This is a genomic window from Sphingomonas sp. CFBP8993 (assembly GCF_034044895.1).
GTDB lineage: Bacteria > Pseudomonadota > Alphaproteobacteria > Sphingomonadales > Sphingomonadaceae > Sphingomonas.
The window spans coordinates 338,925-396,595 of sequence record NZ_JAXCWU010000003.1 but is presented as its reverse complement, the minus strand read 5'-3'; the positions used below and the strand labels follow the sequence as shown (position 1 = coordinate 396,595).

51 protein-coding genes and 2 tRNA genes (2 of these 53 cut by a window edge) are annotated in these 57,671 nt (G+C 66.6%); 15 read left to right on the top strand and 38 right to left on the bottom strand.

Annotation, left to right across the window (positions count from 1 at the left end):
- The 19 genes from nuoG to gap all read right to left on the bottom strand — a co-directional run.
- Positions 1–1,953 carry the 5' portion of an NADH-quinone oxidoreductase subunit NuoG gene (gene nuoG / locus SOM26_RS08025; protein WP_320452188.1) on the bottom strand. Its footprint begins 66 nt before the window's first position, so only the first 1,953 of its 2,019 coding nucleotides appear in the window; the start codon lies at positions 1,951–1,953; the stop codon falls past the left edge of the window.
- Positions 1,953–3,263: an NADH-quinone oxidoreductase subunit NuoF gene (nuoF, locus tag SOM26_RS08020; RefSeq protein ID WP_042483195.1), complete on the bottom strand. Its 1,311-nt coding sequence runs from the start codon at positions 3,261–3,263 to the stop codon at positions 1,953–1,955. The genes nuoG and nuoF overlap by 1 nt, the downstream gene beginning before the upstream one ends.
- Complete coding sequence (locus SOM26_RS08015) at positions 3,263–3,937, bottom strand: complex I 24 kDa subunit family protein (RefSeq protein WP_320452187.1); 675 nt, start codon at positions 3,935–3,937, stop codon at positions 3,263–3,265. Before SOM26_RS08015 ends, nuoF begins: the two co-directional genes overlap by 1 nt.
- Positions 3,937–4,242 carry a nuclear transport factor 2 family protein gene (locus tag SOM26_RS08010; RefSeq protein WP_320452370.1) on the bottom strand — a complete coding sequence of 102 codons (306 nt, stop codon included), beginning with the start codon at positions 4,240–4,242 and terminating at the stop codon, positions 3,937–3,939. The genes SOM26_RS08015 and SOM26_RS08010 overlap by 1 nt, the downstream gene beginning before the upstream one ends.
- Before the next feature lie 41 nt (positions 4,243–4,283).
- Positions 4,284–5,519, bottom strand: a complete 1,236-nt coding sequence (locus SOM26_RS08005) for an NADH-quinone oxidoreductase subunit D (RefSeq protein WP_320452186.1) — start codon at positions 5,517–5,519, stop codon at positions 4,284–4,286.
- Positions 5,516–6,271, bottom strand: coding sequence for an NADH-quinone oxidoreductase subunit C (locus SOM26_RS08000; protein ID WP_320452185.1), 756 nt, complete (start codon positions 6,269–6,271; stop codon positions 5,516–5,518). The genes SOM26_RS08005 and SOM26_RS08000 overlap by 4 nt, the downstream gene beginning before the upstream one ends.
- The gene (locus tag SOM26_RS07995) at positions 6,268–6,852 is read right to left on the bottom strand and encodes a NuoB/complex I 20 kDa subunit family protein (RefSeq protein ID WP_373424634.1); all 585 of its coding nucleotides are present in this window, start codon (positions 6,850–6,852) and stop codon (positions 6,268–6,270) included. The genes SOM26_RS08000 and SOM26_RS07995 overlap by 4 nt, the downstream gene beginning before the upstream one ends.
- Positions 6,843–7,217: an NADH-quinone oxidoreductase subunit A gene (gene ndhC / locus SOM26_RS07990; RefSeq protein WP_294200152.1), complete on the bottom strand. Its 375-nt coding sequence runs from the start codon at positions 7,215–7,217 to the stop codon at positions 6,843–6,845. Before ndhC ends, SOM26_RS07995 begins: the two co-directional genes overlap by 10 nt.
- A gap of 194 nt (positions 7,218–7,411) precedes the next feature.
- Positions 7,412–8,224, bottom strand: coding sequence for an inositol monophosphatase family protein (locus SOM26_RS07985; protein ID WP_320452184.1), 813 nt, complete (start codon positions 8,222–8,224; stop codon positions 7,412–7,414).
- Between the two features lie 131 nt (positions 8,225–8,355).
- Complete coding sequence (gene efp / locus SOM26_RS07980; protein WP_267433648.1) at positions 8,356–8,919, bottom strand: elongation factor P; 564 nt, start codon at positions 8,917–8,919, stop codon at positions 8,356–8,358.
- Between the two features lie 72 nt (positions 8,920–8,991).
- A complete protein-coding gene (locus tag SOM26_RS07975) occupies positions 8,992–9,603 on the bottom strand; it encodes a M23 family metallopeptidase (RefSeq protein ID WP_320452183.1) in 612 nt (203 codons plus the stop codon).
- Entirely contained in the window at positions 9,600–10,628 is a 1,029-nt protein-coding gene (locus tag SOM26_RS07970; protein ID WP_320452182.1) for a L,D-transpeptidase family protein, read from the bottom strand. The genes SOM26_RS07975 and SOM26_RS07970 overlap by 4 nt, the downstream gene beginning before the upstream one ends.
- 262 nt (positions 10,629–10,890) lie before the next feature.
- Positions 10,891–11,577, bottom strand: coding sequence for a thiamine phosphate synthase (gene thiE, locus SOM26_RS07965; RefSeq protein ID WP_320452181.1), 687 nt, complete (start codon positions 11,575–11,577; stop codon positions 10,891–10,893).
- 102 nt (positions 11,578–11,679) lie between these two features.
- Positions 11,680–12,588, bottom strand: coding sequence for a class I fructose-bisphosphate aldolase (locus tag SOM26_RS07960; protein WP_320452180.1), 909 nt, complete (start codon positions 12,586–12,588; stop codon positions 11,680–11,682).
- 38 nt (positions 12,589–12,626) lie between these two features.
- Complete coding sequence (locus SOM26_RS07955; protein WP_320452179.1) at positions 12,627–12,959, bottom strand: type II toxin-antitoxin system PemK/MazF family toxin; 333 nt, start codon at positions 12,957–12,959, stop codon at positions 12,627–12,629.
- Positions 12,956–13,186, bottom strand: a complete 231-nt coding sequence (relB, locus tag SOM26_RS07950) for a type II toxin-antitoxin system RelB family antitoxin (protein ID WP_058733351.1) — start codon at positions 13,184–13,186, stop codon at positions 12,956–12,958. Before relB ends, SOM26_RS07955 begins: the two co-directional genes overlap by 4 nt.
- Positions 13,187–13,329: 143 nt before the next feature.
- Positions 13,330–14,529, bottom strand: a complete 1,200-nt coding sequence (locus tag SOM26_RS07945; protein WP_320452178.1) for a phosphoglycerate kinase — start codon at positions 14,527–14,529, stop codon at positions 13,330–13,332.
- The gene (locus SOM26_RS07940; protein WP_320452177.1) at positions 14,526–15,002 is read right to left on the bottom strand and encodes an MOSC domain-containing protein; all 477 of its coding nucleotides are present in this window, start codon (positions 15,000–15,002) and stop codon (positions 14,526–14,528) included. The genes SOM26_RS07945 and SOM26_RS07940 overlap by 4 nt, the downstream gene beginning before the upstream one ends.
- Entirely contained in the window at positions 15,002–16,012 is a 1,011-nt protein-coding gene (gap, locus tag SOM26_RS07935) for a type I glyceraldehyde-3-phosphate dehydrogenase (protein ID WP_320452176.1), read from the bottom strand. Before gap ends, SOM26_RS07940 begins: the two co-directional genes overlap by 1 nt.
- A gap of 194 nt (positions 16,013–16,206) precedes the next feature.
- Between gap and SOM26_RS07930 the strand changes: the two genes are divergently transcribed.
- The 4 genes from SOM26_RS07930 (at position 16,207) to SOM26_RS07915 (ending at position 17,656) form a co-directional block, all read left to right on the top strand.
- Positions 16,207–16,404 carry a hypothetical protein gene (locus SOM26_RS07930; protein ID WP_320452175.1) on the top strand — a complete coding sequence of 66 codons (198 nt, stop codon included), beginning with the start codon at positions 16,207–16,209 and terminating at the stop codon, positions 16,402–16,404.
- Positions 16,404–16,721 (top strand): cell division protein ZapA, encoded by a 318-nt coding sequence (locus tag SOM26_RS07925; RefSeq protein ID WP_320452174.1) that lies wholly within the window; start codon positions 16,404–16,406, stop codon positions 16,719–16,721. The genes SOM26_RS07930 and SOM26_RS07925 overlap by 1 nt, the downstream gene beginning before the upstream one ends.
- Before the next feature lie 201 nt (positions 16,722–16,922).
- The gene (locus tag SOM26_RS07920; protein WP_320452173.1) at positions 16,923–17,456 is read left to right on the top strand and encodes a 5-formyltetrahydrofolate cyclo-ligase; all 534 of its coding nucleotides are present in this window, start codon (positions 16,923–16,925) and stop codon (positions 17,454–17,456) included.
- Positions 17,453–17,656, top strand: a complete 204-nt coding sequence (locus tag SOM26_RS07915; RefSeq protein ID WP_320452172.1) for a DUF2842 domain-containing protein — start codon at positions 17,453–17,455, stop codon at positions 17,654–17,656. The genes SOM26_RS07920 and SOM26_RS07915 overlap by 4 nt, the downstream gene beginning before the upstream one ends.
- A 326-nt stretch (positions 17,657–17,982) precedes the next feature.
- On the opposite strand, the gene SOM26_RS07910 is transcribed toward SOM26_RS07915, so the two are convergent.
- From SOM26_RS07910 to SOM26_RS07895, 4 genes are all read right to left on the bottom strand, one after another.
- Positions 17,983–18,059: transfer RNA gene (locus SOM26_RS07910), tRNA-Asp, on the bottom strand.
- An 82-nt stretch (positions 18,060–18,141) separates the two neighbouring features.
- Positions 18,142–18,218 (bottom strand) — tRNA-Asp (locus SOM26_RS07905).
- Positions 18,219–18,275: 57 nt separating this feature from the next.
- A complete protein-coding gene (locus SOM26_RS07900; protein ID WP_414712032.1) occupies positions 18,276–19,496 on the bottom strand; it encodes an AI-2E family transporter in 1,221 nt (406 codons plus the stop codon).
- 102 nt (positions 19,497–19,598) lie between these two features.
- Positions 19,599–19,775, bottom strand: a complete 177-nt coding sequence (locus SOM26_RS07895; RefSeq protein WP_320452171.1) for a hypothetical protein — start codon at positions 19,773–19,775, stop codon at positions 19,599–19,601.
- A 123-nt stretch (positions 19,776–19,898) separates the two neighbouring features.
- Between SOM26_RS07895 and SOM26_RS07890 the strand changes: the two genes are divergently transcribed.
- A complete protein-coding gene (locus tag SOM26_RS07890) occupies positions 19,899–20,804 on the top strand; it encodes an acyl-CoA thioesterase (RefSeq protein WP_320452170.1) in 906 nt (301 codons plus the stop codon).
- Positions 20,805–20,819: 15 nt separating this feature from the next.
- On the opposite strand, the gene SOM26_RS07885 is transcribed toward SOM26_RS07890, so the two are convergent.
- Positions 20,820–21,875, bottom strand: coding sequence for a methyl-accepting chemotaxis protein (locus SOM26_RS07885; RefSeq protein WP_320452169.1), 1,056 nt, complete (start codon positions 21,873–21,875; stop codon positions 20,820–20,822).
- A gap of 238 nt (positions 21,876–22,113) precedes the next feature.
- Here SOM26_RS07885 and SOM26_RS07880 point away from each other — a divergent pair, with 238 nt between their 5' ends.
- The 4 genes from SOM26_RS07880 (at position 22,114) to SOM26_RS07865 (ending at position 26,086) form a co-directional block, all read left to right on the top strand.
- Positions 22,114–23,355, top strand: coding sequence for a TetR/AcrR family transcriptional regulator (locus SOM26_RS07880; RefSeq protein ID WP_320452168.1), 1,242 nt, complete (start codon positions 22,114–22,116; stop codon positions 23,353–23,355).
- 119 nt (positions 23,356–23,474) lie between these two features.
- Positions 23,475–23,954 carry an EF-hand domain-containing protein gene (locus tag SOM26_RS07875; protein WP_320452167.1) on the top strand — a complete coding sequence of 160 codons (480 nt, stop codon included), beginning with the start codon at positions 23,475–23,477 and terminating at the stop codon, positions 23,952–23,954.
- A gap of 78 nt (positions 23,955–24,032) precedes the next feature.
- The gene (locus SOM26_RS07870) at positions 24,033–24,752 is read left to right on the top strand and encodes a response regulator (protein WP_320452166.1); all 720 of its coding nucleotides are present in this window, start codon (positions 24,033–24,035) and stop codon (positions 24,750–24,752) included.
- 35 nt (positions 24,753–24,787) lie between these two features.
- Complete coding sequence (locus SOM26_RS07865) at positions 24,788–26,086, top strand: sensor histidine kinase (protein ID WP_320452368.1); 1,299 nt, start codon at positions 24,788–24,790, stop codon at positions 26,084–26,086.
- 20 nt (positions 26,087–26,106) lie between these two features.
- Here the strand turns inward: SOM26_RS07865 and SOM26_RS07860 are convergent, their stop codons facing one another.
- Both SOM26_RS07860 and SOM26_RS07855 read right to left on the bottom strand, forming a co-directional pair.
- Positions 26,107–27,588, bottom strand: a complete 1,482-nt coding sequence (locus SOM26_RS07860) for an MFS transporter (protein WP_320452165.1) — start codon at positions 27,586–27,588, stop codon at positions 26,107–26,109.
- Positions 27,589–27,620: 32 nt separating this feature from the next.
- Positions 27,621–28,652 (bottom strand): LacI family DNA-binding transcriptional regulator, encoded by a 1,032-nt coding sequence (locus SOM26_RS07855; RefSeq protein ID WP_320452164.1) that lies wholly within the window; start codon positions 28,650–28,652, stop codon positions 27,621–27,623.
- 206 nt (positions 28,653–28,858) lie between these two features.
- Here SOM26_RS07855 and SOM26_RS07850 point away from each other — a divergent pair, with 206 nt between their 5' ends.
- The 5 genes from SOM26_RS07850 to SOM26_RS07830 all read left to right on the top strand — a co-directional run bounded on the left by SOM26_RS07850 (position 28,859) and on the right by SOM26_RS07830 (position 38,677).
- A complete protein-coding gene (locus SOM26_RS07850; RefSeq protein ID WP_320452163.1) occupies positions 28,859–31,597 on the top strand; it encodes a TonB-dependent receptor in 2,739 nt (912 codons plus the stop codon).
- A 63-nt stretch (positions 31,598–31,660) separates the two neighbouring features.
- Positions 31,661–33,187, top strand: a complete 1,527-nt coding sequence (locus tag SOM26_RS07845) for a tryptophan halogenase family protein (RefSeq protein WP_320452162.1) — start codon at positions 31,661–31,663, stop codon at positions 33,185–33,187.
- Complete coding sequence (locus SOM26_RS07840) at positions 33,184–34,977, top strand: alpha-amylase family glycosyl hydrolase (protein ID WP_320452161.1); 1,794 nt, start codon at positions 33,184–33,186, stop codon at positions 34,975–34,977. Before SOM26_RS07845 ends, SOM26_RS07840 begins: the two co-directional genes overlap by 4 nt.
- Complete coding sequence (locus SOM26_RS07835; RefSeq protein ID WP_320452160.1) at positions 34,977–36,590, top strand: alpha-glucosidase; 1,614 nt, start codon at positions 34,977–34,979, stop codon at positions 36,588–36,590. The genes SOM26_RS07840 and SOM26_RS07835 overlap by 1 nt, the downstream gene beginning before the upstream one ends.
- Entirely contained in the window at positions 36,587–38,677 is a 2,091-nt protein-coding gene (locus SOM26_RS07830; RefSeq protein WP_320452159.1) for a glycoside hydrolase family 97 protein, read from the top strand. Before SOM26_RS07835 ends, SOM26_RS07830 begins: the two co-directional genes overlap by 4 nt.
- Positions 38,678–38,822: 145 nt before the next feature.
- Here the strand turns inward: SOM26_RS07830 and SOM26_RS07825 are convergent, their stop codons facing one another.
- The 12 genes from SOM26_RS07825 to SOM26_RS07770 all read right to left on the bottom strand — a co-directional run bounded on the left by SOM26_RS07825 (position 38,823) and on the right by SOM26_RS07770 (position 55,187).
- A complete protein-coding gene (locus tag SOM26_RS07825; protein WP_320452158.1) occupies positions 38,823–40,934 on the bottom strand; it encodes a M3 family metallopeptidase in 2,112 nt (703 codons plus the stop codon).
- A gap of 124 nt (positions 40,935–41,058) precedes the next feature.
- Positions 41,059–41,247, bottom strand: a complete 189-nt coding sequence (locus tag SOM26_RS07820; RefSeq protein ID WP_320452157.1) for a hypothetical protein — start codon at positions 41,245–41,247, stop codon at positions 41,059–41,061.
- The gene (locus tag SOM26_RS07815; protein WP_320452156.1) at positions 41,244–42,035 is read right to left on the bottom strand and encodes a Crp/Fnr family transcriptional regulator; all 792 of its coding nucleotides are present in this window, start codon (positions 42,033–42,035) and stop codon (positions 41,244–41,246) included. Before SOM26_RS07815 ends, SOM26_RS07820 begins: the two co-directional genes overlap by 4 nt.
- A gap of 80 nt (positions 42,036–42,115) precedes the next feature.
- Positions 42,116–43,201, bottom strand: coding sequence for a DUF475 domain-containing protein (locus tag SOM26_RS07810; RefSeq protein WP_320452367.1), 1,086 nt, complete (start codon positions 43,199–43,201; stop codon positions 42,116–42,118).
- 166 nt (positions 43,202–43,367) lie between these two features.
- Positions 43,368–44,153 (bottom strand): IclR family transcriptional regulator, encoded by a 786-nt coding sequence (locus SOM26_RS07805; protein WP_320452155.1) that lies wholly within the window; start codon positions 44,151–44,153, stop codon positions 43,368–43,370.
- Positions 44,154–44,257: 104 nt separating this feature from the next.
- A complete protein-coding gene (nagE, locus tag SOM26_RS07800; RefSeq protein ID WP_320452154.1) occupies positions 44,258–46,000 on the bottom strand; it encodes an N-acetylglucosamine-specific PTS transporter subunit IIBC in 1,743 nt (580 codons plus the stop codon).
- Positions 45,997–48,447, bottom strand: a complete 2,451-nt coding sequence (gene ptsP / locus SOM26_RS07795) for a phosphoenolpyruvate--protein phosphotransferase (protein ID WP_320452153.1) — start codon at positions 48,445–48,447, stop codon at positions 45,997–45,999. Before ptsP ends, nagE begins: the two co-directional genes overlap by 4 nt.
- Positions 48,448–48,501: 54 nt before the next feature.
- Positions 48,502–51,405: a beta-galactosidase GalA gene (gene galA, locus SOM26_RS07790; RefSeq protein ID WP_320452152.1), complete on the bottom strand. Its 2,904-nt coding sequence runs from the start codon at positions 51,403–51,405 to the stop codon at positions 48,502–48,504.
- Positions 51,402–52,553: an N-acetylglucosamine-6-phosphate deacetylase gene (gene nagA, locus SOM26_RS07785; RefSeq protein WP_320452151.1), complete on the bottom strand. Its 1,152-nt coding sequence runs from the start codon at positions 52,551–52,553 to the stop codon at positions 51,402–51,404. Before nagA ends, galA begins: the two co-directional genes overlap by 4 nt.
- Entirely contained in the window at positions 52,550–53,590 is a 1,041-nt protein-coding gene (locus SOM26_RS07780) for an SIS domain-containing protein (RefSeq protein WP_320452150.1), read from the bottom strand. The genes nagA and SOM26_RS07780 overlap by 4 nt, the downstream gene beginning before the upstream one ends.
- Positions 53,583–54,320, bottom strand: coding sequence for a GntR family transcriptional regulator (locus tag SOM26_RS07775; RefSeq protein WP_320452149.1), 738 nt, complete (start codon positions 54,318–54,320; stop codon positions 53,583–53,585). The genes SOM26_RS07780 and SOM26_RS07775 overlap by 8 nt, the downstream gene beginning before the upstream one ends.
- A 117-nt stretch (positions 54,321–54,437) precedes the next feature.
- Positions 54,438–55,187, bottom strand: coding sequence for a copper homeostasis protein CutC (locus SOM26_RS07770; protein ID WP_320452148.1), 750 nt, complete (start codon positions 55,185–55,187; stop codon positions 54,438–54,440).
- A 282-nt stretch (positions 55,188–55,469) separates the two neighbouring features.
- On the opposite strand from SOM26_RS07770, the gene SOM26_RS07765 reads away from it, so the two are divergent.
- A protein-coding gene (locus SOM26_RS07765; protein ID WP_320452147.1) for a TonB-dependent receptor crosses the window boundary here: on the top strand, positions 55,470–57,671 show its 5' portion. Its footprint extends 582 nt past the window's final position; the window shows 2,202 of its 2,784 coding nt (coding positions 1–2,202); its start codon is at positions 55,470–55,472; its stop codon lies beyond the right edge, outside the window.

Here is a 57,671-nt window from a genome sequence, read left to right as displayed (position 1 = left end):
GCTGGCGCGGCAGATCGCGTTGGTGAGGTAGAAATCCTTGACGGGATAACCGTCGAGCGTGCCGGACGCGGTCACGTTCAGCGACGGCGCGGCCCAGTCGAAGGTCACCAGGCCGAGCCGGCCCAGCGCCGGAACCTCGGCCGCCATGGCGGCGCGCAGATCCTCGAGCGTGTCGAAGCTCAGGGTCTGGCCCAGCACTTCGGACAGCGCGCGGAAGATCGTCCAGTCGTCGCGCGCGTCGCCCGGTGCGAAGACCGCACGGTCGCCCCGCTGCACCCGGCCTTCCAGATTGACCCAGGTGCCCGACTTCTCGGCAAAGGTCGCGCCCGGCAGGATGACATCGGCGTGATGCGCACCCTTGTCGCCATGATGGCCGACGAACACCTTGAAGCTGCTGCCGAACTTGGCGAAATCAACCTCGTCGGCGCCCAGGAAGAAGGCCAGCTTCGGCGCGGCCGCAACCACGTCGGCGATGCCGCCCTTCTGCGCATAGCCGAGCATCAGCCCGCCCATGCGCGACGCCGCCATGTGAACGACGTTATAGCCGTTCCAGGCCGAACCATCCTCCAGCGTCCGCACCAGATTGAACTGGTCAACCAGCTTCAGGCTCGCGCCATGCGCACCCTTCAGCGCGCCACCACCGACGATCACCATCGGACGCGCGGCCTTGCCGAACAGCTCCGCCACGGCCTCAGGCAGGTTGCCCAGCACCGACAGGTCGGCGCCCAGCCACTCGACCTTATAGGTCAGGTCGGTCTCGGGGCCGATCGCGAAGACCTTGGCACCCTTCTTGATGGCCTTGCGGATGCGCGTGTTCACCAGCGGCGCTTCCCAGCGCAGATTGGTGCCGATCAGCAGGATCGCATCGGCGCGCTCGACGCCCGCGATGGTCGTGTTGAAGTTGACCGCCGCCAGGCTGGACACGTCATAGTCCATGCCGGTCTGACGACCTTCGAGCAGCGACGAGCCCATCTTGGCCAGCAGCGCCTTGGCCGCGAACATCGTCTCGCAATCGACCAGATCACCGGCGATGGCGGCGACGCTCGAACCGGCGTTCACGTCACGGATCGCGGCGAAGGCCTCGTCCCAGGTGGCGGGCACCAGCTTGCCGTCGCGGCGGATAAACGGACGGTCGAGACGACGACGGACCAGACCGTCGATCGCGTGACGCGTCTTGTCGCTCGCCCACTCCTCATTCACCTCGTCGTTGATGCGCGGCACGCAGCGCAGCACCTGACGACCACGGCTGTCAAGGCGGATGTTGGTGCCGACCGCGTCCATCACGTCGATGGCGAGCGTCTTCTTCAGCTCCCAGGGACGCGCCTCGAACGCATAGGGCTTGGACGTCAGCGCACCCACCGGGCACAGGTCGACGACATTGCCCGACAACTCGCTCGACACGGCCTGTTCGAGATACGAGGTGATCTGCATGTTCTCGCCGCGATAGATCGCGCCGATCTCCTCCACGCCCGCAACCTCTTCGGCAAAGCGGACGCAGCGGGTGCACTGGATGCAGCGGGTCATGACCGTCTTGACGATCGGCCCCATATATTTCTCGGTGACGGCCCGCTTGTTCTCGTCATAGCGGCTATGGCCCTTGCCATAGGCCATGGACTGATCCTGCAGGTCGCACTCGCCGCCCTGATCGCAGATCGGGCAGTCCAGCGGGTGGTTGATCAGCAGGAATTCCATCACGCCTTCGCGCGCGGCCTTCACCATCGGGGTGGTGGTGAAGATTTCCTGATTGTCCGCCGCCGGAAGCGCGCAGGACGCCTGCGGCTTGGGGGGGCCCGGCTTCACCTCGACCAGGCACATGCGGCAGTTGCCCGCGATGGACAGCCGCTCGTGATAGCAGAAACGCGGGATTTCCTTGCCGGCAAGCTCACAGGCCTGCAGCACGGTGGCGCCCTGCGGCACCTCGATCTCGACGCCGTCGACTTTGACCTTAGGCATTATTCGGCAGCTTCCATCATCGGGGCGTTGCCGCCCGTCTCGCCTTTGCGTTCACGGATCCGGCGTTCCATCTCCGGGCGGAAGTGGCGGATCAGGCCCTGGATCGGCCAGGCCGCCGCGTCGCCGAGCGCGCAGATGGTGTGGCCTTCGACCTGCTTCGTCACCTGGAACAGCGTGTCGATCTCGGACACATCGGCATCGCCAGTGCGCATCCGCTCCATCACGCGCCACATCCAGCCGGTGCCTTCACGGCACGGCGTGCACTGGCCGCAGCTCTCATGCTTATAGAAATAGGACAGACGGCTGATCGCGCGGACGATGTCGGTCGACTTGTCCATAACGATGACGGCCGCCGTGCCGAGGCCCGATCCGACCGCCTTCAGGCCGTCGAAGTCCATCGGCGCGTCCATGATCTCGGCGGCAGGCACCAGCGGTACCGACGACCCGCCCGGGATCACCGCGAGCAGATTGTCCCAGCCGCCACGAATGCCGCCGCAATGCTTCTCGATCAGCTCGCGGAAACTGATCGACATGCTTTCCTCGACCACGCAGGGACGATCGACATGGCCGGAGATCTGGAAGAGCTTGGTGCCCTTGTTGTTCTCGCGCCCGAAGGACGAGAACCACTCGGCACCGCGCCGCAGGATCGTCGGGGCGACCGCGATCGACTCGACGTTGTTGACCGTCGTCGGGCAGCCATAGAGGCCAGCACCCGCCGGGAAAGGCGGCTTCAGGCGCGGCTGGCCCTTCTTGCCTTCCAGGCTTTCGATCATCGCGGTCTCTTCGCCGCAGATGTACGCGCCGGCACCACGATGGACGAAGACGTCGAAGTCATAGCCCGAGCCACAGGCGTTCTTGCCCAGGAAGCCCCGGTCATACGCCTCGGCCACCGCCGCGAACAGCGTCTCGGCCTCGCGGATATATTCGCCGCGAATGTAGATATAGGCCGCCCGCGCGCGCATCGCGAAGCCCGCGACCAGCGCGCCCTCGATCAGCTTGTGCGGATCGTGGCGGATGATCTCGCGGTCCTTGCACGAACCGGGCTCGGACTCGTCGGCGTTGATGACCAGGAAGCTCGGCCGGTCGGGGCGCGGTTCCTTGGGCATGAAGCTCCACTTCATGCCGGTCGGGAAGCCCGCACCGCCGCGCCCGCGCAGACCCGACGCCTTGATGACGTCGATGATCTTGTCCTGGCCCAGCTCCAGCAGCGCCTTGGTATTGTCCCAATCGCCGCGCTTCATCGCCGCGTCGACGTTCCACGGCTGATAGCCGTAGAGATTGGTGAAAATGCGGTCCTTGTCAGCGAGCATTATGCGCCCCACTCCCCGCGATAGTCGTGATTGTCGCCGACCATGGCGGTCAGCGTGGTCGGACCGCCGATCGGCTCGACCGTATGGCGACCCGGCTCCTGCGTGCCGGTCTTGGGGCTTTCGCCACGGGCCAGCGCTTCAAGGATCGTGACCGTGCGGTCGTAATCCAGATCCTCGAAATTGTCGTCATTGATCTGGACCATCGGGGCCGAGGCGCAGTTGCCCATGCACTCGACCTCGGTCAGCGTGAACATGCCGTCGGGCGTGGTCTTGCCCTTGATCAGCCCCTTGTTCTTGCAGGCCGCCAGCACGTCATCCGACCCGCGCAACATGCACGGCGTCGTGCCGCACACCTGAACGTGATAGCGGCCGACCGGCGCCAGGTTGAACATCGTGTAGAAGGTCGCGACCTCATAGATGCGCATATAGGCGACGCCGAGCTGGCGCGCGACGAACTCGATTACCGGCACCGGCAACCAGCCTTGGGTCTGCGTCTCCGCACCGACCTGACGCTGGGCCAGATCGAGGAACGGGATCGAGCAAGACTGTTCGCGGCCCTTGGGATAGCGCGCGAGGATCTCGTTCGCCTTCTTCTGGTTTTCGTCCGTCCAGGCGAAATTGCCCCAGCGGGCGCGGACTTCGGCCTCGTCGGGGATGATGGCTGCGTCGGCCATTAGCGAATGAACTCCACGCGCGACACCTTGTCGTTCTCGAAGGAATAGATGGACATGACCTCGAACGCCTCGCCACCCGGCGCACGTTCGACCTTTTCATGCAACAGCACGGTCTCGCCGAAAGCCTGCTCTGCGACGATCTCGGCGCGGTTCTGCGGAAACTGCGCGAACATCGCCTTCAGGCCCGAGCGAACACCCTCGCGCCCCTCGCGCAGGACGGCACCGCGATAACCCGCTTCGCAGGCATCCTCGGTCATCAGCGCGACATAGGCGTCGGCGTCCTGCGCATTGTAATGCGCGACCATCTGACGTGCGATCGCGATGCGCGCAGGAGTATCGATCACGCTCAACGATCGCACTCCCCGAACACGATATCCATCGCGCCCAGGATCGCGGTCGTATCCGCCAGCATGTGGCCCTTGGACATGAATTCCATGGCCTGCAGATGGCTGAACGCGGTCGGGCGGATCTTGCAGCGATAGGGTTTGTTGGTCCCGTCGGAGACGAGATACACGCCGAACTCGCCCTTCGGGCTTTCGGTCGCGACATACACTTCGCCTGCGGGGACGTGATAGCCCTCGGTATAGAGCTTGAAGTGGTGGATCAGCGCTTCCATCGAGCGCTTCATCTCGGCGCGCTTGGGCGGCGTGACCTTGCGGTCGGTGGCCATCACCGGACCTTCGGGCATCTGCGCCAAGCACTGCTTCATGATGCGGGCCGACTGGCGCACTTCCTCGACGCGTACCATGAACCGGTCATAGCAGTCGCCGCTCGTGCCCACCGGCACGTCGAAGTCCACCTTGTCATAGGCGTCGTAGGGCTGCGACTTGCGCAGATCCCACGGAATGCCAGAGCCTCGGATCATCGGGCCCGAAAAGCCCCACTTGATCGCGTCCTCGCGGTTCACCACCGCGATATCGACGTTGCGCTGCTTAAAGATGCGGTTGTTCGCCACCAAGCTGATCGCGTCCTCGAACAGGCGCGGCAGACGGGTGTCGAGCCAATCGGCGATATCGGTCAGCAGCTTGAGCGGCACGTCCTGATGGACGCCGCCAACACGGAAGTAATTCGCGTGCATGCGCGCGCCCGAGGCCCGCTCATAGAAGTTCATGCAGTCTTCGCGAATTTCGAACAGCCACAGGTTCGGCGTCATCGCGCCGACGTCCATGACGTGGCTGCCGATGTTGAGCATGTGGTTCGAGATACGCGTCAGCTCGGCGAAGAACGTCCGCAGATACTGCGCGCGGATCGGCACTTCCAGGTCGAGCAGCTTCTCGACCGCCAGCACGAAGCTATGCTCCATGCACATCGGCGAGCAGTAATCGAGGCGATCGAAATAGGGCAGCGCCTGCGAATAGGTCTTGTATTCGATCAGCTTCTCGGTGCCACGGTGGAGCAGGCCGACATGCGGATCGACCCGCTCGACGATCTCGCCGTCCAGCTCCATGACGAGGCGAAGCACGCCGTGCGCCGCCGGATGCTGCGGGCCGAAGTTGATCGTATAGTTCTGGATCGACACGTCGCCCGTGGTCGGGTCAACGGCGTCCGTCTTGTGGAGCAGTTCGTCGACGTAGTCGCTCACTGATTCTGTCCTCCGCCCTTGCTCGGCACGACGTCCGGGTTCTTGGGCTTGTCCTCGGCCTTGTTGCCCGGATGCGGCTGGCCCGCGCCGGTCTGCTTGGGGGCCTCGGTGGTCTTGGCCTCCGCCGCCTGCGGCATCGTGCCCTTCTCGTCGCCCGGCAGCACGTAATCGGCACCTTCCCACGGGCTCTGGAAGTCGAAATTGCGGAAGTCCTGCGCCAGCTTCACCGGCTCATAGACGACGCGCTTCTCTTCTTCCGAATACCGCAGCTCGGTATAGCCGGTCAGCGGGAAGTCCTTGCGCAGCGGATGGCCGCGGAAGCCGTAATCGGTCAGGATACGACGCAGGTCGCTATTACCCGAGAACAGCACGCCGTACAGGTCATAGACCTCGCGCTCCAGCCAGCCCGCGACCGGCCACAGGCCCGTCACCGACGGCACCGGCTTGTCCTCGTCGGTCGAGACATGGACGTGCAGGCGATGGTTGCGGGTCAGCGACAGGAGGCAATAGACCACCTCGAAACGCTCGTCGCGTTCCGGATAGTCGACGCCTGCAATCTCCATGAGCTGCTGATATTCCAGCCCCTTGGTATCGCGCAGCGCGATCATGGCGGGCACGAGGTTCGCGCGGTCGACAACCAGCGCGACCTCGCCGACATGCTCGCGCGCGTCGAGCAGCCAGGGGCCGAGCGCGGCGCGCGCCGCGTCGATCACGCCGTCATTGGCGGCATAACGGGGAGCAGGCGCCCTCACCGTTCGATGCTCCCGGCGCGGCGGATCTTCCGCTGCAACTGCATGACGCCGTACAGCAGCGCCTCGGCGGTCGGCGGGCAACCGGGGACATAGATGTCCACGGGCACGATCCGGTCACAGCCGCGCACCACCGAATAGCTATAGTGATAATAGCCGCCGCCATTGGCGCAGCTGCCCATCGAGATGACGTATTTCGGGTTGGACATCTGGTCGTACACACGACGCAGCGCCGGGGCCATCTTGTTGCACAGCGTACCCGCCACGATCATCACGTCCGACTGGCGCGGCGATGCGCGCGGCGCGGCGCCGAAACGCTCCAGATCGTAACGCGGCATGTTCACGTGGATCATCTCCACGGCGCAGCACGCCAGACCGAACGTCATCCACCAGAGCGAGCCGGTGCGCGCCCACTGGAACAGTTCCTCGGTCGAGGTGACCAGGAAGCCCTTGTCGGTCAGTTCGCCGTTCAGCCCGTCGAAAAAGCCCTGATCGGGCTGAATGACGGCCTGGCCATCATGGGCGGGTCCGCCATGGGCCTGGGGCTTGAACTCAACCGGACCGGAGTGAAGATTTACTCCCAATCCAACGCTCCCTTCTTCCACGCATAGACGAGACCCAGCGCGAGCTCGCCGATGAAGATCATCATCGAAAACCAGGCGGTCCAGCCGAGGCTGAAGACGCTTACCGCCCAGGGGTACAGAAACGCCGCTTCCAGATCGAAGATGATGAACAGGATCGCGACGAGGTAGAAACGCACGTCGAACTGGCTGCGCGGGTCTTCGAACGCGGGGAAGCCGCATTCATATTCGGACAGCTTCTGCTCGTTGGGCTTATGGGCACCGGTCAGGCGCGCCACGAGCATCGGCAGAAACACGAAAGCCGTCGACAGTGCCAGGGCAACGCCCAGGAACAGGAGGATCGGCAGATATTGCGACAGATCGACCAAGTTTTCTCTCGCAGATGCGGAACTGGATGCGGATGGCTTTAGGCCGATGGATCGGCCGGAGCAAGCCAGCGGAGGCATGAGAATGAATCGCAAGTGAACGTCGCCACCCGCCGTCATCCTCGGTTTTTTACATGGTTATGCAGTGGGTTGAGCGCAAGAGGAATGGCCTCTCACGCTCAAATCCCACCAAATCCTTAACGCAGCGCGTTGGCCAGCAGCTTGTGCAGCTTGGAATGCAGGCCCTCGTTCGCTGCCAGATACTCGCCACGGTCCAGCGACTTGTCGCTGCCCCGGAAGTCGCTGACGAAACCGCCCGCTTCTCGCACCAGCAGCATGCCCGCCGCCGCGTCCCAGGGCTTCAGCCCCGACTCCCAGAAACCGTCGTAACGGCCCGCCGCGACCCAGGCGAGGTCGAGCGCGGCCGAGCCGAAGCGGCGGATGCCGGCGACCTGCGGTGCGATCGCACCGAAAATGCGGCTCCACTGGACGAAATCGCCATGCCCGAGGAACGGGATGCCGGTGGCGATCAGCGCCTCCGACAGGTCGCGACGCGACGACACGCGCAGGCGACCGTCCTGCAACCAGGCGCCCCGGCCCTTCTCGGCCCAGAAGCTCTCGTCGGTCAGCGGCTGATAGATCAGGCCGGTGGTGATTTCCCGCTTGCCGTTCGCCAGCGGCTCCTCGACCGCGATCGAGATGGCGAAGTGCGGGATGCCGTGCAGGAAGTTCGAGGTGCCGTCGAGCGGGTCGATGATGAAACGCGGCTTGGACGGATCGCCCGCAATCTCGCCGCCCTCCTCCATCAGGAAGCCCCAGTCGGGACGCGCCTTGCGCAGTTCCTCGAACAGCGTTTCCTCAGCGCGCTTGTCGGCCATCGACACGAAGTCGGCAGGCCCCTTGCGGCTGACCTGAAGGTGCTGGACCTCGTTGAAGTCGCGGCGGAGACGCGGGGCGGCCTTGCGCGCGGCGCGTTCCATGATGGTGAGAAGCCCGGAGTGCGAGGCCATGATCGTCCTTTCGATCGCGCCGCGGCAAGTCCCAGGGCGCTCCAAATTGAAAAGGCCCGCCGCGAACGACGGGCCGGGACGGCGGATGACGGGGTCGCGCTCAGGTCGCGCCGGTCATCCGCCGTGGGGCATCAGTCCGCGCGGCGGACGTAGGTCTGTTCGTACACGTCGACGACGATGCGCACGCCGCTGGCGATGTGCGGCGGCACCATCACGCGCACGCCATTGTCGAGGATGGCGGGCTTGTACGACGACGAAGCCGTCTGCCCCTTCACCACGGCGTCGGCCTCAACGATAGTGGCTTCGATCTGGTCGGGAAGCTGGACCGAGATCGGACGCTCCTCGTGCAGTTCCATCACGACATCCATGCCGTCCTGCAGGAACGCGGCGGCATCGCCCAGCAGGTCGCGCGGCAGCGTGATCTGCTCATAGGTTTCCTTGTCCATGAAGGTCAGGTCGTCGCCTTCGGCGAACAGGAACTGGAAGTCCTTGGTGTCCAGGCGGACGCGCTCGACCGTCTCGGCGGAGCGGAAGCGGACGTTCGTCTTGCGGCCGTCAATGAGGTTCTTCATCTCGACCTGCATATACGCACCGCCCTTGCCGGGCTGGGTGTGCTGAATCTTCACGGCGCGCCAGATGCCGCCTTCATACTCGATGATGTTGCCGGGACGAATGTCCACGCCGCTGATCTTCATGGGTCTTCAACCTGCTGGAAAGAGCGAAGGACACCGGTGCGAAACGCGGCCCGGCCTCCTGTGTCGGTCGCTTTAGCTCGAAGCGGTTTTTCCCGCAAGCAGCGGATAGGGATCGACCGCCTCGCCCTGCCACCAGCCGTCCCCGGCGCGCATCCAGTGGACCGCGAAGTGAAGATGCGTGTTGCCCGCCCCCGCATTGCCGCTGTCGCCGACGAACCCCACGACCTGCCCCTGCTCGACGCGCTGCCCCTCGGCCAGCCCCGGGGCATAGCCGCGAAGATGCGCATAATAGAGGGTCCAGCGGCGGTCGGGCGAACGGATATACAGCGTGTGCCCGCCCCGCCCGCTTTCGAACAGCTTTTCGACCGTGCCGCCGAACGCGGCGACGACCGGCGTGCCCGATGGCGCCACGATGTCCAGGCCCATGTGCCGCCGCGCGCCGCCGTCGCGCGCATCACCCCAGTCATGGTTCAGCCGCGCCACCGGAAAGCCCGCCACCGGCATGACGAGCGCGGCGGAGCGCCCCGCCACGCCGGAAGCCTTGGGAGCTGGCGCGTCGGGCACCATCACGCCGCCATTGCCGAACGATACCATCGACAGGAACCCGCCGACCACCACGACGATCGCGCCCAGCATGATCCAGCCGAAGCGCGAAAAAGGCCCCGTCCCCCGTGCGCGGCTCATTCCTGGAAGACCGCCTGGGTGCCCGGCTTGACCATCAGCGACAGGCGCGCGACGTCCCAATTGGTCAGGCGGATGCAGCCATGGCTTTCCGCCCGCCCGATCGTCTCGGGGTTCGGTGTACCGTGGATACCGTAATGCGGCTTGGACAAATCGATCCAGATCACCCCGACCGGGCCGTTCGGGCCGGGGGGCAGCATCGCCTTGCGGTCATTCTTGTCCGCATCCCAGAACAGCGCCGGGTTATAGTGGAATTGCGGGTTATAGTCGGCGCCATAGATCTTCCACGTGCCCAGCGGCAGCGGATCATATTGCGAGCCCATCGTCGCCTGGAACTGCGCGACCAGCTTGCCCTGCTTGTCGAGCACGCGCAGCACCGAGTCCGATTTGTCGACGACGATCTTCTCGCCCTTGGGCTGGCGCGCATCGACGTTCAGGCTGTTCAGTGTCGCCTTCCAGTCGGAGGGAAAGACGTCCGGATAGGCGCGCGAGGTCGGCAACGAATTGGGCACGACCAGGACCTGCCCGACCTTGATCTGCGTGCCCGCCGGATTGAGCGCGGCGATCACCGCCGGGGTGGTATGGAAGCGCTCGCCCAGCGCCTCCATGGCGTCGCGATAGCCCAGGCGCGGCAGCTTGGCCTGCTCGGGCGGATCCTTGGGCAAGGGGTTGGTATAGGGGCCGTCGACCGTCTTCTGGTCGATTACCGCGCGCACCGTCGGCCGCCAGCCGCGATAGGGATAGAGCGCCTTGAGCGTGGCGCTGTCGGGCTCCCCGGTGACGGGCAGGCCGCGCGCCTCCTGAAAGCCCTTCAGCGCAGCGGTCAGCGACATGCCGCGACGCCCGTCGATGACGCCCGGCGAGAAACCCAGATGGTCCAGGATGACCTGGACATGCATGACGCTGGGGTCGATCGCATCGGCCGCGATCGGCTTGACCTCCTGCGCCGGGGCGGGCGAGGGATGCGTCGCCACTGCCACCAGTGCCATTGCCGCTCCGCCGCCCATGGCGATCGCCAATTTCTTCATGCACCCGCTCCTTTGCCCGTTGGTATCACCATGGGTAACGCGAAGGGGAACGCTTGTTTCCAAAGTGGAACGGGTTGTGGGCCGATCGTCCTGAGGGTTACTGGCCAAACTTAATCCTCCCCTGCAAGGGGAGGTGGCAGGGCAAAGCCCTGACGGAGGGGTGTCGCCCTCTCGATAGCGGGACACCCCTCCACCAGCTTCGCTGGCCCCCCTCCCCTTGCAGGGGAGGGATACAGTCAATCTCGCCGCGTCGTTCGGAAGATTACTTCTTCAACACCTCGGCAAAGGCCTGCACCGCCGCAGCCTCGTCGCCGTTCCACACCGCGCCCGACACCGCGAGGAAATCGGCCCCCGCCTTTACCAGCGGCGCGGCGTTGGCGGGCGTGATGCCGCCGATCGCGACGCAGGGCAGCTCGAACAGCGTCGACCACCAGGACAGGACCACCGGCTCGGCACGGTGCTTCGTTTCCTTGGTCGTGGTCGGATAGAAGGCGCCGAACGCGACATAGTCCGCGCCCGTCTCACCGGCCTGCATCGCCAGATGGCGGCTGTCGTGGCAGGTCACGCCGATCTGAACCGTGGGGCCGAGCGCGTCGCGCGCCTCGCGGGCATCGCCATCGTCCTGCCCCAAATGCACGCCGTCCGCGCCCAGACGCTTGGCCAGGCTGATACTGTCGTTGACGATGAAGGCGACCTCGCGATCCGCGCAGATGCGCTGGAGCGGCTCGGCCAGCCGGGCGGCGGCGTGCTGGTCCATGTCCTTTACGCGGAACTGGAAGGCCGCAACGGGGCCGGCGTCGAGCGCGCGCGCCAGCCGGTCGGCAAAGCCGCCGGTCACGTCGAGCGGCGAGATCAGGTAAAGCTGGCAGGGGGGCCGCCGCATGTCGCGCACAAAGGCGTCGGCGAATTGCGGATCGAGGGGGCCCAAGGGATCGTCTTCAAGCGTCATCCCGCCTCCCTAGCGCCTGACGCGGCCCCCGTCACCTGTCGTGCACAGGACGGGAATGGGCGCCCCGGTTCCCCAACCGGAACGCCCAACCCTAGCAAGAACTTATTCTTCGTTCTTGTAGATCGCGATCAGCTTGTCGAGCATCGCCAGCGCCTCGTCGCGCGGGCGCTGGAAGGTGTTGCGGCCGATGATCGAGCCGTTGCCGCCACCGTCGCGAATGTCGCGCGCGTCCTGATAGACGGCGTCCGCCCCCTTGGCCGCGCCGCCCGAGAAGACGACGATGCGGCGGCCCGCAAAGCTGGACTGGACGACATGGGCGACGCGGTCGGACTGCTTCGACCAGTCCTTGCCCTCATAGGCCGACTTGGCTTCCGCCTGTTCGATATGGTCGCTGGGCAGCTTGACCTTGATGATGTGCGCGCCGAGCAGTGCGGCCATGTGCGCGGCATAGGCGCCGACGTCGAGCGCCAGTTCGCCGTCCTTGCTCAGCTTGCCGCCGCGCGGATAGCTCCAGATGACGGTGGCCAGACCCGCATCGCGCGCTTCGGCCGACAGGATCGCGATCTGGTCCATCGCGTCGAAGATGCCGTCCGAGCCCGGATAGATGGTGAAGCCGATCGCCGCGCAGCCCAGCCGTACCGCGTCCTGCACGCTGCCCGTCACCGCCTGAGTGATCGAGGTGCCCCAGCTGTTCGAGCTGTTGATCTTCAGGATGGTCGGGATCTGCCCCGCGAACGTGTCGGCCCCGGCCTCCAGCATGCCCAGCGGCGCGGCATAGGCCGACAGCCCGGCGTCGATCGCGAGCTGGAAATGGTAATGCGGGTCATAGGCGGGCGGATTGATCGCAAAGCTGCGCGCCGGGCCATGCTCGAACCCCTGGTCGACCGGCAGGATGATGACCTTGCCGGTGCCGCCCAGCTTGCCCTGCATCAGGATGCGGGCGAGGTTGGCCTTCACCGCGGCGGGCGTGCCTTCATATTTGTCGAGAATGGCCTTTACGGTCGGGGTCATCGGGTCTCTCCAGAAAGCTACGGGTCTTTGATAGGGGATCAGAGCATCAGCCAGCGGCGCAACGCCTGATCGACCTGCTCCATCCGGGTGGGCGAAGCATGGCCGATGACTTTGACGATATGATTGCGGGGAATGGACAGGATCTTGTCGACCTGCACCTCGCACTCGACGGTCAGGCCGGTATGCTCGCGCGGGGAGAAAGCGACGCGGAACAACGCCTCGCCGCCGACGACCGAGGTCATCGGGCAGACGGTGATCGTGTTGTGCGTCTCGTTATACAGGTCCGACTGGACGACCAGGAACGGGCGGTGGCCGCCCCCCTCGCCCTCGTTCGTCGTCGCCAACACGATGGCGGCATGGGCGATCGTCATGCGTCACCTTCCTTCGCCAGCGCGTTCCAGAAGGCGAAATCCTCCGGCGTGTCGCGTTTCGACGCGCGGGTCGATTGACGGCGCGCCTCACGGCGATAGGCCTCGTCATGCAGGTCGACATAGCGGCGGACCGCTTCGCGCGCGATATCGCTCTTGCTGCGCCCTTGCGTGCGCGCGACGGCCGCCAGCCGCTCTTCCAATTCCGTGTCGAGACGGACGCCGAGCATCGCCATTCCTTCGTTTAACGCGTTTAACCTAGCAAGATCGGCTCCACCGATCAAGCGAATGCCTCGCCCATTTCGCCGGGCCATGAAAAAACCCCGCCGCCAGACAGGCGACGGGGTGATTTTTCGGACGGCCCGCGGGTCCGTCAGGCGATCAGCGCGGCGACGCCGGGCAGGTCCTGCCCTTCCATCCATTCCAGGAACGCGCCGCCTGCGGTCGAGACGAAGGTGAACTGCGTGCCAACGCCCGCCTGGTTCAGCGCGGCGACGGTGTCGCCGCCGCCCGCCACTGACACCAGGCTGCCATCCTGGGTCAGCGCCGCCGCCGTCTTGGCAAGCGCGACGGTCGCCATGTCGAAGGGCGGCGTCTCGAACGCGCCGAGCGGGCCGTTCCACACCAGGGTGCGGCAGTTCTTGAGCACGTCGCCCAGTGCCTCCACGGCATTGGGGCCGAGGTCGAGGATCATCTCGTCTGCGGCGACTTCATGGACGTTGACGGTGCGGGTCTCGGGGTTCGGCTTGAATTCCCTGGCGACCACCACGTCATACGGCAGGTGGACGGTGCAGCCCGCCTTGTCCGCGGCGTCGAGGATCTCCTCGGCGGTGCCGGTCAGGTCATGCTCGCACAGCGACTTACCCACATCGACGCCGCGCGCGGCGAGGAAGGTGTTGGCCATGCCGCCACCGATGATCAGGTGATCGACCTTGCCGACCAGATGCTTCAGCACGGCGAGCTTGGTGGAAACCTTCGCGCCGCCGACCACGGCCGCAACCGGATGCTCGGGCTTGCCCAGCGCCTTTTCCAGCGCGTCGAGTTCGGCCTCCATCGCACGGCCCGCGAACGCCGGAAGCTGGCGCGCCAGCCCTTCGGTCGAGACATGCGCACGGTGCGCGGCCGAGAAGGCGTCGTTGACGTAGAAGTCGCCGAGCCTGGCGATCTGCGCCGCCAGTTCGGGATCGTTCTTTTCCTCGCCAGCATGGAAGCGGGTGTTTTCCAGGATCGCGATATCGCCGGGGTTCAGCGTGGCGACGGCCGCCTCCGCCGCCTCGCCCGCCACATCGTCGATAAAGCGGACCGGACGCCCCAGCACGTCGCTATAAGGCTGGGTCAGCATCGCCAGCGAGAATTCGGGGTTACGCTGCCCCTTGGGGCGGCCGAAATGGGCCAGGATCAGGACGATCGCGCCCTTGTCGGCCAGTTCGGTCACGGTCGCGATCGTCGCGCGCAGGCGAGTGTCGTCGGTCACGCGGCCATCGGCCATCGGCACGTTCAGATCCTCGCGGACCAGCACGCGCTTGCCCTGGACGTCGCCCATGTCGTCGAGCGTCTTGAAAGCCTTGGTCATGATTCCTCGATCCTGATTGTATCGCCGATGCGGATCGTGCCGCCCTCGATCACGCGGGTACATACGCCGCCGCGCCAGTCGGGTTTCAACGCGGCCTGCAAGCCGTCGGCAATCGCGTCCATGCGGTGGCACGGATCGCATTCGATGGTAATTTCCAGAAGCACGGGCCCGATACGAAGCCGGGTGCCCGACATTTGGGGGAGGTCGAAATCCTCGACCAGCAGGTTCGCGCGGCGCTCCTGCCAGGGGATGTCACGGCCGATCTCGGCCATGGCGGCGTCCCAGTCGGCACGCTCGATCAACGTCAGCTGACGCTTGCCACGCCCGCCGGGCTTGATCCGCCCGCGCGCATCGCCTTCCACTCCGCCGTCCGGGGTGACGATGGCGGTGTCGATCACCTCCATCGGCCCCTTCGCCACGGCGTGGCGGGCGATGCCGGCCAGACGCCCGGTCATCACCCGCCCGTCCGTCATCAGAGGAACTTCGCCATCGCGGTCGCGGTGTCGACCATGCGGTTCGAGAAGCCCCATTCATTGTCGTACCACGACACGACGCGCACCAGCTTGCCGTCGATCACCGCCGTCTCCAGGCTGTCGACGGTCGAGGACTGCGGCGAATGCATCAGGTCGATCGAAACCAGCGGCTCGTCGGTATAGACCAGCACGCCCTTCAGCGCCTCGCTCTCCGACGCCGCCTTCAGGATCGCGTTGACCTCTTCCTTGGTCGTGTCGCGCGCGGGCGTGAAGGTCAGGTCGACCAGGCTGACGTCCGGGGTCGGCACGCGGATCGCCGAGCCGTCCAGCTTGCCCTTCAGCTCGGGCAGAACCTCGCCCACCGCACGGGCGGCACCCGTGGTGGTCGGGATCATCGACATGGCGGCGGCGCGGGCGCGACGCAGGTCGGGGTGGATCTGGTCGAGGATCTTCTGGTCGTTGGTATAGGCGTGGACCGTGGTCATCAGGCCGCGCTCGATGCCGATGGCGTCGTTCAGCACCTTGGCGACCGGCGCCAGGCAGTTGGTGGTGCACGAAGCGTTCGACACGATGGTGTGGTCGGCGGTCAGCTTGTCATGGTTAACGCCGTACACGACGGTCAGGTCGACATTCTTGCCGGGGGCCGAGATCAGCACCTTCTTGGCGCCTGCCGCGATGTGCTTTTCGCACGATGCCTTGTCGGTGAAGAAGCCGGTGCACTCCAGGACCAGGTCGACGCCCAGTTCCTTGTGCGGCAGGTTCGCCGGATCACGCTCGGCGGTGACGCGGATGCGCTTGCCGTCGATCACGATGTCGTTGCCATCGGCGGCGACTTCGCCCGGATAACGGCCATGGATGCTGTCGCGGCTGAACAGCCAGGCGTTGGACTTAGCGTCGGCCAGATCGTTGATCGCGACCAGTTCGAGGGCATTGTCGCCACGCTCGAGGATGGCACGCGCGACCAGGCGGCCGATGCGGCCGAAGCCATTGATTGCAACCTTGACCGTCATGCCAGCAATCTCCTGTATGTCTCTGCCACGATGCCTGAGCGGCATCGCCCCGGGTAAGAAAATCACGAAAATCGCGATTCCGTCTCTAAGCGCCCACGCCTTTCGGAGCCGCGCGGGTGTCTGTCAACCGCTCGAGTGCGCCGGATCGCCCAATTCCGGGTTGCCGCATAAAACCAGCCTGCTAAGCCCCTTTCATGCCCGAACCTATTGCCGACGACGTCCTTTCCTCCGTCGACCGGATCGACCACGCCATCGCCCGCATCGAACGGGCGATGCGAACCCGCGCCGCCAAGGAAGACGCGCTTGCCCGCCGTCACGCCGCGCTGAAGGCGCGCATGTCCGAGGCCGTGACCGCGCTCGACGATGTCATCAGCCGGGGGAGCGCCGTCTGATGGCCGAAGTGACGATCCTGGTCGGCGACCGCCCGCACACCGTCTATTGCCAGGACGGCGGCGAAGCCCGCGTCCGGATGCTGGGCCAGATGCTCGACCAGCGCTGGTCGGCGGCATTGCGCGCCTCGGGCGGCCATAATGGCGAGCGCGCGCTGCTGTTCGTGGCGCTGATGCTGGCCGATGCGCTGGAGGAGGCCGAGCGGCGTCCGCCTGCCGGGGCCGCGGTCAGCGAGGCGGCGCTGGCCCGCATCGCCGAGCGCCTGGAGGCGCTGGCCGACGTGTTGGAGCCCGAAAGCCGCGGGGATGCTCTTGAGTAAACGCCCCCCCTCGCCTACATGGGTTGGCGGCGGGTTCTGCCCGGTACGAGCTACGATAATCCCTGAGGCTATTCTTCATCCAAGGGGGCTGTCCCTGCCCGGACCCTGGTCCGACGTACATGGTCCCCACCTGACGTATCGAGCGTCGGTGGATATTACGGCAAACGGCCACGGCGGTCCCGCCACCCGCCTTATCTCCACATGATCGACAAGCGCGCCCTGCGCGCGCGGATGCGCGCCGTTCGCGATGTCCATGGCCCCGGCCTGCTGCCAGTGGCGCGCCCCTTCCTCGATCGGCTGCTTCCCCATCAGGTCATCGCCGCCTATCGCCCGCTGGGTGCCGAGGCGGACCCGGCGCTCTGGGTCGAGGCGGCGCTTCATGCGGGGGCGACGATCGCCCTGCCCCATGTCACCGATCGCGCCAGCCCGATCCGCTTCCTCACCTGGGCGGACGGCACCGAGCTGAGCGTGGGCGCCTTCGGCCTGCACCAGCCCGCCGCCGACGCACCCGAATGCCGCCCCGACATCATCCTGACCCCGCTGGTCGGCTTCGACCGGCACGGAAATCGCCTGGGACAGGGTGCAGGGCATTACGACCGCTCCTTCGCGGCCAACCCCGACGCCTGGCGCGTCGGCATCGCCTGGGGCGTGCAGGAGGTCGAGGAGATGGCGCCCGACAGCTGGGACATGCCCCTCCACGCCATCGCCACCGAAACGGAATGGATCGTCCCATGACTCCCAGTTGGCGCAAACCCGCCGGAATGCTGCTGATCGTCGCGATCATCATCGTCTGGGCGATGCTCGTCGCCAGCCTGTCGGGCGTGGTCGGCCAGTGGCATTGGGTGTTGCAGCTGGCGTTCTACCTGGTGGCGGGAATCGTGTGGATCACGCCGATGAAGCCGTTGCTGCGCTGGATGGAAGGCGGGCGGGGTTAGGGTTTGATCCACCTGCCCTGAACTCTTGCCCTACCACCCCGGCGAAGGCCGGGGTCCAGTTGCGAAGGCTTCAGCGATGAAGCGCACTGGATCATCACAACCGTACCCCCGACTGGCCCCCGGCCTCCGCCTGGGTGGTGCTTCAGCTTGGCTGGATCAAACTTTAGGGGTTTCCCTTGGCCTTCGGCTCGCGGGCCGGACGGAAATAGGGAATTTGGGGAGGCGGGTTATCTGGGGAGCGATCGGCGGACACGCCGGTTTCGGCGAAGCGCGCTCCAACCACTGGAAACGACCAAGGCTGAAAACAAAAGCGCCATCCCGAAGGATGGCGCGAGTGACGGGGCTCGAACCCGCGACCTCCGGCGTGACAGGCCGGCGCTCTAACCAACTGAGCTACACCCGCTTGAAAGCCATGTAATGCCCACCGAAATCGGCATCGGCCCCTAAGGGTATTTCGATATTTTCAGCCATTCCCGGGAAGGGAGTGGCGCGAGTGACGGGGCTCGAACCCGCGACCTCCGGCGTGACAGGCCGGCGCTCTAACCAACTGAGCTACACCCGCTGAAAGCGTCGAGGCGCGCCAACTAGGCGAGGGCTCCGAAGCTGTCAACGCATCATTTCATTTTTCTTGCGGAACGTCCGGCGGATCGCTTTCGCGGTCGAGATGGGTGAGCGTTCCATGCTCGAACAGGAAGCCCGCGATATCGGGTTTTCCGGCGGCTTTCAGGACGGTCTGGAGGATGATCAGGAGCGGTACGGCCAGCAGCGCGCCCACCGTCCCCCACACCCATCCCCAGAAGCTGAGCGAGACCAGAATCATCACCGGGCTGATGGTCAGGCGGTGGCCGACGATCAACGGGGTGATCAGGTTCGCCTCGATCAGGTGCATGCCGTACATGATCGCGGGCGGGGCCAGCGCGATCCAGATGTCGCTGAACGTCATCAGGCCACCGATCGCCAGCAGCATCGCGCCGATCACCGGCCCGAAATAGGGAATGTAGTTCAACAGCGCGACGATACCGCCCCACATCAGCGGATAGGGCATCCCGAACAGCGACAGCGCGCCCGCCACCGCCCCGCCCAGCGCCAGGTTGATGATGGTGATGGTGCCCAGATAGGCCGAGACGTCGTCCACGACCTCCTGGATGACCCGTGCGGTCGCCATGGCACCGTCGAAGCTGGTCCGCCCGCGGATCGTCTCACGCCGCATCCGGGTCCAGCCCGACAGCACGAAGAACACGACGAGCACACCGAACAGGAACTGGACGATCAGTGTCGGGGCCGAGGTCGCGGCCAGCTCCAGGATCGAGCTGGGCGGCGAGACGGCGGCGGTCTGCGGCTGGCGGATCGGCGTCGAGGCGACCTGGCGCAGCGCCTTGTTCACATAACGCTCGAGGTTGGAATACAGGTCGAGCAGGGGCGCCAGATTGTCCTGGATACGCCCGATCCGGCTGGGCAACAGGCGGAAGAAGTCGGTGGCAGGCACGATGATCGCGGCCAGCGCGATATTGGCGACGATCAGGAACAGCAGGACGCACATCAGCGCGGCGAGCGGCGACGGCACGCGCCGCCGCTCCAGCCATTCCAGCACGGGTACGAGCGCGATGGCGATGACGAGCGCGGTCGTCAGCGGCAGGAAAAACTCCGCCCCCTCCTTCAGGGCAAAGGGCAACGCCAGGATGAAGCCCGCCCCCGCCGTCAGCGTCAGCCCGGCCAGCAGGCGGTCGCGGCGCATCGCGATCCGCACCGCATCGGCCGGTTTCATGCCGACAGGCATCCCCAGGACCGAATCGCCCTCTGTCCGGATCTTTTCGACCGGATCGTCATGCACATCACTCATGTCCGGCACGTTAGCGGCTTTCCACCCGCAGGAAAGCCGCTAACGCCGGGCGGGGATGACGTTTATGTCATGAAGCGCCGATCGGACGCCGTGCGCGGTGCCTTACCAGGCGCGCGGGATGCCGCCGGTCCGCTCGGCGACGGCATTTTCGATCGACTGAAGCTGGGTCCGGCTCGACACGCCCGCATCCATCAGGTGCCGCATCAACTCGTCGGTCAGCGCCGCCAGGAAATGCAGCTCGGCCCGCTCGGAGGCACCATCTTCGTTCAACGGGTCCATCGCCTACTCCCATACGCCATGATCGACGCGGCATGTGTAGCGAGGCTCCAAATGCCGCGAAAGTATCTTTCGCGGCCATGCCGCCCATTGACGTTTACGTCAGCGGCAACCATCACCCCTGGCATGACCGATCCGACGCCCTCCCCTATGCTCCCTACGCCCGACGCGCTGGCGCAGGGCCTGATCGCGCTGCTCGATGTCGAGGAGATCGACACCGACCTCTATCGCGGCGCACGCCGTCCCGGCGGCGAGGGTCGCGTATTCGGTGGGCAGGTCATCGCCCAGGCGCTCCAGGCGGCACAGCGCTCGACCGACGGGCCACGCACGGCGCATTCCCTGCACGCCTATTTCATGCGGCCGGGCGACGAGCGCTATCCGATCATCTACCGCGTCGAGCGCGATTTCGAGGGGCGCAGCTTCGCCACCCGCCGGGTGATCGCGATGCAGAAGGGCAAGCCGATCCTGAACCTCGCCTGCTCGTTCCAGACCCCCGAGGACGGCCTGCACCATCAGGATGCGATGCCCGCCGTGCCCATGCCGGACGCGCTGACGCCCGAGCGCGAACTGCTGGCGCGGCTGGGCGACCAGGTGCCCGCGCCGATGCGCGCCTTTCTGCAACGGCCCCGCCCCATAGAGCTTCGCCCGGTCGATCCGCGCCAGATGCTTAGCCCCGAACCGCGCGAGCCCTTCCAGGCGATCTGGTTCCGGCTCGTCGCCCCGATCGGTGACGATCCCGCGCTCCACCGTGCGATCCTGGCCTATGCCAGCGATTTCGCGCTGCTCGGCACCTCCACCCTGCCGCACGGGGTAAGCTGGCTGATCCACGACATGCAGACGGCCAGCCTCGACCATGCACTGTGGCTGCACGAGCCGTTCCGGGCGGACGAATGGCTGCTCTACACGACCGACAGCCCCTGGGCGGGCCATGCGCGCGGCTTCAACCGGGGCCGGATCTTTTCGGCGGACGGGCGGCTCGTCGCCAGCGTCGCGCAGGAAGGGCTGATCCGGCTGCGCACACCGATCGCCTGACGCGTCCGTGCCGGTTCAGCGTTGCAGCATCTCCCGCACCGACCGGGTCGCGGAACGCGTATCCTCGGCCAGCTTGCGAACCTCGGCGGCGACGACACCGAAGCCGCGCCCTGCGGGTCCGGCGCGCGCCGCCTCGATACTGGCGTTGATCGCCAGCATGTTGGTCTGGCCCGCAATCCCTGCGATCCGGTCGACCATCGCCTCCATGTCGCGAAGCATCGTCTCCAGCGCGGCCTGACGCTCCTCGGCCATCAGGCGGAAGCGCTCGGCCGTCTCCAGCCGCATGGCCGCCTCATTCTCCAGCTGGACCTGATCGCTGACATCACGGGCGAATTTGACTACCTTGTAGGGCACGCCGTCGGCGTCCAGGATCGGCGTGTAGGTCGCGTGCAGCCAGATCGACGAACCGTCCGCCCGCCGCCGCTCGAACCGTCCGGAAATGTACCGCCCCGCCGCCAGATCCGACCATAGCCGCGCATAGGCGGGCGAACGGACATAGTCGTCCAGACAGAAAAGCCGGTGATGCACGCCGATCGTGACCCGGCGGCTATGCCCCATCAGCGACAGGAACATGTCGTTGGCCGCCAGCACATAGCCCTGAAGATCGAACTCCACGACCGCCTGCGACCGATCGATCGCCGCCAGCTTGCCATAGGCCTCGGCATCGCGGCGATGCCGCTCGGTCACGTCGGCGCCGGTCATCAGGACCTGCGTGACCGCGCCCCCCTCGTCGAGGATCGGCGCATAGCCCCCCTCGACCCACACCGCATGCCCCTGCCGATCGACGTGGCGATAGGTCCCCTGCTGACACTCCCCCCGCAGCAAGGCCTGCCAGAACAGGTCATAATCGCGCGACAGGGTGATATCGGCCGGGCAGAGCTGGCGATGCACCACCCCCGTCATATCCGAAGCGGCATCATCGAACGTCCGGCGGAAATTGGCGTTTGCCCACAGGATCGCTCCGCCGACATCAAGGACCGCCATGAGCTGGGCAGAGTCGATCGCCCGGAAAACCGGATCGTTTCTCTGCCGGATCTGGTCAGGACAGAACGGGGCTTCGGCGGCGATCATGCCCCATGATTGCCCACAATGGCCTAAACGATCGTTAAGTATGTGTTATACATACTGTTGCATGCTGGAAGCCGCCGCCCGCCTGGCGAACCGTACCGGCTTTTGGACACCCGCGACCATTCGCCGCTTTTTCAAGGCCGGGATCGCGAAATGTGCGGTGACCCACAATACTTTTTCTTTTAAAGCGCGATTCCGAGGGTGCGAGCGCGCCGGGCGAATGATCGAGGGAATGACCAAAATGACGGCGACGCCCGTCGGTGAAGGACAGAATACCGCGCGTTTTCGTCAGAAGCGCGACGCCATCCTGGCGGCGGCCGCCCAGGCGATCAACGAACAATCGGCAAAGGGCATGACCTTTGCCGATGTCGCGCGGCGGGTGGGGCTGAACACCACCAGCGTCACCTATTATTTCCGCCGCAAGGAAGAACTGGCGGCGGCGGCGTTCGAACATACGCTGGACCGGCTGTTGGAGATGCTGGCCGAAGCCGCCGAGGCCCCGACGCCGCAGGAGCGGGTCGCCCGGTATCTGTCGATCAACATGGCACGGCTCGCCCGGATCGAGCGTGGCGAGGAAACCCCGTTCGCCGTCCTGTCCGACCTGCGCGCCATGGAAGAGCCGATCCGCGGCCAGCTGATGGCGGGATGGCAGAAGGTGTTTCGCGCGACTCGCAGCCTGTGGGGCCCCGCCCCCACCCGCGCGCATACCGACCTGTACGGCGCGCGGGCGCACGTCCTGCTCGAAAACACCTTCTGGCTACCCATCTGGCTGGTCCGGTACGAGCCCGACCAATATGAGCGGGTCGGGGAACGGCTGCTCGACGTACTGACCCATGGCGTCGCCGCACCGGGTGCCACCTGGTCGCCGATGATGCTCGACCTGGCGGCACGGGATGCCGACAGCAGCGAGCCGGGACGCGAGGCGTTCCTGCTGGCGGCGACCCGGCTGATCAACCAGCTCGGCTATCGCGGCGCCAGCGTCACCCGCATCGCCTCCGAACTGAACGTGACCAAGGGCAGCTTCTACCACCATCTCGACGCCAAGGACGACCTCGTCGCCGCCTGTTACGGCCGCAGCTTCGATACGATCACCGCCGCGCAGCAACTGGCCGATGCCGCCGGGGGCAGCCACTGGCACCGCCTGTCGAGCGCCATCGCCACGCTGCTCGATATCCAGTTCGCCGAGCGTGGGCCGCTGCTGCGCACAAGTGCGCTGTCCAGCCTGTCGGGTGAGGTTCGCGCGCAGATGGTCGAGCGGTCGAACCGGATCGCCCGGCGCTATGCGGGCACGATCATGGACGGCGTGGCGGAAGGGTCGGTACGCGCGGTCGACGCGCTGATCGCGGCGCAGGCGCTGATGGCGCTCCAGAACGCCGCGTTCGACATGCGCAAATGGGCCGCGACGATGGAGCGGCCCCAGGCGATCGCACTCTACGCCTCCACCGTTCTTTACGGCATGTTCGACGACCGATTTCTGGGCTGACCACACAATTTGCGACAAATCCGGCGGTGCCGCGACATGTTCGGGCGACAGGCGGGCGGCAGAAGGGGGATCGTTCGGAAAGGGATCGTCCCGCTTCCGGGAAAGAGGATGCCCACCCCATGCGAAAGACCCTGATCGGCCTTTCCCTGTTCACGATGCTGTCCGCCACCGCCGCCGAAGCGCAGACGGCCGCCCCGCCGCCGCCTGCGCGCATGGGCGGCGGCCTGATGGGTGTGCAGCCCGATGCCAGCGGCAACATCACCCGCGCTGCCGCTATCGCCACGGCCGACCAGCGTTTCGCGACGATGGACGCCAATCATGACGGCACCATCTCGCCCGAGGAGATGCAGGCCTATCGCGCACAGCGTCGCGCCGAATGGCAGCGCCGCCAGGGCGATACGGAGCGCGCCGCCCGCCCCGCCCGCCCCGCGCCGCAGCCGGTGACCGCAGAAGCCTATCGTGCCCGTGCGCTGGCGATGTTCGACCGGCTCGACACCAATCGTGATGGCAAGGTCGATGCCGCCGAACGTGCCGCAGCCCCGCGTTTCGGCCGCCGCCCCATAGCCCCCACCTCTCAGCCGGCCACGCAGGGCGACTGAGCCGTCAGGCGGGGCGACCGATCCTCCCACCGGTCGTCCCGCTTGCGACGTCCGCGCGCCATGCTAGACCCTTCCCCCATGTCCGATACGCCGCATCTGCTGCTCGTCGACGACGAGCGTTCGATCCGTGAGCCGCTGGCCGTCTATCTGACCAAACAGGGCTTTCGCGTGACGCAAGCCGGCGACGCCGCTTCGGCACGCACCCGGCTGGCCGCCTATGCGATCGACCTCGTCATCCTGGACATCATGATGCCGGGCGAGGACGGACTGTCGCTGTGCCGCCATATCGCGGCGACCAGCGAGGTGCCCGTCATCCTGCTGACCGCGCGGGCCGAGGAAACCGATCGGATCGTCGGGCTGGAAATGGGTGCCGACGATTATGTCGTGAAACCCTTTTCCCCACGCGAGCTTGCCACCCGCGCCAAGGTGGTGCTGCGCCGGACGCAAGCTGGCGGCACGCGCCATCACGCGCCCGATAGCGGCTCCTACGCCTTTGCGGGGTGGGTGCTGAAATCGGGCGAGCGGTCGCTTGTCGATCGCGAGGGCGTGTCGGTGATGCTGTCGACCGGCGAGTACAACCTCCTCCTCGCGCTGGTCAGCCGTCCGCGCCAAGTGCTGACCCGCGACCAGTTGCTCGACCTGACGCAGGGGCGCGAGGCCGCCGCCTTCGACCGGGCAATCGACAACCAAGTCAGCCGCTTGCGCCGCAAGATCGAGGCGGACCCCAAATCGCCCGAGATCATCAAGACCGTCTGGGGCGGCGGCTATACGCTGGCTGCCGAAGTCACGCGCCTGTGAAGCTGCGTTTCTGGCCACATCGGCTGGCCGCGCAGATGGCGCTTCTGCTCGCCATCGCCCTGTTTGTCGCCCAGGCGATCAATTTCACCCTGTTGCTGCGCGAACGCCGCAGCCTGATCCTTGAGCAGACGTCGGGGCCCGCCATCGCCCGGCTAAACGATGCGATCGACCGGACCGCCAGCGGCAAGCCGCTGCCGCCGGATCGCGGGCGGGTGCGGGCGTCGGCCGGAAATCCTATCCGCGCCGACCTGCCGCGCGTGCCAGAGGTCGAGGCGCTGATCCGCAACGGCCTGGTCGAGGCGGGGCATCCCGTGGCGCGGGTCGTGACCGGCGTGCGACCTTTCCAGCCCGAGGATTTCGACTGGCCGCGCCGCAGGATGGATCGTCAGCGGCATCCCGCCATGGAACTGCTGATCGCGGTCGAGCGCACGCGCGGCGGCTGGCTGGTCACGCGATCCTTCTGGCCCAGCGATGAAATGACCCTGGTCTGGCGGCTGATCGCCCAGACGCTGATCCTGTACGGCATCATCCTGTTGCCCGTCCTGTGGATCGGGCGGCGCATCTCGCGGCCCTTGCGCGACCTGACGCGCGCGGCGGAGCGTTTCGATCCGCGCGAACGCGGCGAGCCGATCCCCGAACAGGGACCACTCGACGTCTCCGCGCTGATCGCCGCGTTCAACGCCCTGCGCCTGCGAATCGGGGCGATGCTGGACGAGAAGGACCGGATGCTGGGCGCGATCGGGCATGACCTGCGCACGCCGCTGGCCGCATTGCGGGTGCGGATCGAGTCGGTGGAGGACGAGCAGGACCGGCTGCGCATGGCCGATACCGTGGCCGAGATGAACAAGACGCTGGAGGACATCCTGTCGCTCGCGCGGATGGGACGCCCCAGCGAGATGGAAACCGATGTCGACCTGAACGCACTGGTCGATGCGGTGGTGGCCGATTTCCACGATCTGGGGCAGGACGTGACCTTCGAGGAAGGCGGACGGCTGCGCCTGAAACTGCGCCCCACGCTGATGCGTCGCGCGGTACGCAACCTGATCGAGAATGCAGTCAAATACGGACATTCGGCCGATGTCCGCATCGACGCGCGCGCCGACCGGATCGCGATCACCGTCGCCGACATCGGCCCCGGCATCGCGCCGGACCTGTTGGAGACGGTGTTCGATCCCTTCACCCGACTGGAAACCTCACGCAATCGCGAGACGGGCGGGATCGGCCTGGGCCTGGCGCTCGCGCGTTCGATCGTGCGACAGGCGGGGGGCGATATCGTCCTGGCCAATCGCCCCGAAGGCGGGCTGGCCGCGACGATCACCCTGCCCCGCGCCTAAATCCCCCATGCCGGGGAGGATCACGCCTCCTTCGCCACCCGCAGCATCGCCAGCGCCGCCACGCCCATCACACCGGCGGCGATCGCCATCGTCCAGACCAGATGGCCGCCCAGGAAATGCCCCACGATCGCCCCCATCACCGAAGACACGATCAGCTGCGGCAACACGATAAAGATGTTGAACAAGCCCATGTAGATGCCAAGCTTTTCGGGTGGCAGCGCAGCCGACAGGATCGCATAGGGCATGGTCAGGATCGACGCCCAGGCGATGCCGACCAGCACCATCGACGCCATCAGCCACCAGGCGTCGCGAATGACCAGGAACGATGCGAAGCCCGCCGCTCCGCAGAGCAGCCCCAGGATATGCGTGTTGCGCCGCCCGATCGCCCTGGCCAGCGGCGGCAATGCAAAGGCCCAGAGCGTGGCGACGCCGCTATAGACCGCGAACAGCACGCCGACCCAGTTGGCGCCTTCGTTGAACGCCGCGCTGCTGGCGTCGGTGGTGCCGAACACCCGCTCCGCAACGATCGGCGTCGTATAGATCCACATGATGAACAGGGCCGACCAGGTGAAGAACTGGACAAGCGCCAGCCGCTTCATCGTGGCGGGCATCGCCGCCAGGTCGGCCAGGATCTGGCTCAACGCGTTACCGCCCCGCCCGCGCCGCACCAATCCGGCGCTGACGATCTTGGCCAAGCCAAAGGCGATCAGTCCGCCGCCGAGCAGATAGACCGGCTTGTCGAGCCCCAGCCACCCGACACCCACGACGACCAGCGCACCGGCGGCGATCCAGAGCGGCGCGGCCCCGATCCGCTGACTGGGGGCCGCATCGCCATGCACCGCCTGCCCCTCGTCGTGATCCGCAAAGGCGGCCAGTTGGGCAGGGGAATATTCGCGGGTCGTCATCACCGTCCACAGCACCGCGGCGAACAAGGCCGCCGCACCGATATAGAAGCCATAGCGAACTGAGGGCGGCACCTCCCCCGGCCCCGCGACATTGGCGACGTGGAACACGTCGGTCAGCAGCATCGGTGCCAGCGACCCCAGCACCGCGCCCGCCCCGATGAAGCCGGTCTGGAACGCATAGCCCGCCGTCCGCTGGCGGCTGGGCAGCATGTCGCCGACAAAGGCGCGGAACGGCTCCATGGAGATATTGAGCGAGGCGTCGAGCAGCCAGAGCAGCATCGCCGCCGCGAGCAGCCCCCCGGCATTGGGCATCCCCAGCAGCGCCAGCGTCGCCAGCACCGCACCCGCCAGGAAATAGGGCCGCCGCCGCCCGAACCGTCCCCAGGTGCGGTCGCTGTAATGGCCGATCACCGGCTGGACGAGCAGCCCGGTCAGCGGCGCCGCGATCCACAGGAAGGCCAGGTCCTTCTCGGCGGTGCCCAGCGACTGGAAGATGCGGCTGACATTGGCGTTTTGCAGGGCAAAGCCGATCTGGATACCGAAAAAGCCGAACGAGGTGTTCCACAACCCCCAAAAGCCCTGACGCGGCTTCTCCATAATCCCTCCCAGATTTTTGTTATCGTTATGATTTATGGTCTGACGCTCGACCCGCGCACGACCAGGGTCGCGGGCAACAGATTGCGTGGTGGTGCGGTGCCGGCAATCTCCGCGAGCAGCGCGCGGACCAGCAACCGGCCTGCGGCTGCTGCGTCCTGCACCACGGTGCTGAGCGGAGGATGCGCGAAGCTGGCCGCCGGAATATCGTCGAACCCGACGAGTGACACATCGGTGGGCACCCGCAGGCCCGCCTCCGCCAGGACGCGCATCGCCGCCAGCGCGATCAGGTCGCTCGCGGCCATGATGCCGTCGAACGGCTTGCCGCGTACCAGCAACTCGCGCGCGGCCCGCTCCCCCTGCTCCTCGCTGGAGATCGCGCCGACCTGAAGCGCGGGGTCGCATGGCAGCCCCGCTTCGGACAGGGCGTCGCAATAGCCGCGATAGCGGTCGTGGAATTCGGGATAATGGTCGGTGGCGTCGCCCAGGAACGCGATCCGCTTGCGCCCCTGCGCCACCAGATGCCGCGTCGCCGCCAGCGCGCCCGCATGATTGTCGCATCCGATGGTCAACCCCGGTTGCCCCGGCGCGACCGAACCCCAGCGCACGAAATGCGTGCCGCGCGCGACCAGCGTCTCCAACTGTTCGCGATACGCGGCGTAATCGCCGTAACCGAGCAGGATCAGCCCATCGGCACGATGGCTGTCCTCATAATCCGCCTGCCAGTTGCTGGTCGGGTTCTGGAACGAGACGAGCAGGTCGTACCCGACCTCCGCACAGCTCTCCATGATCGATCCCAACATACCGAGAAAGAACGGATTGATCAGCGTCCGCCCCGGCGAGGGATCGCGGAACAGGAGGAGCGCCAGCGTTCGCGTCTGGCCGCTGCGCAGGTTGGAGGCGGCACGGTCGACCGAGTAGTTGAGGTTCTTCGCGATCGCCTCGATCCGCGCGCGGGTGGCGGCGCTGACCGACGGACTGCCGCGCAGCGCCCGGCTGACGGTCGGTTGCGATACGCCCGCCATTTGCGCGATGTCGAACGATGTGGGCTTACGCGGACCGGCCAAATCTGTGCTTCCTCCTCTCCACTCCGCTTACCGGCTTTCACGAGCCGGGTTAAGCCGAAGCGCTGTCGTAATAATGCAACAGGCCGGACCGGCCGCATTGAATACGTATGCGGCCTTGTTCCTTTTCGACGCGTGTCCTTTCACAGGAGGGGCAACAACCATACCCGTCCTTTCAACGAAGACGGGGTTTCTCGGAGGGGATTTTCATGACGGTTCGCCCAGTGGCGCCGGCCGATGCCGCGCGCTCGTTCCTGAAGCTCGGGGTCAGCACGCTGGCCATGGTCATCGCCGCGCCGGTCCTTGCGCAGACCACCGCTATCGTCCCCGCCCCCGCCGCCCCCGACGCGGCGGCCCAGCAGGCCCAGCCCGAGTCCGAGCCCGGCGACATCGTCGTCACCGGTTTTCGCGCCGCACTGGAAAACGCCGTCGCCGAGAAGAAGAACCGCGACCTGGTCGTCGAGTCCGTCTCGGCCGAGGACATCGGCAAGCTGCCGGACGCGTCGATCGCCGAGTCCATCGCCCGCCTGCCCGGCGTCACGTCGCAGCGGGTCAACGGCCGCTCCAACGCCATCTCGATCCGCGGCTTCGCGCCCGACTTCTCGACCACGCTGCTCAACGGCCGCGAGCAGACCTCGACCGGCGACAATCGCGCGGTCGAATATGACCAATACCCCGCCGAGGTCGTCAACCAGGTCCTGATCTACAAGACCGCCAATGCCGGGCTGATCGGCCAGGGCCTGTCGGGCACCGTCGACCTGAAGACCATCCGCCCGCTCGATTACGGCAAGCGCGTGATCTCGGTCGGTGCACGCGGCACCTATGCCGATATCGGCAAGCTGAATGCGGGATCGAAGGACTTCGGCTATCGCGCCAGTGCGACCTATGTCGACCAGTTCGCCGATGACACGATCGGCGTCGCACTGTCCGCCAGCTACCTCAACGAGCCGTACCAGATCCAGGAAGGCAATGCCTGGGGCTATGCCCAGACGACCGTGGGCGGCCAGACGGTCGACGTCGTCGGCGGATCGAAATCCTATGTCACCTCGACTACCCTCAAGCGGCTGGGCCTGTCCGGCACGGTGCAGTGGCGGATGAGCGACACCTTCACCAGCACGCTCGACGGTTTCTATTCCGACTTCAACGACGACCAGATCAAGCGCGGCATCGAGCTGCCGCTGGCCTCGGGGACAGGCACGACGCTGACCAATGCGGTGGTGAACAACGGCCTCGTCACTTCGGGCACGTTCAACAATGTCGAGGGCGTGATCCGGAACGACTCGTTCCAGCGCAAGGCCAAGCTCTACTCGTTCGGCTATAACGGCAAGTATAAGGGCGATGACGGCTGGAGCGCATTCATCGACCTCAGCTATTCGCGCACCGACCGCGACGAGGTGACGCTCGAAACCTATAGCGGCACCGGTTACGGCCAGGGCGTCGGCGCGACCGATACGATCGGCTTCACCACCGGCAACACCGGCACCGTCTTCAAGCCGACGCTGAACTATTCCGACCCCAATCTGATCCAGCTGACCGATCCGCTGGGCTGGGGCGGCAGCACGCGCCAGGCGGGCTATTTCAACGATCGCAAGATCACCGACGAGATCAAGCAGTACCGCGTCGAGATCGAGCGCGAAGTAGAAACGCCGATCGTCAGCGCGCTGCGCTTCGGCCTGAACTATACCGATCACGCCAAGTCGCTGGCGCCCAACGAGTCGTTCGTCACGCTGCCGAACGGTGCGACCATCGCCCCGCTGCCGCAGCAATATCGCCAGACGCCGACCGACCTCACCTATCTGGGTCTGGGGCCGATGCTCAGCTATGATCCGCGCGCGCTGCTGGCGGGCGGGGTCATCGTCCTGACGCCGAACACCAGCCCGGACGTGCCCGCCAAGGCGTACACCACGACCGAGCATCTGATGACCGCCTATCTCCAGGCGGACCTGAAGGCACAGATCGGCGCGGCGGAACTGACCGGCAATCTGGGTGTGCAGGCGGTCGGCACCGAGCAGAAGTCGCGCGGGCTGATCTATAACGGCACCGGCTATACCAACATCGTGCAGGGCGACGATTACTGGGACATCCTGCCCAGCGCCAACCTGTCGCTTCGCCTGCCCAGCGACTGGGTGTTCCGCGTGGCCGCCGCGCGCCAGATGATGCGGCCCCGCTTCGACGATATGCGGGTCGCGCTGTCCTATGGCTTCGACACGGCGCAGGGCATCATCTCGGGCAATGGCGGCAATCCGTATCTCCGCCCGATCCGGGCGAACTCGGTCGATGTGACGGTCGAGAAGTATTTCGGCACGCGCGGCTATCTGGCGGCGCAGGGCTTCTACAAGGATCTCAAGAGCTTCGTTTACAATCTGGAGCAGCCTTACGACTATACCGGCCTGCCCCTGCCCGCCGCCGTGCCGATCGGCACGCCCACGCAAGGGCGGATCACCCGGCCGATCAACGGCACCGGCGGCACGATCTACGGCGTCGAGCTGGCGGGTACGCTTCCGCTCGGCCAGCTGGCCGGTTTCCTGGACGGCTTCGGCCTGACGGGCGGCGGCTCCTATACCAAGACCGAGATCACGCCGACGCCGGGTGGCGCCCCGGAGGACATTCCCGGCTATTCGCGCTGGGTGGCGAACGGCACCGCCTTCTTCGAGAAGTGGGGCCTGAACATCCGCGGATCGGTCCGCTACCGCTCGACCTTCGTGGGTGAGCTGTCGGGCTTCGGCGCCAACCGCGTCCGCCGCCGCGCGATCGACGAGACCATCGTCGACGGCCAGATCGGCTATGACTTCCAGGAGGGTACGTTCAAGGGCCTGTCGCTGTTCGTGCAGGGCCAGAACCTGACCGACACGCCGTTCGTCACCACCAATGGCGGTCGCCGCGACGAGGTGATCGACTATCAGAGCTATGGCCGCCGGTTCCTGGCCGGGTTTACCTATCGCTTCTGATGCCAGTTTCCCGCGCCGCCCCCCCCATTTGCCGGCGCGGGAATCCTGAATGTGAGACGCCGCATGGACGCCCGCCCCACCGCAGACCATATCGCCAGAAAGGTCGTGATCGTCGGCGGCGGCACCGCCGGATGGATGGCGGCGGCGGCCCTTGCGCGGTTCGTCCCCGCCTCGACGCGGATCACCCTGATCGAATCCGACGCGATCGGCACGGTCGGCGTGGGCGAGGCCACCATCCCCGGCATCCGCCTGTTCAACCAGATGCTGGGGCTGGACGAGGCCGAGTTCCTCCGGGCCACCAACGGCAGCTTCAAGCTGGGCATAAGGTTCGAGGGCTGGTCGGGTGAAGGCAGCGGCTATCTTCATGCCTTCGGCAGCATCGGGCGCGGCCTGGGGCTGGTGCCGTTCCACCATTACTGGCTGCGCGGCGGCGGGGCGGCGAACCCGGCCTCGCTCTGGGGCCATATGCCGGGCGCGCAGGCGGCGATGGCGGGCCGCTTCGCCCCCGATCCCGGCCGTCCCGACCTGCCCAGCGGCCTGGCCTGGGCCTATCATTTCGACGCCAGCCTCTATGCCGCGCTGCTCCGCCGTCATGCGGAAAGCGCGGGCGTGGCGCGGGTGGAGGGACGCATCGCCTCGGTCGCGCGCGATCAGGCCGGGCGGATCGACCATGTCGTGCTGGACGGGGGCGAGGTTCATGCGGGCGACCTCTTCATCGACTGTTCGGGTTTCCGAGCGCTGCTGATCGGCGAGACGCTGGCCGAGCCGTTCGATGACTGGTCCGACCTGCTCCCCTGCGACCGCGCCCTGGCGGTAGCGAGCGAACGGACCAGCCCCCTGCCTCCCTATACCCGCGCGATCGCGCATGGCGTGGGCTGGCGCTGGCGTATTCCGCTTCAGCATCGCACCGGCAACGGCCTAGTCTATGACAGCCGCCATCTGTCGGATGACGAGGCGACCGACCGCCTGCTGACCGCGCTGGGCGGCGAGGCGGTCGGCGATCCCCGCCCCTTGCGTTTCACCACCGGGCGGCGGCGGCGCGCCTGGGTCGGCAACTGCATCGCGCTGGGGCTGGCGGCGGGGTTCCTCGAGCCGCTCGAGTCGACCAGCATCCACCTGATCCAGTCGGGGATCGCGCGGCTGCTGGACTTCTGGCCCGGCGGCATACTCCAGCCGGTCGACATGGACGCCTATAATGCCGAGACGGCGGCCGAATGGCTGGCGGTCCGTGACTTTCTGATCCTCCATTACCAGGCCAATGCGCGAACCGAGCCTTTCTGGGCCGAACGGCGCGCGGCGCCGCTGCCCGAGAGCCTGGCCGCGCGGATCGCCCTGTTCCGCGCGAACGGGCGTTTTCGGCGCGCGGGCGAGGAGCTGTTCGCCGAGGCGGCCTGGGTGCAGGTCATGATCGGCCAGAATATCCTGCCCGGCGGCCATCATGCGCTGGCCGATGCCCTGTCGGCGCATGAACTCGACGATTTCCTGTCGCTGACCCGGCGTCATGCCGCGCAGGTGGCCGCCCGGCTGCCGACGCACGACGCCTTTCTCGCTGCGCATTGCGCCGCGCCCGTTCAAAAGGTTTTCGCATGAAGAAACTGCTGCTCGCGCTCCTGGCCACGGCGACGCCACTGGCCGCGCAGGATTATCGCCAGCGCCTGCCGCAGGACGAGGTGATCTACTTCGTCCTGCCCGACCGGTTCGAGAATGGCGACACCGCCAATGACCGCGGCGGTCTGAAGGGCGGGCCGCTGACCACCGGCTTCGATCCGACGCATAAGGGCTTTTATCATGGCGGCGATCTCAAGGGGCTGACGAAGCGGCTCGACTATATCCAGGGGCTGGGCGCGACCGCGATCTGGCTGGGGCCGATCTTCAGGAACAAGGCGGTGCAGGGCGCCAAGGGCCAGGAGAGCGCGGGCTATCACGGTTACTGGATCACCGACTTCACCACGGTCGATCCGCATCTGGGGAGCGAAGCCGATCTGCGCGCCTTCATCGCGGCGGCGCATGGCCGGGGAATGAAGGTCTATATGGACATCATCGTCAACCACACGGCGGACGTGATCCAGTATCGCGAATGCGCGGAGGGCTCACCCTGCCCCTATCGCGACCGTGCGACCTATCCGTACCAAAGGCGCGGGGGCGTGGATGGCAGGCCGATCAATGCCGGCTTTGTCGGCGATGACGTGCAGACGGCAGCGAACTTCGCGCATCTGACCGATCCGAACTACGCCTACACGCCTTACGTCCCGGCGGCGGAGAAGAACGCCAAGACCCCGGCATGGCTCAACGACCCGATCTACTATCATAATCGCGGCAATACGACCTTCGAGGACGAAAGCTCGACCACCGGCGATTTCTCGGGGCTGGACGATCTCTACACCGAAAATCCGCGCGTCATTTCGGGTATGATCGACATTTACGGCAGCTGGATCGACCGCTTCGGCGTCGACGGCTTCCGCATCGACACCGCCAAGCATGTGAACCTGGAATTCTGGCGCCGCTTCGTGCCCGCCATGCTGGACCGGGCCAAGGCGAAGGGCATCCCGAACTTCCACATCTTCGGCGAGGTGACGGCGGGCATGGAGCCTGGCTATCTCGCGCGCTGGACCAAGATCGCCGATTACCCGGCGGTCCTCGATTTCGCCTTCATGAACGCGGTGATCCAGACGGTTGCCGAGAACAAGCCGACCCGCACGCTCGCCAGCCTGTTCGAGGGCGATGTCCTCTATGCCAGGGGCGAGGCGACGGCGGACATCCTGCCGACCTTCCTCGGCAATCATGACCATGGCCGCTTCGCGCGCGACGTTCGGATGGCAAACCCCAATGCCTCGGACGGGGAAATCCTGAAGCGGGTCGAACTAGGCCACGCGATGCTGCTGACCCTGCGCGGCGTGCCGACCATCTATTCGGGTGATGAACAGGGTTTTGCGGGCGACGGCAACGACCAGGATGCGCGCGAGGACATGTTCGCAAGCAGGGTCGCCAGCTATAACGACAACAAGCTGGTCGGCACCTCGAAGACCACTGCGACCGACAGCTTCGTGCCCACCCATCCCCTCTACCGCGAGATCGCAACGCTCGCCCGCCTGCGCGTCGCCAACCCGGCCCTGACGCGCGGGCGCCAGGTGATCCGCACACGCGGCGACGCGCCGGGCCTGTTCGCCGTGTCGCGCTTCGACCCCGCCACGGGGCGTGAATATGTGATCGCCTTCAACACCTCGACCAAGGCGATCGCGCAGGCCGTACAGGTCGAAACGGCATCGCAACGTTTCACCGCCATGGCTGGTGCCTGTGCCCCGACCGCCGCCGCGCCGGGGAGCCTGATGTTGGAATTGCCCGCCTTCGGCTATGCCGTCTGCGCGGCGGAGAGCCGTTGATGACCGAAACCATACCCACCGCCCCCCGTCCCTGGTGGAAGGGCGCGGTGATCTATCAGATTTATCCGCGCAGCTTCGCCGACAGCAATGGCGACGGCATCGGCGACCTGCCCGGCATCACCGCGCGGCTGGACCATGTCGCCAGCCTGGGGGTGGATGCGATCTGGCTGTCGCCCTTCTTCACCTCGCCTATGAAGGATTTCGGTTATGACGTCGCCGATTACCGCGATGTCGATCCGATCTTCGGCAGCCTTGCCGATTTCGACGCACTGGTCGCCCGCGCGCACGAACTGGGGCTGAAGGTCGTCATCGACCAGGTGTACAGCCACACCTCCGACGAACATCCGTGGTTCACCGAAAGCCGCGCCAGCCGCACCAACGCCCGCGCCGACTGGTATGTCTGGGCCGATGCCAAGCCCGACGGCTCGCCGCCCTCCAACTGGCAGTCGGTGTTCGGTGGCCCCGCCTGGACCTGGGACGCGCGGCGCCGGCAATATTACCTCCACAATTTCCTGAAGGAGCAGCCGCAGCTTCACGTCCATCACCCGGACGTGCAGGCCGAGTTGCTGGCGACGGCGCGCTTCTGGCTCGACCGGGGCGTCGACGGCTTCCGGCTGGATGCGATCAACTTCATGATGCACGAGCCGAGCTTGCGCGATAATCCGCCCGCGCCTGACACGGGCAAGACGCGGACCCGGCCGTTCGATTTCCAGCTCAAGCTCTACAATCAGAGCCATGCCGATATCGTGCCCTTCCTGGAGCGGATCCGCGCGACGCTGGACGATTATGGCGACCGCTTCACCGTGGCCGAGGTCGGCGGCGACGAGGCGGATGCCGAGATGAAGATGTTCACGGCCGGGGACCATCGGCTCAACACCGCCTATGGCTTCGACTTCCTCTATGCCGATCGGCTGACGCCGCGCATCGTCGCTGAGGCGCTGGCGAAATGGCCCGCCGCGCCGGGTGTCGGCTGGCCGAGCTGGGCGTTCGAGAACCATGACGCCCCGCGTGCCGTGTCACGCTGGACCACGCCGGAGCATCGCGAGGCGTTTGCGCGGATGAAGATGCTGCTGCTGTTGTCGCTTCGCGGCAATGCCTTTCTGTATCAGGGCGAGGAACTGGGCCTGACCCAGGTCGATGTGCCCTTCGAGCGGCTGGTGGACCCGGAGGCGATCGCGAACTGGCCGCTGACCCTGTCGCGCGACGGGGTGCGCACGCCGATGCCGTGGAGCAGCAATGCCATCAACGGTGGTTTTTCGGACGCCGAACCATGGCTGCCCACCGGCCCCGATCATGGCGCGCTGGCGGTCAACCGGCAGGACGGCGACCCCGACTCGCTGCTGAACCTGACGCGGCGCCTCGTCCGCCTTCGCGCGGAGACGCCCGCGCTGGCGGTCGGCGACCTGACCTTGCTGCACGCCGACGAGCAACTGCTCGCCTTCGAGCGGCGCGAGGGATCGCAGCGGCTGCTCTGCCTGTTCAATCTGGGCGACACGCCCGTGACCCTTCCCCCTGCCCTGCCGCGTGGGCAGCGGGTGCTGGTCACAATCAATAACGCCACCGACGAACGCCTGGGCGCGTTCGGGGCGGCGATCCGGGAGATGACTGCATGAAGACGACCATTGCCATCGGGCCCATTCTCGCAGGAGCCTTGATCGCCAGCGCCGCCTCCGCCCAGAACGGCCCCGCCGATCCGGCGGTCAACGAAACGTTCAAATTCGCCAGGCCCGCCGGGCAGCCCGACGCGGTCGAGACCTCGCCCAACGGCCAGATCACCGTGCAGGTGTCGACCGACAATGACGGCCGCGCCGTCTATATGATCGCCCGCAACGGCAAGGCGATCGTCGCCCCCTCGCGACTGGGCATGATGTTCACCGACGCGCCCAAGATCGAGCGCGGCATGAAGATCGAGGCGGTCGCCCACGCCAAGTCCGACACAAGCTGGACCCAGCCCTGGGGCGAATGGCGCACCATCCACGACAATCACCGCGAGATGCGCGTCCGCCTGATGGAGTCGAGCGCGCTCCATCGCCGCTATGACGTGGTGTTCCGGGTGCAGGATGACGGCGTCGGCTTCCGCTACGAATTTCCCGAGCAGCAGGCGATGCCCAAGGCCGACATCGCCGAGGAACTGACCGAGTTCAATATCGCGCAAGGCGGCACCGCCTGGTGGAAGCCTGCCTTCCTGTGGAATCGCGAGGAATATCTCTACAACCGCACGCCCCTCTCCGGTGTCGGCACGGCGGCGACGCCGATCACCATGAAGCTGGACGACGGTACCCATATCGCCATCCATGAGGCGGCGCTGGTCGACTATGCCAGCATGGCCGTGATGAAGACCGAAGGGAACAGCTTCAAGGCGGTCCTCACCCCCGGCTCGGGCGCGCCCAAAGTGGTGAAGACCGGCGCGTGGACGACGCCCTGGCGGACCTTCCTGATCGCACCCGATGCGGGCGGGCTCTATATGAGCCACCTGATGCTCAACCTGAACGAGCCCAACAAACTGGGCGACGTGTCGTGGGTAAAGCCGGGCAAGTTCGTCGGCGTCTGGTGGAAGATGATCAAGGGCGAGTGGAGCTGGGCGCGTGGCCCCCGCCACGGCGCCACGACCGCGAATGTGAAGACCTATATCGACTTCGCCGCCAAATACGGCATCCCCGGCGTGCTGGTCGAGGGGTGGAATATCGGCTGGGACGGCGACTGGGCGGGCAACGGCTCGGCGATGCAGTTCGCGACCCCGGCGGAGGATTTCGACGCCGATGCACTGGCGAAATACGCCAAGGCCAAGGGCGTCTCGCTGATCGGCCATCACGAGACAGGCGGCGCGGTCAGCCATTATGAAAGCCAGTTCGACCCGGCCTTCAAATTCGCCGCCGATCACGGCGAACATGTGGTGAAGACGGGCTATGTCGCCGATGCCGGTCAGATCGAGCGAGTGAACCCGGACGGCTCGGTGAGCCGCGAATGGCATGAGGGCCAGTGGATGGTGAACCACCATCTGCGCGTGCTGGCGGCCGCCGCCAAATACAAGGTCTCGATCGACAGCCACGAGCCGGTCAAGGACACGGGCCTACGCCGCACCTATCCCAACTGGCTGGCCCGCGAGGGCTCGCGCGGGATGGAATATAACGCGTGGCCGGGCAAGAACCCGCCCGAGCATGAGGTCAACCTGGCCTTTACCCGGATGCTGGAGGGTCCGATGGACTTCACGCCCGGCGTGCTCAGCCTGACCGGCAGCGACGACAGCCCGATCCAGTCGACCATCGCCAAGCAACTCGCCTTGTACGTGGTCCTCTATTCCCCCGTGCAGATGGCGGCCGACACGCCGGAGAATTATGCGAAATACCCCCAAGCCTTCCGCTTCATCGCGGACGTGCCTGTCGATTGGGAGGATAGTCGCGTGCTTAACGGCGAGGTCGGCGACTACGTCACCTTCGCGCGGCGGGACCGCAAGAGTCGCGACTGGTATGTCGGCTCGATCACCGACGAGAATGCGCGCGACCTGACCGTGACGCTGGACTTCCTCGATCCGGGCAAGAGCTATGAGGCGCAGGTCTACAAGGACGGCCCCGGCGCGACCTATGCCACCGACGCGCGCCATTCGATCGCGTTCGAGACGAAGCGGGTTAAGAAGGGCGACACGCTGACCCTGTCGCTCGCCCCCGGCGGCGGCCAGGCGATCCGGTTGAAGGCGCTGTAAGGCGAAACCCTCCCCAAGCATGGCTTGGGGAGGGGGACCATCGCGCCAGCGATGGTGGAGGGGCGGACGGACCGGCCCTACCCCTCCACCACGCCCTGCGGGCGCGGTCCCCCTCCCCATCTGACGATGGGGAGGATTGAGGTCGTTACTTCGTGGGGAAGCCGCGTTGCTTGAGCAGCGCATTCACGTCCGGATCACGCCCCCGGAACGCGCGATACGCCTCGGCGCGGTCGGTTTCGTTCCCCGTCGACAACAGGATCCGCGCGAAGCGGTCCGCCGTCGCCTTGTCCCACGGGCTGCCCGCTTCCTCGAACGCCGCGAAAGTGTCGGCGTCCATCGTCTCCGACCAGAGATAGCTGTAATAACCGGCCGAATAGCTGTCCGACGAGAACAGGTGATTGAACTGCGGCAGGCGGTGCCGCATCACCAGTTCCTTCGGCATCCCGATCTCACGCAAGGTCGTCGCCTCGAACGCGGCCGGGTCGACCACGCCGTCCGGGATGGTGTGCAGCTTCATGTCCAGAATCGCCGAAGAGAGATATTCGGTCGTCGCGAAACCCTGGTTGAAGGTCTCCGACGCCTTGATCTTGTCGAGCAGCGCCTGCGGCATGGGCTGGCCGGTCTTGTAGTGACGGGCATATTTGTCGAGCACGTCGCGGGTCAGCAGCCAATGCTCGTTTACCTGGCTGGGATATTCCACGAAGTCGCGCGGCGTGCCCGCCAGCCCCGGATAGGTCACGTTCTGCAACATCGCGTGGATGGCGTGGCCGAATTCATGGAACAGCGTCTCGGCATCGTCCAGGCTGATCAGGACCGGTTCACCGGGCGCGCCCTTGGCGAAGTTGTTGTTGTTGGACGACAGGACATTCTGCACCGGCGGCAGGTTTCGCTGGCCGCGATAGGTGTTCGCCCAGGCGCCCGAACGCTTGCCGGTCCGCGCAAAATCGTCGCGGTAGAACAGGCCCACTTCCTTGCCGTTGCGGGTGACGTGCCACACGCGCATGTTCGGCTCGAACACCGGCACCGTGCCGGTGATCTCCTTGAACTCCAGGCCATAGAGCCGGTTCGCTGCGTAGAGCGACCCCTGGATGATGTTGTTCAACTCGAAATAGGGCTTCAACTCGGCCTGATCGAGATCGTAGCGGCTCTTGCGGACCTTCTCTTGGTAGAAGCGATAGTCCCAGGGCTCGATGGTGATCTTGGCCCCTTCCCCCTTGGCGGCAGCGGCGTCCGCGATCGCCTGCATGTCGCGGACTTCCTCGGCGACGCGCGCCTTGGCGGCGGGCCAGACGCGCATCATCAGGTCCATCGCGGCGGCCGGGGTCTTGGCCATCGTGTCCTGCATCCGCCAGTCGGCATGGGTCTTGAAGCCCAGCAGGTGCGCGCGGTTGGCGCGCAGGCGGACGATCCGGGCGATGGTCGCCTTGGTATCGTTGATGTCGCCATTGTCGCCGCGCTTGGTGAAGGCACGCCACACCTGCTCGCGCAGCGCCCGGTCGGTAGCGAAGGTCAGCACCGGATCGACCGCCGAGCGGGTGTTAACGATCGCCCAACCCTGTTGCCCACGCTCGGCCGCCGCCGCCTTGGCCACTGCCTTCACGCTGTCGGGCAGGCCCGCCAGCCGCGCCTCGTCGGTGACGATGATCGCCGTGCCCTCGTCCGCCAGCAGTCGCTGGGAAAACTCGCTGAAGTTGATCGCGAGATTCTGGTTGAAGGCGGACAGTTCCGCCTTCTGCGCCGGGGTCAGCTTGGCGCCCTGCCGCACGAAACTGTCATAGGTGCGCGTGACCAGCCGCTTCTGCTGCGCGTCGAGCCCGCTGGTGTCGCGCGCCTTGTAGATCGCCTCGATCCGCGCGAACAGCTTAGGGTTGAAGGTGATCTCGTCCGACGCCTTGGCCAGCTTGGGCGACCATTCGCGATCCAGCACCTGATAGGCCGGCGTGTTCATGTTGCCCGTCATCACCCCGAACATCGTCATCACGCGGTTCAGAGTTTGCCCGGCATTCTGCATCGGCACGAAGGTGTTGGCGAAGGTCGGCCTGGCCGGATCATTGGCGATCCGGTCATAGTCGGCGCGACGCTCCGCCAGCGCGGCCTCGAACGCCGCCGGGAACAGCTCGGGCTTGACCTTGTCCCAGGGGGGTACGCCGCCATAGGGGCCGGTCCATGGGCTGAGCAGCGGATTGGTGGCGGGGGCCTGCGCCGCCTGCGGGGCGGCGGCCATGGCCGCGCCGCTTGCGAGGGCGGATGTACTCATCAGGGTCGACAGGACGACGGCAAGGGACGGATGACGCAAGAAACACTCCCGTTCATGAAACGTGCGTCATCATAGGCCTCTGATCGAAGGGGTAAAGCACTGTCCGGCCACGGGAACCGGATGATCAGGCGTCGCCCAGCTGCGCCTCGGCCCGGACGGCAGCGGCGAGCAACTCGTTGCCGGTCTGCCGCGCGGCCCCCGGCGTCATCGCCACCGCCACGCCATTGGGGCCATCGAGCATGACGATCCCCTGCTCGGCGGTCGCCTGTCCCGCATCGTCGTGAACATGCGACGGCACGCCGCGGCTCGTCATGACCCCGCCTGGTCGAGCGTCGGCCCGCCGCCATAGAGATAGGCCGGGTCGAAATCGGCAAGCGCCGCCAGCGCGTCGAGGTCGAGGATGTGGACCTCGCCGCTGCGAAAGGTCATCAATCCACGTTCGCGCAGCGACCGCAGGACGCGATTGAGGTGCACGGGTGTGATCCCGGTGGCCTCCGCCAGATCGATCTGGGTCACCGGAAAGCGGAACGTGCCGTCGCGGACCATGTCGACCATGGCAAGCCGCGCATGAAGCTCGCAGAACAGATGCGCTACACGGCCATCGGCCCCCAGCCGCCCCAGCCGGAACACCCATTCGCGGTGCATCGCGGCATCGAGCAGCGTCGAAAACCACAACAGGCGGGTCAGCCGGGGATAGCCCGCGACGATCCGCTCCAGCCGGTCATGCCCGGCCATCGCCACGCGCACCGGTGTCAGCGCGGCGACATCGTGATCCAGATGCCGCATGGCAAAGCCGTGCAGGTCGACAAAATCACCCGGCACATGGAAGGCGACGATCTGCCGATTGCCCTGGCGATCGTCCATATAGCGGCACATCACCCCTTCGAGCAAAAGGCTGCTCGACCGTACCCGCTCCTCGCGGCGGACGACGATGGTCCGCGCGGGTATCGCGCGGACCTCGTCGATGCTGCCCTCCAGCGTGGCGATATCCTCCGGCGTCATCGTGTCGCGCCCGCGTTCCTTCAGGAACAGCTCGGTCAACAGCGGTCGATCGGACGGCGAACGTTCCCGCCGCAAGGTATCGATGGCAGATACCGACATGACTTGGATCCCTCACCCAGCGTATGGAAAGGCCAATCCCCGCCGGGCCGATCGGTTCCATCGTCACGTCCCCGGAACGGTCAATCGCCGATCGGCTTGCCCGATGGGTGAACCGGCTCGGCATCGACAAGCGCCTGCTCGGGATGCTTGCGGTTGCTGCGCACCGAAGCCCAGAAGGCCAGACCGATCAACGTTGCCCCGATCAGGCCGGTGATCGTCTCTGGAATGTGGAAACGCACCGACAGCAGCATGATCGCGGCCAGCGCGACGATGGCGTAGAAGGCCCCGTGCTCGAGATAGCGATACTGCGCCAGCGTGCCATGCTCGACCAGCATGATCGTCATCGAACGCACGAACATCGCCCCGATGCCCAGGCCCAGCGCGATGATGAACAGGTTGTTCGACAGCGCGAACGCGCCGATCACCCCGTCGAACGAGAAGCTGGCGTCCAGCACCTCCAGATACAGGAACGCCGCGAAGCCCGACCGTGCTGCGGCACCCGTGGCGGCGTCCCCGTCACCCTCCAGCACCACGCCGATGGCGTGGACCGCGATATAGGTCAGCAGGCCGAAGATGCCCGAGGTGATGAAGGTCATCGCCTCCTCGGCCGGAATGAAGCGCGAGATGACGTAGAGCGCGAGCAGCACGATGCCGGTTGCCAGCCCCGAAATCCTGCGCAGCGCCGCCAGCGGGCGCTCGATCACGGCGATCCAATGCTCGTCCTTCTCGTCGTCGAGAAAGAAGTTCAGCCCTACCATGGCCAGGAAGCTGCCGCCGAAACCCGAAATACCGACATGGGCGGAGGTGATGATCTGTTCGTACCGGACCGGATCGCCCGCCGCCAGCTTCACCGCCTCTATCGGCCCCAGATGCGCGGCGATCGCGACGATGGCGAGCGGGAAGATGATCCGCATACCGAACACCGCGATGACGATGCCCCAGGTCAGGAAGCGGTGGCGCCACTTGTCGTCCATGTCGCGCAGCACGGTCGCGTTGACGACCGCATTGTCGAACGACAGCGACACCTCCAGCACGCCCAGCACCAGGACGATCCACAGGATGCCCAGCGTACCCGGCAACGTCCCCGTGCTCTGGAAGCCCAGCCAGGCGGCGACGCCCAAGCAGAGCGCGGTGAAGATAAACGAACCCTTATAATATTTCAGCAGCACCCACGGCCCCCTGTATCGTTCCCGACCTGTATCCGTCCCGACGGTCGCCTGCACGGCGATGCCGCGACCCGAACGGTAAAGTCCCGTGTCGCCAGATTTGTTCAATCGGGAACGGCGCTCTATCGCCGTGAAGCCGGGCGCGGACAAGCCGATTGGGCCGCGATCAGATGCGGGCGTCGTTGCCGATCAGATGGTCGGAAATCAATCGGGCGGTGTCGCGCAGCCGGGCCAGCGCCTCGTCTTCGCCGACGGGGGCATCGGTGATGCGGATGAACGGCACGGTCAGGACGGCGCAGGCACGGGCCTGGCGCATGATCGGACAGGCCAGCTCGACCATGCCAAGGAGCTCGGCACTGTCGGACCGGGCGAAACCCTGGGTGGACAGCGCCTCGGCATCCTGGCGCAGCGCCTGGCGGGCCTCGTCCGACAGGGGCGGATCGAAGAGCGACTCCCACTCGCGCCGGGTGGCCTCCGACTGAAAGGCGTAGAGGGTTCGGCCCGACGGCGTCTCGTGCAGCGAACGGCGATACCCGACCCGCACCGAGAACCCGACCGAGGTGTCCGCCTCCATCCGTGCAATCACCGAGGAATCGGCGCCAGATGGAACTGCGAGATAACAGGACTGGCCGATATCGTCGGCCAGCCTGCGCATCTCGGGCAGCGCCTGCTCCATCAGGCTGCGGACCGGCGGGCGCTTCAGGCCCAGATGGAACAGCCGCGGCGTCATGACATAGCCGTCTGCACCCTGCGCGACATAGCCGCGATGTTCCAGCACCTGGATCATGCGGAACAGCTCGCCGGTCGATCGGCCCAGCCGGACGACGATCGCGCTCATGGTCAGCGGATGCTCCTCCCCCGCCAGAAGCTCCAGGATGTCGAGCCCCTTTTCCAGCGCCGGCGCGCGGTACAAACGCTTGTCATCGACGCCGCTTGCCAGTTCGATTGGCAACACATCCTCCCTCGCGATCGTCGACGCTTTGTGTCGCGACCGTTTTAAACAAAATTAGGAATTGCCTACACTTTTTGTTCGACCGGCGGCAACATGGCTGTCGATCAGATGATGACCTTTTCGTGCATCAGCACGTGCACGGTATCGTCGGCCACGCGCACGCTGGTGCGGATCTGCGCGTCCGACAGCGTCCCCAGACGGGACGGATCGACCAGCACGATCCGCCAGCGTCCGGCATGGTGGCTGGCCGAGGCGATGTTCGCCGTTCCACCGACCGCGTCCAGCACGACCTTGGGTACGGAGATGTCCGGCGTTCCGGACGATCCAGGCGAGGCGGAAGCGGCGACGGGAGCAACTGTCACCGCCTGCCGGGTCGCGGCGATCGGTCCGGCCTGGATCGCCTCGCGCATTTCCATCGCGATCGTGTCGGCGACGGGGCCCACGACCACCTGCACGCCGCTGGGCGACGGGCGGAGGATGCCCCGCGCGCCCAGCCGCTTGAGCGCGGGCTCGTCGACCTGCGCCGGGTCGGCGACGATCAGGCGCAGACGCGTGGTGCAGGCGGCGATCTCGGTCAGGTTGGTACTGCCGCCCATCGCCGCGACGAAGGTGGCCCCACGACCACCCGTCGTCGGGGCCGCACCGGCCTCTACGATGACGTCCTCACCCGACGCCTCTTCGGCCTCGCGACCCGGCGTCTGGAGGTTCCAGCGGCGGATGGCGAAGCGGAAGACGGCGTAATAGAGCAGCGCATAGACCGCCCCGATCGGCACCAGCATCAGCGGCTTGGTCGCCTTGCCGAAGTTGATGACATAGTCGAACAGACCGGCCGAAAAGGTATAGCCCAGCCGAACGCCCAGCGCGTTCATCAACGCCTCGGACAGGCCGGTCAGGATGGCGTGGAAGGCATAGAGGACCGGCGCCAGGAACATGAAGCTGAATTCGATCGGCTCGGTCACGCCGGTCAGGAACGACATCAGCGCCAGGCTGAACAACATGCCGCCGACCGCCTTCTTCCGCTCGGGCAGCGCCTCGTGGTACATGGCGAGGCAGGCGGCGGGCAGGCCGAACATCATGACCGGGAAGAAGCCGCTCATGAACGCGCCCGCAGTCGGATCGCCCGCGAAGAAGCGGGTCAGGTCGCCGGTCTTGCCGTGATAATCGCCGACCACGAAATAGGCGACGGTGTTCAGGATGTGGTGCAGGCCGGTGACGACCAGCAAACGGTTGAGCACGCCAAAGGCGAACAGTCCCAGCCCGCCCGCCTGGACGATGCCCTGGCTCAGGCCGTCGATGCCCGCATTGACCGGCCCGAACGCCACGCCGAGCAGCGCGGCCAGACCCAGGCCCGCAATGCCCGAGATGATCGGCACGAAGCGACGCCCACCGAAAAAGGCCAGATATTCCGGCATCTTGATCGTGGCGAAGCGGTTGTAGAAACTGCCGCCGATCAGGCCGGAGACGATACCGATCGGCACGTCGAACCGGTGGATCGACTTTGCCCGCCATGCCGCCTCGACGGTGGCCGCGATATCCGTGGCCAGCCCCTTGGCGAGATCGGCCGGGGGCATGACCAAAGTCTCGGCACCCTTGATGGTGACGAGGTAACAGGTGATGCCCGCCAGTGCCGCCGCGCCATTGCCGTCGCGGGCAAAGGCCGTCGCCACACCGACCGCGAACAACAGGCCCAGATTGTCGAAGATCGCATTGCCTGCATTCGCCATGAAGGCGATGTTCAGCATGTCCGCCTGCCCCAGGCGCAGCAGCAGCCCGGCCACCGGCAGGACAGCGATGGGCAGCATCAGGGCGCGCCCGAGCGATTGTAGTGAGGCCATGGGCGAGCTCATGCGCCGATCTCCTGAAGCAACGTGGTGATATGGGCACGAACCGCCGCCGCCGATGGAAGCGCCAGCGCATGGATGGCCGCCGCGCGGCAGCGGGCCATCTCAAGCTTGCCGACCAGCGCCTTGATCGCCGCGACGCGCGCGGGCGGCACCGACAATTCGGTGACGCCCAGCCCCAGCAGGATCGGCACCGCCAGCCTGTCGGCGGCCAGCGAACCGCAGACGCCGACCGGCGTATCGTGGCGGGACGCACCGTCACAGGTCGCGCCGATCAGACGCAGCACCGCCGGATGAAGCCCGTCCACCCCCGCCGCCACCGCCGCGTTGCCGCGGTCCATGGCCAGCGTATATTGGGTCAGGTCGTTGGTGCCGATCGAGAAGAAGTCCGCCTTGCGCGCCAGGATATCGGCGGAAATCGCGGCGGCGGGCGTCTCGATCATCACGCCCACCTCGGCCTTTCGGCCATGCCGCTCGACCACGGCGCGCACCGCCTCCAGCTCGGACAGGCTGGCGACCATGGGGGCCATGATCCGGCACGGCTGGCGCACCGACAGGATCGCGCCGACCTGATCCTCCAGCAGTTGCGGATCGGCGAGCGACACGCGGATGCCGCGCAGGCCGAGCGCCGGGTTTTCCTCGACCGGAAGGTCCATATAGGGCGCGGGCTTGTCGCCGCCGACATCAAGCAGCCGGACGATCATCGGCCGGTCACCCAGCGCATCGGCGATGGCCTGATAATCGCGCGCCTGTTCGTCGCGGGTCGGCGCGGTTTCGCGCTCCAGGAACAGGAATTCGGTGCGCAGCAGGCCACAGCCCTCCGCCCCTTCGACCACCGCCGCTTCGGCATCGGCGACCGAGCCGAGATTGGCGAACATCTCGATCCGGGTGCCGTCGCGCGTCCGGCAGGGTCCGGTCGCGGCGCGCGCCGCCTCGGTCTCGGCCTTGCGACGGGCGATGGTGTCGCGCGCCTCACTTTGCGCATCGGCGTCGGGCTCGGGATCGACCAGCCCGCGATCGGCGTCGAGCACGATCACCCGGCCATCCTCCAACGCCGCCAGCGGCTCGCCGAACGCCACCGCCATGGGCAGGCCCATACCCGCCGCCAGAATCGCGGCGTGCGAAGTCGGGCCGCCCTTCACCAGCGCAATACCCGCCACGACGGCGGCATCCAGCGCGGCGACCTGGCTGGGCAGCAGATCCTCGGCAACCAAGATCGCACCCCGGGGCACGCTCGGCCCCTCGATGGGCAGACCCGCCAGGGCGGCCAGGACATGGCGCTCCAGATCACGAAGGTCGTCGGCGCGCTCGGCAATGCGGCGGTCGCCGCTCGCCACGAGGACCGCGACCTGTTCGGTAATGGCTTCCTGCCACGCCACGCCCGCACTCAATCCCCGGTCGATCGCGGCCAGCGCCGCATCGCCCAGCGTCGGGTCGGCCAGCATCGCGGCGTGCGCGGCCATCACCCCACCCCGCGCGCCACCGGCCTCGGCGGCCTGGGCCAACCCGGCACGGACGCGGGCAAGTGCTTCGGCCAGGTGCTGACGCTCCTCCGCGACCGGCCCGGCCGTCAGCTCGACCGGAATGGCGGCGCGGGTCAGGCGGTGGATCGGGCCGACCGCCAGCCCCGGCGCGGCGGGCACGCCGCCCAGTCCGGGGCCCTCGCCACGCACCGGCTCGGGCACGTCGATCGGCGTATCCTCGACCGTCGCGTCGTTCAGGAACGCGATGACCTCGACAATGGCGGCGGCGGCCTCTGCCCCGCTCGCCTCGATCCGCACCGTGGTGCCATGCCCAAGACCCAGGCCCAGCAACCCGACCGCGCTGAGCGCCGAGGCGTGACGATCGCCATGATGAAGGGTGACGGTCGCGGCATGACGGCGCACCGCCTCGACCAGCCGCGCGGCCGGACGGGCGTGAAGCCCGTGCGACAGCGCGACGACCATTTCCTCGATCAGCGTCTCGCCACCGGCATCGGCGACCACCGCCTCGACCACCAGCGGCACGACGCGGAGCAGCGGATCACCGACCGCGACCAGCCCGTTGGCGATCGGCTCGACGCCGTAGCGGGTGGCATCGGCGACGATGATGGGCGTGACGACGGCGGGCGCGTTCTGGACGAGGTAATCGAGATCGAAGCGGATCAGCGGCTGGCCCGCCAGCACCTTGGCCCCCGCCGTCACCAACGGGGTCAGCCCCTTGCCGCCCAGCGACACGGTGTCGACGCCGATATGGCAGATCAGCTCATAACCGTCGGTGCTGCGCAGCGTGACCGCGTGCCCCGCCTCATGCACCGTCAGCACGGTGGCATCGCACGGCGCGCACAGCGTATCGTTGACCGGATCAATGGCCAAGCCGTCGCCCAGCATCTTTTCGGCAAAGACGGGGTCCGGCACCTTGGGCAACGGCGTCACCCAGCCCGCCAGCGGGGCCACAACGATCAGCTCACTCATCGCACGTCACTTTCGCCAAACTGCATTTATTCCCCGCGAGCGATGTCCCCGGCCTCAGCGCGGAGCCACCGTCACCCGGCCCAGCAGACCACTCTCGATATTGCCCAGCCCCGCGACGATCAGCACGATCGTCCGCTTGCCCGCCCCCGACGGCAAAGTCGCCGTCATCGGGCCGGGCTTGGGATCGCGTTTCTCGGCGACCATCACGCCGTCCACCCACAGGCTCGCCATGCCGCCGACCGAGGCAAGACGCAGCGTACCGCCACGCGCCGCCACCGCACGCCGCGGCGTGACGCTGGCGCGGTAGACCCGCCACCCCGCCGCTTCCGCCGGGGTGGGCGTGCCAGCCCGCACAAAGGCCCAGCCGTTATTGTCACTGGCGGCGGGCGCGAGATCGGGCGAAGGCTTGGCGGCGAGCGGTGGCGAGCGCCGCCAGTCGCGCACATCCGTCTCCGCGGCCAGTACCGGCACCTGCGCGCGCGCGGGCACGCCCAGCCGGTCAAGCCGCAGTGTCGCAGGCTTCAGGCCATCCGCCGTCGCGCGGATCGTGATCCGTCCCCGCCCGGCATCGGGTCGTACGATCATCTGCGCCAGCCCGTTGAACAGTGACCGTTCGCTCGCCTTTTCGGACTCGTGGCTATTGGGATCACCATTGCCGACGCCGATGATCGCGCCGCCTTCGATGGCGAAGCGGGTCATCAGGTTCGCGGTCGGCACGTGCCGCCCCCTGGCGTCCACCGCGTCGATCGTGATGGCCTGCGCATCCTCGCTATCGCCCGCCATCACGGTGCGCGCGGGGGTCAGCCGCAGCGCGACCGGCGCTCCGACTGTCTCATGAACGGCGCGCGCGACCTCGCGGCCACCGCGATAGGCGATCGCCTCGATCCGGCCCGGCGCGTAAGGGATGGTCCATTCATTGCCCATCAGCCGGTCGACCACCGCCTCGCCCACCGTCTTGCCGTTCAGGCGAAGGACCACGCGCTCGGCATTGGAGAGAACCATGACCTTGGTCGGCTGCCCCTCGCGCCCCGGCCAGCTCCAGTGCGGCGCGACCGCGACGACCGCTTCGTCATCGACCCAGGCGGCACGGTGAATGTCGAAGGCGACCTTCGGAAAACCGCACAAATCCATGATGCCGAAGAAGCTGGCGATCGTCGGCCATTCATAGGGCGTCGGCTCGCCATGATAGTCGAAGCCCGTCCACACGAACCCGCCCGCGACATAGGGCCGCTCGGCGATCTTCTTCCAGGCACCGCGATGCGTGTCGCCCCAGCTGGCCGCCTCGTCGTCATAGCTCGACGCGATATGGCGCACCGGATCGCTCGCAAAGGCACCACGCGTCATGAAGGCGCTGGTGTCCTCCGAACTGGTCATCGGCTTGGTGGGGTTCAGCCGGTGATAGCGGTCGTAATCGCCCTGATAATAGTTGAACCCGGTCACATCGACGACCTGCGCGACATTGACCGGATCGAAGAACGCCCCGTTCATCGCCGCCGTCACCGGGCGGCTGTCGTCCAGCGCGCGGACCCAGTGCGCCATGCGCTTGACCATCTCAACGCCCGAAGGCGTGCCCTGCATCGGCTCTTCGTTAAAGACCGACCACATGATGACGCTGGGATGATTGCGGTCGCGCCGGACCAGCCACTCCAGCTGCGCGCGATATTCGGGCGCGGGATTGAATTGCCGGTTCTCGTCCATAACGACCAGGCCCAGCCGGTCGCACCAGTCGAGCAGTTCGGGCGTCGGCGCATTGTGGCTGGAGCGCACCGCGTTGCAGCCCATCGCCTTCAGCCGCTCCAGCCGCCAGCCGATCAGCGCATCGGGGATCGCGGTCCCCACGCCCGCATGATCCTGATGCAGGCAGACGCCCTTCAGCTTGACGGACTTGTCGTTGAGGAAAAAGCCTCGGGCCGCGTCGAAGCGGATGGTGCGGAAACCGATCGGCACGCGCCGTTCGTCCGCCACCTGTCCGTCGCGGAGCAGCCGTACCTGCACCGTGTACAGCACCGGCCGCTCGATCGACCAGAGTACCGGATCGGTGACGGACAGGTCGAGATGGGCGGTCGCCTCGTCCAGCGACGGGACCGTTGCGGTCGCCTGCCCTTGCGCGACGACCTTGCCCTGCGGATCGAGCAGCCGCGCCTCGACCGTCACGCCGGCCTCGCTCGCGGCGATGCTGGTCAGCGTGGCGGTGACGGGGACGTGCCAGCCATCGGCACCTTTGCGCGGATCGCAATGCACGCCGTCGGTCGCGATCGAGACCGGCGCATAATCGCCCAGCCAGACATGGCGATAGAGCCCGGCGCCTTCATACCACCAGCCCTCCATCGCCTCGGCATCGACGCGGACCGCGACGACATTCGCCTCGTCTCCGAAGCGCGCGAACGGGGTCAGGTCGATACGGATGGCGTTGTAGCCGGAGAAGTTATGCGCGACGACGCTGCCATTGACCCATAGGGTCGCATTGGTGGCAATGCCGCCGAATTCCAGCTCGATCCGGCGACCGCGCAGTGCCGGATCGAGCCGGAAGCTGCGACGATACCAGCCAATGCCGCGCGGGCGATATCCTTGCGCGACATTGGCGGTCTTCACGAAAGGCTGGAACGACGCCCAGTCGTGCGGCAGGTCGACCGCCTGCCAGTCGCTATCGTCATAATCGACCGCCGCCGCGCCGCGCGCATTGCCCGCCTTGACCGAGACATAGGTCGCGTTGTGCGTGTCGAGCGGGGCGGGCGCGATATCGCCCTCATGGAACAGCCAGCCGCGATCCATCAGCACGCGCGCCGCATCCTGCACCGGCAGGGCTGCGGGCAGCCGGTCGGTTGGGGCCGGCATGGGAAGCGCGCCCGCGCCGTTCGCCGGGATGGCGGTGGCGGCAAAGCCACGGGCAGGCGCGATCCCGCCTGCCAGCCCCACCACCGCACTGCCCAGCAACAGGTCGCGGCGCGCGACCGTCATGCCGCGACCGGCTCCGCCGCCGCGATCTGCGTCTCGACCGGCTTCAGGCGCGCGTCGAGCACCACCCAGTCGGCGCGCAGGCCCGTCGCCAGCGCACCGCGCTCATGCGAAAGCCCCAGGAACGCCGCCGGGTTCGTGGCGGCCATCGCCGCCGCCTGATCGACCGTAATGCGCAGCTGCTCGACCGCATTGGCGACCGCCGAACCCATGTCGAGGTCGGAGCCCGCCAGCGTACCGTCGGTATAGGTGCACTTGCCGCCCGACACGTCGATGTGGCGGCCGTGGAGGACGAAGTCCTTCTCGACCGCGCCGACCGAGGACATGGCGTCGGTGACCAGCATCATCCGGTCGAACGGCCGCGCCTTCATCGCCAGGCGCAGCATCGGCGCGGAGACGTGGAAGCCGTCGATGATCAACCCGGCATAGGGACGCGGATCGTCGAGCGTCGCGCCCGCCAGTCCCGGCACGCGCTGCTGCATGGCAGGCATGGCGTTGTAGAGATGGGTGACGCCGACCAGGCCCGCGTCGAACGCCGCGATCGCCTGTTCATAGCTCGCCTCGGTATGTCCGGCACTGACCAGGACACCCGCCTCGACCAGGCGGCGGATCGTCGCCACCGGCACACGCTCGGGCGCGATGGTCAGCATGACCTTGCCCTTGCGGGGGCGGGTCAGGACGGCGATCATCTCTTCGTCCAGGTCGCGGAAACGCGCCGGATCGTGGATGCCCTTGCGCGCCGGATTGAGCACCGGTCCCTCGACATGGATGCCGACGATGCCGGGCACCTTGGCTTCGATCGCCTCGTCGATGGCGTCGAGCGCGCGGGCGATCTTGTCCGGCGTTTCGCTGACCAGGGTCGGCAGCATCGCGGTGGTGCCATAGACGGCATGGGCGGCCGCCATGGTCGCGATGCCGTCCACGTCGAGACGGTCGTTGAACAGCACACCGCCGCCGCCATTGACCTGCGTGTCGATATAGCCGGGAACGACCCAGCCGCCGTTCAGGTCGATCGTGTCGCCCCCACCCTGGCCAGCACCATCGACCGCGCCGATCGACGCGATACGATCGCCATCGACGGTGATCTCCGCGCCGGGCAGGACGCCGCCCTGGGTCGCGACATGGCCGTTGACGAAACGGAAACGGGTCATAGCGTGCGGGTCACTTTCTGAAGATGCGGCGGCGAGTCGGGGTCCATGCCACGGGCGAGCGCCAGCGCCTCGACCATGCGGTAGAAGCTGGCGAGCATCGCAATCGGCTCCAGCGCGGGGTGGCCGGCGACCATGGGCAGCGCACCGCCCTGCCCCGCGACGAACGGCTTGGCGCCGCGTGCCTCGAACTGGTCGGCGACCGCCTTCACATCCTCGCCCGCCACGTCGGAGGTGGCAAAGCCCAGCACCGAATAGCCGGGCTCGACGATCCGCATCGGGCCGTGACGCACCTCGGCGGCGCTGAACGGCTCGGCCTGGATCGAGCAGGTTTCCTTCAGCTTCAGCGCGGCTTCCTGCGCCACGCCGTAGCCGTAGCCGCGACCGAGCACGAACATCTGGCTGACGTCGCAGAGGCCCTCGACCGCCGAGGACCAGTCCAGGCCCAGCGCCTGTTCGACCTGGCCCGGCAGGTCTTCCAGCGCGGCATCCAGCGCCTCGTCGCCCGCCCAGGCGGCGGCGAGCTGTGCCAGCCCCGCCAGTGCGGTCAGGCAGGACTTGGTGGCGGCGACCGCCTTTTCGGGTCCTGCCGTCAGCGGCAGGAAGGTGTCCGCGCCGGTCGCCAGCGGCGACTCTTCATCGTTCACGAGCGCGACGATATGCGCGCCGCCCGCCCGGTACGCCTCGACCGTCGCCAGCAGGTCCGGGCTGCGCCCCGACTGCGAAATGGCGATGACCAGCGCGCCCTGCACCTTCATCGGGGTCTCGAAGATCGACGCGACCGAGGGTGCGGCCGACGACACCGGCACGCCGGTCTTGGTCTCCAGGATATATTTGCCATAGGTCGCGGCGTGATCCGACGAGCCGCGGGCAATGGTGATGATCACCGGCGGCGGGGCGGCACGCAGCCGCTCGGCCAGCGCCCGGACGGTCGGCGCATTGCGCGCGAGCAGCCGGGCGATCGCCTCCGGCGCCTCTCCCGCTTCCGCTCCCATCAGGGTGCCGGTTCCCGCACGACCGGCGGTCATCACATCAGACATCGGTTAACTCCGCGACGAAATCATAGGCATCGCCGCGATAGAAGGACTGGGTATATTCCACCGCCCGTCCATCGCGTAGAAATCCGCGCCGTTCGATCAACAGGCCCGCATGGCCCGGATCGACATTCAGCATCTTGGCATGGTCCGCGCCGAACGGCACCGCACGCAGCCGCTGGAGCGCGCGCACCGGCCGGTTGCCCGCGCGCTCGAGCGCCGCATAGAGCGAGCGGTCGACCGCCTCGATCCCGGGCAGCGCAAAACCGGCGATGGTCGAAATCTCGATCGCCATCGGCACCTCGTCGGCGAAACGCACGCGCTGGAACCGGTACACCGGCGCGCCCGGCGACAGGCCCAGCGAGAGCGCCTCCTCGGGCGTGACGGTGCCGGGCGCGCGACTGACCCACTGGCTGCTCGGCGTGCGGCCGCGTGCGATCATGTCCTCGGAAAAGGATGACAGCTTGGAAAAGCTCTTCTCGACCCGCCCCGCGACGAAGGTGCCCGCGCCGCGCCGACGCGTCAGCAAGCCCTCTTCGACCAGGCCGCCGATCGCCTTGCGCACCGTGATCCGCGACACGTCATATTCGATCGCCAAGTCACGCTCGGCGGGGATCGCATCATCCTCGGCCAGCACATTGTTCGTGATGGCATCGCGCAGCAACTGCTGAAGCTGGAGGTACAGCGGCGCGGGATTTCCCTTTCGGAAAGAACCGACCTGCGCCGAGAATGTCATGGCCGCGCCATCTCCCCTTGCCCGGGCGTCGCTCATGCCACGCCCCGCTTCGATACGAGGCTTATCGCAGCATGACCAACCCGGCAACAGGTATTATATTTGGCATACATTGGATTTTTATTCCTCTCCGATTGCGTGCCGCAGCGCGATGATCTTTTCGGTGCTTGTCCGGCGTCTCGGCCCGACGGCAAAGCCCATTTCGACGATGCGCGGATCGGTCCAGGGCTCGCGGATACTGGCAGAAGCATGGACTGCATCGACCCCCGTCCGAGCGATGAGCGCGGCGACATTCTTCGCCGAAACACCCGATCCGGCGATGATGGAAAGCCGCCCGCGCGCCGCCGCGACCATCCTGGCGATTACGTCCGCACCCTGCTCGGCGGTCGGCGCGCCGCCCGACGTCAGGATATGGTCATAGCCGATCGCGGCCACCGCCTCCACCGCGGCCACGGGGTCGGCAACCAGATCGACCGCACGGTGGAGCACGATCGCGACATCCTTCGCCGCGTCGCGCCAGCGCGCTAGGAGATCGAGGTCCAGCGATCGGTCGTCGCCCATCGCGCCCACCACCACAGCGGCGACGCCCTGCCCCACCATGCGCCGGATCTCGTCGGTGGCCAAGGCGACATCGGCCGGATCATAGCGGAAGTCGCCGTCGCGCGGCCGCACCATCGCATGCACCGGCACGCCCGACGCGACCGCCTGCGCCACCAATGCGGCCGAGGGGGTCAGACCACCCAGCCCCAGCGCGCCGCACAACTCGATCCGATCGGCGCCAGCCCGGACGACCGCCTCGACCCCTTCGGCGTCGTCGATACAGATTTCCAGCAGCGGCGGCCTTTGCCCGGCCGGTCGTGTCGCCATCATCCGCTCCCCCTGAATTTCGCCGCCCCTGCGCCCCGCCCCGAAGCGAAGGGGTCCGTCAGTGCGTCATTTAAGCATCACAAACCGCAATTTGCCAGTCCAATGGTCCCATAACAGAAAAGTCATATTTTTTCCGTTTACGGACCAATGTCAGTTTGGTTACAGGTTGGTAGTCCGAGCATATCGTATAACAAGCTCGTCAGGGGAGGAACCCACCTGTCTTCCCCGGTATCGCAATGATCGAAACGTGCGGGGTGGCGCGACAGGAATTGGGGGGATTTGAGCATGTTGAGCTTTCGCGGCATGATTCTGACGGCGACCGCACTTGCGGGCATTCAGGGCACCGCCTTCGCGCAGACGGCCACCGCGCCGACCGACGCACCGACCCAGACCGCACCCGGCAGTGACCAGTCCGATACCGGTGACGTCGTCGTGACCGGCATCCGCTCCAGCCTTCGCAACGCGATCAACGTCAAGCGCGAGGCCAACGCCGTCGTCGACGTAATCACCGCCGAGGACGTGGGCAAGTTCCCCGACCGCAACGTCGCGGAGTCGCTGTCGCACATCCCGGGCGTCAGCATCGACCGCCGCTTCGGCGAGGGCGAGAAGGTCGCGATCCTGGGCACCGACCCGGCGCTGAACCGCATGCTGCTCGACGGCCATGCGCTGGCCTCGGCCGACTGGGGCGGCAACGACAACGATCCCTCCAGCCGTACCTTCAACTATTCGCTGCTCGCACCCGAGCTGGTCGACCGGCTCGAAGTCTACAAGTCGCCGGAACCGCGTATCGAGGAAGGCAGCCTGGGCGGCACGGTCATCGTGCGCACCCGTCGCCCGCTCGACCTCGACCCCAACTCGGTCTTCGCCTCGGGCGGCGTGTCGTATAACGACCGCTCCGAGAAGGCCAATATCCGCGGATCGGGCCTGTACAGCTGGCACAACCAGGCCGACAATTTCGGCTTCCTGGTCGCCGCAACCTATGACAAGCAGAGCCTGACCCGCGCGGGCGTCGAATTCTTCGGTTACGACAATGCCGCCCCGTCGGCACCCGGCACCTCCTGTCCGTACAGCAGCCCGTTCGTCAACTGCTCGAACGGCGCGCTCAGCCTGAAGAGCCCGAACGCGACGATCACCGGCGGCACGATCGCCGACCTGTACAAGGCCGCGTCGCCCTTCGGCATCAACTACGCCTATTTCCAGCAGACCCGCGAGCGCGCCAGCGTGTCGGGCACCGTGCAGTATCGCCCGGCCGACAACCTGACGCTGACCCTGAACGGGCTGCACATCGACGGCAACTACAACAACTACAGCCAGTCGATGTACACCATTCCGGGTGCCTGGACCGGCAACGTGCTGCAGACCGCCAATATCAGCAACGGCGTGGTCAACTCGGCCTCGTTCGGCGCCGCGACCAACCAGGCGTCGCAGCTCGACACGCTGGTCCGCAAGTCGAAGCTGAAGACCGACAACCTCAACTTCTTCGCCGACTGGGAAGGCGATGACGGCGCGAAGGTCAGCTTCGCGGGTGGCTGGTCGCGCGCGACCGGCGGCCGCAACCCGGAATATCTGTTCAACGTGCAGACCAAGCTGCCGTTCAGCTACTCGTTCGGTCCGAAGTCGGCGACGGTCAACTATGTCGGCGATCCGACCAACCCCGCCAACTACTTTACCAACCCGAACAACAACGCCGCCACGATCGAGGGCCGTCCGGTCGTCGTCAACGGCCAGAACCTGATCGCCGCGCAGATCGGCGGCCTGGACTATAGCGTCACCACCGACCGCGACATCTTCGGCGGCTATGACGCGACCATCCCGGTCGAGTTCGGCCCCTTCACCCAGATCCTGCTGGGCAGCCGCGTGACCGACCACGTCAACCGGCTCGATGCGCGTGGCATCAACACCTACATGACCACCTCGATGACGGTGAACCAGCTGGGCGTGCCCACCTTGGCGACGCCGGGCGGCGTGTTCGACGGCACCGGCGGTTCGGGCAATGCGACCCAGTATCTGAACCTGCCCGACCAGGCCGTGATCGACATCCTGTCCAAGGCGATCAACAGCCAGTTGGTCAACAAGATCGGCGCATCGACCCGCGTTCGCGAAACCGTGATGGCGTCGTACATCCAGGCGAATTTCGACCAGGGTGGCCTGCGCGGCAATATCGGTGGCCGTCTGGTCTATACTCGCGACCAGTCCAGCTATGCCGTGACGCAGAGCAACCTGGCGAACCCGGTGCCGGTGCCCACCACCACCACCACCGATTACCTGAAGTTCCTGCCCAGCGTGAACCTGGCCTATTCGATCAGCCCGCAGGTGATCGTACGCGGTGCGGTGGCACGGGTGATCTCGCGTCCGCGCTACGAGGACCTGGCGGCGTCGCTGTCGCTCAACAACGTCACGCTCGATGGCGGCGGCGGCAACCCGAACCTGAAGCCGTATGAGTCGACCAACTACGAACTGACCGCGGAATGGTATCCGCGCGCCGGC

Coding starts and splice junctions, on each gene's coding strand:
- SOM26_RS07970 (WP_320452182.1), bottom strand. CDS start 10,628: ATGAAGAAATTGGCGATCGCCATGGGCGGCGGAGCGGCAATGGCACTG.
- SOM26_RS07775 (WP_320452149.1), bottom strand. CDS start 54,320: ATGACATTCTCGGCGCAGGTCGGTTCTTTCCGAAAGGGAAATCCCGCG.
- SOM26_RS07960 (WP_320452180.1), bottom strand. CDS start 12,588: ATGACCCCGACCGTAAAGGCCATTCTCGACAAATATGAAGGCACGCCC.
- SOM26_RS07895 (WP_320452171.1), bottom strand. CDS start 19,775: ATGGACCCGTTGAACGAAGATGGTGCCTCCGAGCGGGCCGAGCTGCAT.
- SOM26_RS07865 (WP_320452368.1), top strand. CDS start 24,788: ATGGCGCTTCTGCTCGCCATCGCCCTGTTTGTCGCCCAGGCGATCAAT.
- SOM26_RS07915 (WP_320452172.1), top strand. CDS start 17,453: ATGACTCCCAGTTGGCGCAAACCCGCCGGAATGCTGCTGATCGTCGCG.
- SOM26_RS07940 (WP_320452177.1), bottom strand. CDS start 15,002: ATGACGGACGGGCGGGTGATGACCGGGCGTCTGGCCGGCATCGCCCGC.
- SOM26_RS07815 (WP_320452156.1), bottom strand. CDS start 42,035: ATGTCGGTATCTGCCATCGATACCTTGCGGCGGGAACGTTCGCCGTCC.
- efp (WP_267433648.1), bottom strand. CDS start 8,919: ATGAAGATCAGCGGCGTGGACATTCGTCCCGGCAACATCATCGAGTAT.
- relB (WP_058733351.1), bottom strand. CDS start 13,186: ATGCTCGGCGTCCGTCTCGACACGGAATTGGAAGAGCGGCTGGCGGCC.
- SOM26_RS07840 (WP_320452161.1), top strand. CDS start 33,184: ATGAAGAAACTGCTGCTCGCGCTCCTGGCCACGGCGACGCCACTGGCC.
- nagA (WP_320452151.1), bottom strand. CDS start 52,553: ATGACCCGTTTCCGTTTCGTCAACGGCCATGTCGCGACCCAGGGCGGC.
- SOM26_RS07835 (WP_320452160.1), top strand. CDS start 34,977: ATGACCGAAACCATACCCACCGCCCCCCGTCCCTGGTGGAAGGGCGCG.
- SOM26_RS07930 (WP_320452175.1), top strand. CDS start 16,207: ATGCCCGAACCTATTGCCGACGACGTCCTTTCCTCCGTCGACCGGATC.
- galA (WP_320452152.1), bottom strand. CDS start 51,405: ATGACGGTCGCGCGCCGCGACCTGTTGCTGGGCAGTGCGGTGGTGGGG.
- ptsP (WP_320452153.1), bottom strand. CDS start 48,447: ATGAGTGAGCTGATCGTTGTGGCCCCGCTGGCGGGCTGGGTGACGCCG.
- SOM26_RS07875 (WP_320452167.1), top strand. CDS start 23,475: ATGCGAAAGACCCTGATCGGCCTTTCCCTGTTCACGATGCTGTCCGCC.
- SOM26_RS07890 (WP_320452170.1), top strand. CDS start 19,899: ATGACCGATCCGACGCCCTCCCCTATGCTCCCTACGCCCGACGCGCTG.
- thiE (WP_320452181.1), bottom strand. CDS start 11,577: ATGACGCTTGAAGACGATCCCTTGGGCCCCCTCGATCCGCAATTCGCC.
- SOM26_RS07870 (WP_320452166.1), top strand. CDS start 24,033: ATGTCCGATACGCCGCATCTGCTGCTCGTCGACGACGAGCGTTCGATC.
- SOM26_RS07955 (WP_320452179.1), bottom strand. CDS start 12,959: ATGACGATCGCCCATGCCGCCATCGTGTTGGCGACGACGAACGAGGGC.
- SOM26_RS07820 (WP_320452157.1), bottom strand. CDS start 41,247: ATGACGAGCCGCGGCGTGCCGTCGCATGTTCACGACGATGCGGGACAG.
- SOM26_RS07920 (WP_320452173.1), top strand. CDS start 16,923: ATGATCGACAAGCGCGCCCTGCGCGCGCGGATGCGCGCCGTTCGCGAT.
- SOM26_RS07850 (WP_320452163.1), top strand. CDS start 28,859: ATGACGGTTCGCCCAGTGGCGCCGGCCGATGCCGCGCGCTCGTTCCTG.
- SOM26_RS08015 (WP_320452187.1), bottom strand. CDS start 3,937: ATGGCCGACGCAGCCATCATCCCCGACGAGGCCGAAGTCCGCGCCCGC.
- SOM26_RS07825 (WP_320452158.1), bottom strand. CDS start 40,934: ATGAGTACATCCGCCCTCGCAAGCGGCGCGGCCATGGCCGCCGCCCCG.
- SOM26_RS07830 (WP_320452159.1), top strand. CDS start 36,587: ATGAAGACGACCATTGCCATCGGGCCCATTCTCGCAGGAGCCTTGATC.
- SOM26_RS07925 (WP_320452174.1), top strand. CDS start 16,404: ATGGCCGAAGTGACGATCCTGGTCGGCGACCGCCCGCACACCGTCTAT.
- SOM26_RS07900 (WP_414712032.1), bottom strand. CDS start 19,496: ATGAGTGATGTGCATGACGATCCGGTCGAAAAGATCCGGACAGAGGGC.
- SOM26_RS07880 (WP_320452168.1), top strand. CDS start 22,114: ATGACGGCGACGCCCGTCGGTGAAGGACAGAATACCGCGCGTTTTCGT.
- SOM26_RS07780 (WP_320452150.1), bottom strand. CDS start 53,590: ATGTCTGATGTGATGACCGCCGGTCGTGCGGGAACCGGCACCCTGATG.
- gap (WP_320452176.1), bottom strand. CDS start 16,012: ATGACGGTCAAGGTTGCAATCAATGGCTTCGGCCGCATCGGCCGCCTG.
- SOM26_RS07860 (WP_320452165.1), bottom strand. CDS start 27,588: ATGGAGAAGCCGCGTCAGGGCTTTTGGGGGTTGTGGAACACCTCGTTC.
- SOM26_RS07885 (WP_320452169.1), bottom strand. CDS start 21,875: ATGATCGCCGCCGAAGCCCCGTTCTGTCCTGACCAGATCCGGCAGAGA.
- nuoF (WP_042483195.1), bottom strand. CDS start 3,263: ATGCTCGCTGACAAGGACCGCATTTTCACCAATCTCTACGGCTATCAG.
- SOM26_RS07945 (WP_320452178.1), bottom strand. CDS start 14,529: ATGACCAAGGCTTTCAAGACGCTCGACGACATGGGCGACGTCCAGGGC.
- SOM26_RS07770 (WP_320452148.1), bottom strand. CDS start 55,187: ATGATGGCGACACGACCGGCCGGGCAAAGGCCGCCGCTGCTGGAAATC.
- SOM26_RS07845 (WP_320452162.1), top strand. CDS start 31,661: ATGGACGCCCGCCCCACCGCAGACCATATCGCCAGAAAGGTCGTGATC.
- SOM26_RS07975 (WP_320452183.1), bottom strand. CDS start 9,603: ATGAGCCGCGCACGGGGGACGGGGCCTTTTTCGCGCTTCGGCTGGATC.
- SOM26_RS07985 (WP_320452184.1), bottom strand. CDS start 8,224: ATGGCCTCGCACTCCGGGCTTCTCACCATCATGGAACGCGCCGCGCGC.
- SOM26_RS08010 (WP_320452370.1), bottom strand. CDS start 4,242: ATGGTCGCGCATTACAATGCGCAGGACGCCGACGCCTATGTCGCGCTG.
- nagE (WP_320452154.1), bottom strand. CDS start 46,000: ATGAGCTCGCCCATGGCCTCACTACAATCGCTCGGGCGCGCCCTGATG.